The 57,671-nt window shown below is 53.4% G+C and carries 50 protein-coding genes, 2 tRNA genes, 1 pseudogene and 2 other annotated features (2 of these 55 cut by a window edge); of the genes and pseudogenes, 12 read left to right on the plus strand and 41 right to left on the minus strand.

From position 1 onward, the window contains the following. Positions 1 to 250, minus strand: the 5' portion of a protein-coding gene (locus BM322_RS03775) for a folylpolyglutamate synthase/dihydrofolate synthase family protein (RefSeq protein ID WP_075428578.1). It extends 1,061 nt beyond the left edge of the window; the window shows 250 of its 1,311 coding nt (coding positions 1-250); it begins with the start codon at positions 248 to 250; its stop codon lies beyond the left edge, outside the window. Between the two features lie 17 nt (positions 251 to 267). Further along, positions 268 to 2,943: a valine--tRNA ligase gene (locus BM322_RS03780; protein ID WP_075428579.1), complete on the minus strand. Its 2,676-nt coding sequence runs from the start codon at positions 2,941 to 2,943 to the stop codon at positions 268 to 270. A gap of 36 nt (positions 2,944 to 2,979) precedes the next feature. Next, positions 2,980 to 3,198 (minus strand) — a binding site (T-box leader). Between the two features lie 141 nt (positions 3,199 to 3,339). Here BM322_RS03780 and BM322_RS03785 point away from each other — a divergent pair. Continuing rightward, positions 3,340 to 4,590: a VanW family protein gene (locus BM322_RS03785; protein WP_075428580.1), complete on the plus strand. Its 1,251-nt coding sequence runs from the start codon at positions 3,340 to 3,342 to the stop codon at positions 4,588 to 4,590. 47 nt (positions 4,591 to 4,637) lie between these two features. Here BM322_RS03785 and uvrA read toward each other — a convergent pair whose 3' ends face one another. Both uvrA and uvrB read right to left on the minus strand, forming a co-directional pair. Next, complete coding sequence (uvrA, locus tag BM322_RS03790; RefSeq protein WP_075428581.1) at positions 4,638 to 7,466, minus strand: excinuclease ABC subunit UvrA; 2,829 nt, start codon at positions 7,464 to 7,466, stop codon at positions 4,638 to 4,640. Positions 7,467 to 7,478: 12 nt separating this feature from the next. Next, a complete protein-coding gene (uvrB, locus tag BM322_RS03795) occupies positions 7,479 to 9,515 on the minus strand; it encodes an excinuclease ABC subunit UvrB (RefSeq protein WP_074513597.1) in 2,037 nt (678 codons plus the stop codon). Positions 9,516 to 9,720: 205 nt separating this feature from the next. Between uvrB and BM322_RS03800 the strand changes: the two genes are divergently transcribed. Beyond that, positions 9,721 to 10,995 carry a dicarboxylate/amino acid:cation symporter gene (locus BM322_RS03800; RefSeq protein ID WP_075428582.1) on the plus strand — a complete coding sequence of 425 codons (1,275 nt, stop codon included), beginning with the start codon at positions 9,721 to 9,723 and terminating at the stop codon, positions 10,993 to 10,995. 81 nt (positions 10,996 to 11,076) lie between these two features. Here the strand turns inward: BM322_RS03800 and BM322_RS03805 are convergent, their stop codons facing one another. The 11 genes from BM322_RS03805 to BM322_RS13515 all read right to left on the minus strand — a co-directional run bounded on the left by BM322_RS03805 (position 11,077) and on the right by BM322_RS13515 (position 22,481). Further along, on the minus strand, positions 11,077 to 11,574 hold the full coding sequence (locus BM322_RS03805) for a hypothetical protein (protein ID WP_075428583.1): 498 nt from the start codon (positions 11,572 to 11,574) through the stop codon (positions 11,077 to 11,079). A gap of 23 nt (positions 11,575 to 11,597) precedes the next feature. Beyond that, positions 11,598 to 12,677 carry an HD-GYP domain-containing protein gene (locus tag BM322_RS03810; RefSeq protein WP_075428584.1) on the minus strand — a complete coding sequence of 360 codons (1,080 nt, stop codon included), beginning with the start codon at positions 12,675 to 12,677 and terminating at the stop codon, positions 11,598 to 11,600. Between the two features lie 151 nt (positions 12,678 to 12,828). Continuing rightward, positions 12,829 to 15,306: a leucine--tRNA ligase gene (leuS, locus tag BM322_RS03815; protein WP_075428585.1), complete on the minus strand. Its 2,478-nt coding sequence runs from the start codon at positions 15,304 to 15,306 to the stop codon at positions 12,829 to 12,831. Between the two features lie 117 nt (positions 15,307 to 15,423). After that, positions 15,424 to 16,353, minus strand: coding sequence for a YitT family protein (locus BM322_RS03820; RefSeq protein WP_075428586.1), 930 nt, complete (start codon positions 16,351 to 16,353; stop codon positions 15,424 to 15,426). A gap of 37 nt (positions 16,354 to 16,390) precedes the next feature. Further along, on the minus strand, positions 16,391 to 17,200 hold the full coding sequence (locus BM322_RS03825) for a Nif3-like dinuclear metal center hexameric protein (protein ID WP_075428587.1): 810 nt from the start codon (positions 17,198 to 17,200) through the stop codon (positions 16,391 to 16,393). Then, on the minus strand, positions 17,194 to 17,883 hold the full coding sequence (locus BM322_RS03830) for a class I SAM-dependent methyltransferase (RefSeq protein WP_075428588.1): 690 nt from the start codon (positions 17,881 to 17,883) through the stop codon (positions 17,194 to 17,196). The genes BM322_RS03825 and BM322_RS03830 overlap by 7 nt, the downstream gene beginning before the upstream one ends. 65 nt (positions 17,884 to 17,948) lie before the next feature. Continuing rightward, positions 17,949 to 18,024, minus strand: a tRNA-Asn gene (locus BM322_RS03835). Positions 18,025 to 18,095: 71 nt separating this feature from the next. Next, a complete protein-coding gene (gene rpoD / locus BM322_RS03840) occupies positions 18,096 to 19,226 on the minus strand; it encodes an RNA polymerase sigma factor RpoD (RefSeq protein WP_075428589.1) in 1,131 nt (376 codons plus the stop codon). Positions 19,227 to 19,273: 47 nt separating this feature from the next. Continuing rightward, positions 19,274 to 21,064, minus strand: a complete 1,791-nt coding sequence (gene dnaG, locus BM322_RS03845; protein WP_075428590.1) for a DNA primase — start codon at positions 21,062 to 21,064, stop codon at positions 19,274 to 19,276. A 203-nt stretch (positions 21,065 to 21,267) separates the two neighbouring features. Continuing rightward, on the minus strand, positions 21,268 to 22,266 hold the full coding sequence (locus BM322_RS03850) for a deoxyguanosinetriphosphate triphosphohydrolase (RefSeq protein WP_075428591.1): 999 nt from the start codon (positions 22,264 to 22,266) through the stop codon (positions 21,268 to 21,270). 38 nt (positions 22,267 to 22,304) lie between these two features. Next, positions 22,305 to 22,481: a hypothetical protein gene (locus BM322_RS13515; RefSeq protein WP_177220813.1), complete on the minus strand. Its 177-nt coding sequence runs from the start codon at positions 22,479 to 22,481 to the stop codon at positions 22,305 to 22,307. Between BM322_RS13515 and BM322_RS03855 the strand changes: the two genes are divergently transcribed. Next, on the plus strand, positions 22,473 to 23,015 hold the full coding sequence (locus tag BM322_RS03855) for an LptA/OstA family protein (protein WP_075428592.1): 543 nt from the start codon (positions 22,473 to 22,475) through the stop codon (positions 23,013 to 23,015). The genes BM322_RS13515 and BM322_RS03855 overlap by 9 nt on opposite strands. A gap of 72 nt (positions 23,016 to 23,087) precedes the next feature. On the opposite strand, the gene glyS is transcribed toward BM322_RS03855, so the two are convergent. The 8 genes from glyS to BM322_RS03895 form a co-directional block, all read right to left on the minus strand. Further along, a complete protein-coding gene (gene glyS, locus BM322_RS03860; protein WP_075428593.1) occupies positions 23,088 to 25,139 on the minus strand; it encodes a glycine--tRNA ligase subunit beta in 2,052 nt (683 codons plus the stop codon). A 2-nt stretch (positions 25,140 to 25,141) separates the two neighbouring features. Further along, on the minus strand, positions 25,142 to 26,020 hold the full coding sequence (gene glyQ, locus BM322_RS03865) for a glycine--tRNA ligase subunit alpha (RefSeq protein WP_033170319.1): 879 nt from the start codon (positions 26,018 to 26,020) through the stop codon (positions 25,142 to 25,144). Between the two features lie 290 nt (positions 26,021 to 26,310). After that, on the minus strand, positions 26,311 to 26,937 hold the full coding sequence (locus tag BM322_RS03870) for a hypothetical protein (RefSeq protein WP_075428594.1): 627 nt from the start codon (positions 26,935 to 26,937) through the stop codon (positions 26,311 to 26,313). 28 nt (positions 26,938 to 26,965) lie between these two features. Further along, a complete protein-coding gene (recO, locus tag BM322_RS03875; RefSeq protein WP_075428595.1) occupies positions 26,966 to 27,694 on the minus strand; it encodes a DNA repair protein RecO in 729 nt (242 codons plus the stop codon). Beyond that, complete coding sequence (locus tag BM322_RS03880; protein WP_075428596.1) at positions 27,694 to 28,371, minus strand: DUF502 domain-containing protein; 678 nt, start codon at positions 28,369 to 28,371, stop codon at positions 27,694 to 27,696. The genes recO and BM322_RS03880 overlap by 1 nt, the downstream gene beginning before the upstream one ends. Continuing rightward, positions 28,368 to 29,273 (minus strand): GTPase Era, encoded by a 906-nt coding sequence (gene era / locus BM322_RS03885; RefSeq protein WP_075428597.1) that lies wholly within the window; start codon positions 29,271 to 29,273, stop codon positions 28,368 to 28,370. Before era ends, BM322_RS03880 begins: the two co-directional genes overlap by 4 nt. 20 nt (positions 29,274 to 29,293) lie before the next feature. Further along, positions 29,294 to 29,758, minus strand: coding sequence for an rRNA maturation RNase YbeY (gene ybeY / locus BM322_RS03890; protein WP_075428598.1), 465 nt, complete (start codon positions 29,756 to 29,758; stop codon positions 29,294 to 29,296). A gap of 1 nt (position 29,759) precedes the next feature. Beyond that, complete coding sequence (locus BM322_RS03895) at positions 29,760 to 30,779, minus strand: PhoH family protein (protein ID WP_075428599.1); 1,020 nt, start codon at positions 30,777 to 30,779, stop codon at positions 29,760 to 29,762. A gap of 198 nt (positions 30,780 to 30,977) precedes the next feature. On the opposite strand from BM322_RS03895, the gene bioB reads away from it, so the two are divergent. Next, positions 30,978 to 31,988 (plus strand): biotin synthase BioB, encoded by a 1,011-nt coding sequence (gene bioB, locus BM322_RS03900; RefSeq protein WP_075428600.1) that lies wholly within the window; start codon positions 30,978 to 30,980, stop codon positions 31,986 to 31,988. 58 nt (positions 31,989 to 32,046) lie between these two features. Here the strand turns inward: bioB and BM322_RS03905 are convergent, their stop codons facing one another. From BM322_RS03905 to BM322_RS03920, 4 genes are all read right to left on the minus strand, one after another. Then, on the minus strand, positions 32,047 to 32,955 hold the full coding sequence (locus BM322_RS03905) for a DUF2156 domain-containing protein (protein WP_075428601.1): 909 nt from the start codon (positions 32,953 to 32,955) through the stop codon (positions 32,047 to 32,049). Positions 32,956 to 33,030: 75 nt separating this feature from the next. Beyond that, a complete protein-coding gene (gene dhaM / locus BM322_RS03910) occupies positions 33,031 to 33,414 on the minus strand; it encodes a dihydroxyacetone kinase phosphoryl donor subunit DhaM (protein WP_075428602.1) in 384 nt (127 codons plus the stop codon). Positions 33,415 to 33,521: 107 nt separating this feature from the next. Beyond that, positions 33,522 to 37,301, minus strand: coding sequence for a phosphoribosylformylglycinamidine synthase (locus BM322_RS03915; protein ID WP_075428603.1), 3,780 nt, complete (start codon positions 37,299 to 37,301; stop codon positions 33,522 to 33,524). Positions 37,302 to 37,401: 100 nt separating this feature from the next. Next, complete coding sequence (locus BM322_RS03920) at positions 37,402 to 37,875, minus strand: YhcH/YjgK/YiaL family protein (protein ID WP_075428604.1); 474 nt, start codon at positions 37,873 to 37,875, stop codon at positions 37,402 to 37,404. Between the two features lie 252 nt (positions 37,876 to 38,127). Next, positions 38,128 to 38,337: a binding site (T-box leader), on the plus strand. A gap of 49 nt (positions 38,338 to 38,386) precedes the next feature. On the opposite strand from BM322_RS03920, the gene BM322_RS03930 reads away from it, so the two are divergent. Further along, positions 38,387 to 38,866: an Lrp/AsnC family transcriptional regulator gene (locus BM322_RS03930; RefSeq protein ID WP_075428606.1), complete on the plus strand. Its 480-nt coding sequence runs from the start codon at positions 38,387 to 38,389 to the stop codon at positions 38,864 to 38,866. Then, positions 38,863 to 40,050, plus strand: a complete 1,188-nt coding sequence (locus tag BM322_RS03935; RefSeq protein ID WP_075428607.1) for an aminotransferase class I/II-fold pyridoxal phosphate-dependent enzyme — start codon at positions 38,863 to 38,865, stop codon at positions 40,048 to 40,050. Before BM322_RS03930 ends, BM322_RS03935 begins: the two co-directional genes overlap by 4 nt. A gap of 45 nt (positions 40,051 to 40,095) precedes the next feature. On the opposite strand, the gene BM322_RS03940 is transcribed toward BM322_RS03935, so the two are convergent. Beyond that, the gene (locus BM322_RS03940; protein WP_075428608.1) at positions 40,096 to 40,371 is read right to left on the minus strand and encodes a late competence development ComFB family protein; all 276 of its coding nucleotides are present in this window, start codon (positions 40,369 to 40,371) and stop codon (positions 40,096 to 40,098) included. Between the two features lie 135 nt (positions 40,372 to 40,506). Here BM322_RS03940 and BM322_RS03945 point away from each other — a divergent pair. From BM322_RS03945 to BM322_RS03955, 4 genes are all read left to right on the plus strand, one after another. Beyond that, positions 40,507 to 40,581, plus strand: a tRNA-Arg gene (locus BM322_RS03945). Positions 40,582 to 40,727: 146 nt separating this feature from the next. Continuing rightward, positions 40,728 to 40,940, plus strand: coding sequence for a hypothetical protein (locus BM322_RS13420; protein WP_143102171.1), 213 nt, complete (start codon positions 40,728 to 40,730; stop codon positions 40,938 to 40,940). A gap of 151 nt (positions 40,941 to 41,091) precedes the next feature. Next, a complete protein-coding gene (locus BM322_RS03950; RefSeq protein WP_075428609.1) occupies positions 41,092 to 41,895 on the plus strand; it encodes a MetQ/NlpA family ABC transporter substrate-binding protein in 804 nt (267 codons plus the stop codon). A 12-nt stretch (positions 41,896 to 41,907) separates the two neighbouring features. Continuing rightward, positions 41,908 to 43,080 (plus strand): pyridoxal phosphate-dependent aminotransferase, encoded by a 1,173-nt coding sequence (locus BM322_RS03955; protein ID WP_075428610.1) that lies wholly within the window; start codon positions 41,908 to 41,910, stop codon positions 43,078 to 43,080. A 79-nt stretch (positions 43,081 to 43,159) separates the two neighbouring features. Here BM322_RS03955 and BM322_RS03960 read toward each other — a convergent pair. From BM322_RS03960 to BM322_RS04010, 11 genes and pseudogenes are all read right to left on the minus strand, one after another. After that, positions 43,160 to 44,728, minus strand: a pseudogene (locus BM322_RS03960) (alpha-glucoside-specific PTS transporter subunit IIBC); the annotation flags it as partial. A 31-nt stretch (positions 44,729 to 44,759) separates the two neighbouring features. Beyond that, positions 44,760 to 46,091, minus strand: a complete 1,332-nt coding sequence (locus BM322_RS03965) for a 6-phospho-alpha-glucosidase (RefSeq protein ID WP_075428612.1) — start codon at positions 46,089 to 46,091, stop codon at positions 44,760 to 44,762. Positions 46,092 to 46,261: 170 nt separating this feature from the next. After that, positions 46,262 to 47,038: a MurR/RpiR family transcriptional regulator gene (locus BM322_RS03970; protein WP_075428613.1), complete on the minus strand. Its 777-nt coding sequence runs from the start codon at positions 47,036 to 47,038 to the stop codon at positions 46,262 to 46,264. 259 nt (positions 47,039 to 47,297) lie between these two features. Then, positions 47,298 to 49,361: a flagellar hook-basal body complex protein gene (locus BM322_RS03975; protein WP_075428614.1), complete on the minus strand. Its 2,064-nt coding sequence runs from the start codon at positions 49,359 to 49,361 to the stop codon at positions 47,298 to 47,300. Positions 49,362 to 49,392: 31 nt separating this feature from the next. Next, positions 49,393 to 49,770, minus strand: coding sequence for a TIGR02530 family flagellar biosynthesis protein (locus BM322_RS03980; protein WP_075428615.1), 378 nt, complete (start codon positions 49,768 to 49,770; stop codon positions 49,393 to 49,395). A 154-nt stretch (positions 49,771 to 49,924) separates the two neighbouring features. Continuing rightward, positions 49,925 to 50,539 carry a recombinase family protein gene (locus BM322_RS03985; protein WP_075428616.1) on the minus strand — a complete coding sequence of 205 codons (615 nt, stop codon included), beginning with the start codon at positions 50,537 to 50,539 and terminating at the stop codon, positions 49,925 to 49,927. An 87-nt stretch (positions 50,540 to 50,626) separates the two neighbouring features. After that, positions 50,627 to 51,397 (minus strand): hypothetical protein, encoded by a 771-nt coding sequence (locus BM322_RS03990; protein WP_075428617.1) that lies wholly within the window; start codon positions 51,395 to 51,397, stop codon positions 50,627 to 50,629. Positions 51,398 to 51,477: 80 nt separating this feature from the next. Beyond that, positions 51,478 to 52,320, minus strand: coding sequence for a metal ABC transporter permease (locus BM322_RS03995; RefSeq protein ID WP_075428618.1), 843 nt, complete (start codon positions 52,318 to 52,320; stop codon positions 51,478 to 51,480). A gap of 3 nt (positions 52,321 to 52,323) precedes the next feature. Further along, complete coding sequence (locus tag BM322_RS04000) at positions 52,324 to 53,133, minus strand: metal ABC transporter ATP-binding protein (RefSeq protein WP_075428619.1); 810 nt, start codon at positions 53,131 to 53,133, stop codon at positions 52,324 to 52,326. Positions 53,134 to 53,151: 18 nt separating this feature from the next. Next, positions 53,152 to 53,889, minus strand: coding sequence for an ABC transporter permease (locus BM322_RS04005; RefSeq protein WP_075428620.1), 738 nt, complete (start codon positions 53,887 to 53,889; stop codon positions 53,152 to 53,154). After that, entirely contained in the window at positions 53,889 to 54,761 is an 873-nt protein-coding gene (locus BM322_RS04010) for an ABC transporter ATP-binding protein (protein WP_075428621.1), read from the minus strand. The genes BM322_RS04005 and BM322_RS04010 overlap by 1 nt, the downstream gene beginning before the upstream one ends. Positions 54,762 to 54,875: 114 nt before the next feature. On the opposite strand from BM322_RS04010, the gene BM322_RS04015 reads away from it, so the two are divergent. Further along, positions 54,876 to 55,331 (plus strand): sporulation-specific protein 15, encoded by a 456-nt coding sequence (locus tag BM322_RS04015; RefSeq protein ID WP_318254522.1) that lies wholly within the window; start codon positions 54,876 to 54,878, stop codon positions 55,329 to 55,331. After that, positions 55,328 to 56,203, plus strand: coding sequence for a polysaccharide deacetylase family protein (locus tag BM322_RS04020; protein ID WP_075428622.1), 876 nt, complete (start codon positions 55,328 to 55,330; stop codon positions 56,201 to 56,203). Before BM322_RS04015 ends, BM322_RS04020 begins: the two co-directional genes overlap by 4 nt. A gap of 12 nt (positions 56,204 to 56,215) precedes the next feature. Here BM322_RS04020 and BM322_RS04025 read toward each other — a convergent pair whose 3' ends face one another. Then, positions 56,216 to 57,232, minus strand: a complete 1,017-nt coding sequence (locus BM322_RS04025) for a LacI family DNA-binding transcriptional regulator (protein ID WP_075428623.1) — start codon at positions 57,230 to 57,232, stop codon at positions 56,216 to 56,218. A gap of 151 nt (positions 57,233 to 57,383) precedes the next feature. Next, positions 57,384 to 57,671, minus strand: the end of a protein-coding gene (locus tag BM322_RS04030; protein WP_075428624.1) for a DUF4867 family protein. 342 nt of this gene lie beyond the right edge of the window; the window shows 288 of its 630 coding nt (coding positions 343-630); its start codon lies beyond the right edge, outside the window; its stop codon occupies positions 57,384 to 57,386.

Below are 57,671 nucleotides of genomic sequence, written 5' to 3' on the forward strand. Positions count from 1 at the left end.
GGATGCGCTCCGTATAGGAGACCAGATGCGGCGAGCTGTACATGCCCGTATGGATATCCGAACGGCGCAGGATGCCGGCGAGCATCGCCGACACCGATCCTTTGCCATTCGTACCAGTCACATGAATGGTGCGATACCGGTCCTGCGGCACATCCAGGAGCTCCAGCAGCCGCTGGATGCGCGAAAGCCCCAGCTTGATGCCAAAGATATTCAGCCCCTCCAGATAGGCGAGGGCTTCCTGATAATTCATGTTACGATTCTCCTATCTTAGAGCTTCGCCAAATCCTGAATGCGGCTCTCCACCGATTTTTTCTTTTCTTCATAGCCAGCGAGTTTCTCTTTCTCACCAGCAACAACCTGCTCCGGAGCTTTGCTCAAGAAGCCTTCGTTGCTGAGCTTGCCCGTAAGGCGTTTGATTTCCTTCTCGAGTTTCTCCAGCTCTTTATTGAGGCGGGCTGTCTCCTTCTCCACGTCGATAAGGCCCTTGAGAGGTAGATAGATCTCGACGCCATTTACCACACCAGCCATGGCGTTTTCCGGTGCATCGGCGCCAGCCGGCAGGATGGTGACTGGCTCCGAAGATGCCAGTTTGTCGAGGTAGCCCGTATTCTCAGCAAATACTTCCCGCAAGGACTCATCCTTGAAGTTCAGGATGACTTCGCTCTTCTTGCTCGGAGCAGCCCCAACTTCAGCGCGCATGTTGCGGATGGATTTGATGCTCTCCATAATAGCCGTCATCTGTGCCTCGATATCATCGCTGATACGGGCAGCATCAGCCTGCGGCCACTGGGAGATCATGATGCTCTTGACTTCCTCTGCATGAGGAACCTTCTGCCAGATTTCCTCGGTGAGGAACGGCATGAACGGATGCAGCAAGCGCAGCGTGCCCTCGAGGACATGGGAAAGCACATACAGAGCCGTATTGCGGGCCCGGACATTTTCCGTATCGTAGAGGCGGGCTTTCGTAAGCTCGATGTACCAGTCGCAAAACTCATTCCAGAGGAACTCATAAATCATGCGGCCAGCCTCGCCCAGCTCGAATTTGTCGAGGTTCTCGGTGACGTCGCGGACCGTGCGGGCATAGCGCGAGAGGATCCAGCGGTCAGACAGCGTGTAATCTTCTTCGCTAGGCACGAAATCCTTGTCAAAGCCCTCGAGGTTCATGAGCATGTAGCGGGATGCGTTCCAAATCTTGTTGGCAAAGTTGCGGGCCGACTCGACACGCTCCCAGTAGAAGCGCATGTCATTGCCCGGCGTGTTGCCCGTAATCAGCATGAAGCGCAGCGTATCGGCACCGTACTTCTCGACAACCTCAACCGGGTCGATACCATTGCCCAGGGATTTGCTCATCTTACGGCCCTGGCTATCGCGGACGAGGCCATGGATGAATACGTGCTTGAATGGAATATCCTTGCCAAACTCCAAGCCCATCATGACCATGCGGGCAACCCAGAAGAAGATGATGTCATACCCCGTAACGAGCGTAGCCGTCGGATAGAAATGCTCCAGCTCCTCGGTCTTTTCCGGCCAGCCCATGGTCTCAAAGGGCCAGAGCCCCGAAGAGAACCAGGTATCGAGAACGTCTTCATCCTGATGGATATGCTTGCTGTGGCAGTGCGGGCACTCCGTAAGGTCCGTGCGCGAAACGCTGGTCTCGCCGCAGTCATCGCAGTACCAAGCAGGGATACGATGCCCCCACCAAAGCTGACGGGAAATGCACCAGTCGCGGATGTTTTCCAGCCACTGGATATAGGTCTTGGAGAAACGCTCCGGCACGAACTGGATCTTGCCGCTCTTTACAGCCTCGATAGCCGGCTCAGCCAGGGACTCCATCTTGACGAACCACTGCTTGGAAACCAGCGGCTCAATGGTGCTGTGGCAGCGGGAGCAATGGCCAACGGCATGCTCATGCTCTTCCACCGATACGAGAACGCCGAGCTCCTCCAGCTCTTTGACCAGGGCCTTGCGGCATTCATAGCGGTCCATGCCCTCGTACTTGCCAGCGCCTTCCATCATCTTGCCCGTATTGCTGATGACCTTGATTTCCTCCAAGTGATGACGCTGTCCCATCTCAAAGTCGTTGGGGTCATGGGCCGGCGTAACCTTGACGGCACCCGTACCGAAGGATTTGTCGACATACTCATCGGCAAACAGCGGAATCTCGCGGTTGACGATTGGCAGGATCAGCGTCTTGCCAACGATATCCTTATAGCGTTCATCCTCCGGATGAACGGCAACGCCCGTATCGCCGAACATCGTCTCGGGACGGGTCGTGGCGATTTCGACATACTGGTCCGTGCCTTTGACCTGATAGCGCAGATGCCAGAGATGGCCCTGCTCCGTCTCATGCTCGACCTCGATGTCGGAGATGGCCGTGTTGCAATCCGGGCACCAATTCGTGATGCGCGTGCCCTGATAGATGAGGCCCTTCTCATAGAGGCTTACGAATACCTCGCGGACGGCCTTCGAGCAGCCCTCGTCCATCGTGAAACGCTGACGATCCCAGTCGCAGGAGGAACCCAGCGTACGCAGCTGATACATGATACGGTTGCCGTACTGCTCTTTCCAGTCCCAGACGCGCTCGAGGAATTTCTCACGGCCGAGCTCGTAGCGGTTCGTGCCCTCTTCGCGCAGTGCACCCTCAACTTTGGCCTGAGTCGCGATACCGGCATGATCGCAGCCCGGTACCCAAACCGTGTTGAAGCCCTGCATGCGATGATAACGGATCAGGATATCCTGCAGGGTATTGTCGAGGGCATGGCCCATGTGCAGCTGGCCCGTGACATTTGGCGGCGGAATAACCATGCTGTAGGGTTTCTTGCTCTTGTCTACCTCAGCATGGAAGAATTTATTCTCCTCCCAATACTGATACCATTTCTTCTCGAACGACTGCGGGTCGTAAACCTTCGGGATGTTGTTTCCCTGTTCCTGATTCTCTGCCATGATAAACCTCCTAAAACTAAATAAAGCGCTCTCGTCCAAAAGGACGAAAGCGCCTGCCTTCGTGGTACCACCTATCTTCCCATGCAGATAAAACCTGCATGACTCTAAGCCGTAACGTGGCTGACGGCCCTGCCTACGTCGCTTTCAGCAGGGCAACTCCGAAGCTACCTTCCAGACACCGGATGCAGAGACTTCCACCTGCCGTCTCCTCTCTGAGGCACCGATTGCTGTACTCCTCTTCTTCCTCGTTGTTGTCGATTTGATGATTCAGATGTCGTTAATTTTATCATACCTGTCCCGCATTTGCAACGCCCGAAATTTTATCTTTTAATAATTGAAACAAATATATTAAGCGATTATACTATAAATAGATTGTAAGCAGGAGTAAAGATTGATATGAATTTTTCGTCCATATCCCTAAGCAAAGCAGCTGCCATCATCACCATCGGCATGGCCTTCACGGTCGTCGTCGTCGGCAGCGTATCGGTCTCGGTTACCAACCAGAACCGTGTCATCATGGGCGTCCAGGCTAATGGCAAGAGCCTTGCCGGCATGACCAAGAAAGAAGTCCATGATTTCTTCCAAAGAGAATCTCAGCAGGCACTCAAGCGGCCAGCTGCCGTGCTGACTTATAAGAATCGCCAGTGGTCCATTGCCCCAGCTGATATCGACCTGCACGGCAAGGTCAACGAGGCGGCTGAAGCCGCTTATGCCATTGGCCGTAATCAGAACGGCATCAGCAATATGATCACGCAGATGACCTGTGCCCTTGTGGGTCGCAATGTCACGATGACCGCGGCCTTTGATAAGGACAAGCTCGATGCCCAGCTCGCCAAGATCCAGCAGCAGCTCGACACGCCGCCGGTCAACGCCGAGGCTCAGCTGCAGAAAAATGGCACCATCAAGAAGACGCCCGGTGTCATCGGCTTGACCCTCGATACGAAACCGATTGCCGAGGAGCTGGCACCGCAGTTCGAGGCCCTGAAGCTGACGGCCAAGGTTGACTTGCAGCCCCAGGAGCATCCTCCCTTCGTCATGGATGCAGACCTTGCGGCCATCGACGGCGTGCTGGCCTCCTACACCACGCGCTTTTATCCTGGCGACCGCGGCGATAATATTGGTCTTGCCGCCAGCCATCTGCAGGGCGCGCTCATACGCAGCCAGTCAACGCTCTCCTTCAACAGCATCGTCGGCCAGCGCACCTATGAGGCCGGCTATAAAGATGCCGGCGTCATCGTCGACGGCGAGCACAAGATTGACGTGGGCGGCGGTGTCTGCCAGGTCAGCAGCACGCTCTACAACGCCGTCCTGCTCGCGGGCATGACCCCAACCGAGCGCGCAAACCACTCGCTGCCATCAGCCTACGTGCCTGCCGGGCGCGATGCGACAGTCGCCGATAATCTGCTGGATTTCGTCTTCCGCAATCCACTGCCGCATCCGGTCTATCTGCGCGTATCCAACACAGGCTCAGCGCTGACCATCTACGTACTCGGCACCAAAGCCGACCTGCAGGGCCAGACCATCGCCCTCGTCACCGAAGGCTCCGCCAAGAATCCGTCGCTCTACCGCATCTGGAAACGCAACGGCCAGGTCGTCGACCGCGAGTACCTGCATACCGATCATTACTCCGATCCGAAAGAAACATGATATACAGCAAAGTGCCGCAAGCTTTTCAATCAGCTTGCGGCACTTTTTCATTCGTTCTTCTCTTCGAGCAGCGGCTTGAGGAATTTACCCGTATAAGACTCTTTTACTTTGACAATGTCCTCCGGCCGCCCCTCGGCAACGATGGTTCCGCCATTGCTGCCGCCCTCGGGGCCCAGGTCGATGATATGGTCGGCCGTCTTGATGACGTCGAGATTGTGCTCGATGATGACCACTGTATCGCCGCCATCCACCAGACGCTGCAGGATGTCCAGCAGCTTATGGATGTCAGCCGTATGCAGGCCTGTCGTGGGCTCATCGAGGATGTAGAGGGTGCGGCCCGTGCTGCGGCGAGAAAGCTCCGTCGCCAGCTTGACGCGCTGGGCCTCGCCGCCCGACAGCGTCGTCGCGGGCTGGCCGAGCTTGATATAGCCAAGACCGACATCCTGGATGACCTGCAGCTTGCGGGCGATGCGCGGCACATTCTGGAAGAACTCCACAGCCTCATCGATGGTCATCTCAAGAACCTCTGAAATATTCTTGCCCTTGTAGCGCACCTCAAGGGTCTCGCGATTATAGCGCGCGCCTTTGCAGACCTCGCAGGGCACATAGACATCGGGCAGGAAATGCATCTCAATCTTGAGGATTCCATCGCCCTTGCAGGCCTCACAGCGACCGCCCTTTACGTTGAAACTGAATCTGCCCGCCTTGTAGCCGCGCATCTTCGACTCAGCCGTCTGACTGAACAGCTCGCGGATGGCATCAAAGACCCCTGTGTAAGTCGCCGGATTCGAACGCGGCGTGCGGCCGATTGGCTGCTGATCGATATCAATAATCTTGTCGATATGCTCAAGCCCCTTGATTTTCTTATGCTTGCCTGGCTTACCCTTGGAATGATAGAGCCGTGAGGCAATGCCCTTGTAGAGGATTTCGTTGACGAGCGTACTCTTGCCCGAGCCCGATACGCCGGTTACCAGCGTCATCGTTCCTAAGGGGAATTTGACATCGATGTTCTTGAGGTTATTCTCCTGTGCCCCTACCACTTCAATGAACTTGCCATTTCCCGGACGGCGTTTGCTTGGCACCGGGATGAACTTGCGCCGCGATAGATAAGCTCCGGTCACCGAATCCTTGACCTGCATGATTTCCTTGGCCGTGCCCTGCGCGACAATCTGCCCGCCATGGGCACCAGCCCCAGGGCCGATATCGATGATATGATCAGCCGCATACATCGTGTCTTCATCATGCTCCACCACAATCAGCGTATTGCCAAGGTCTCGCAGATTCTTGAGGGTCGCTAGCAACCGGTTGTTGTCCCGCTGATGCAGGCCGATGCTCGGTTCGTCGAGCACGTAGAGCACGCCCTGGAGCCCTGAACCAATCTGGGTGGCCAGACGGATGCGCTGAGCCTCGCCGCCCGACAGCGTGCCCGCGGCCCGCGACAGCGTCAGATAGTCAAGGCCAACGTTCAGCAGGAAACTAAGACGCGCATGGATTTCCTTTAGAATCTGCACGGCAATCTTCTGCTCCCGGGGCGTAAACTCCACGCCTGCCAGGAAAGTATCGGCCTCCCGGATGGTCATAGCCGTAAGTTCCGCGATATTCTTATCCCCCACCGTAATCGACAACGTCTCGGGCTTTAACCGCGCACCATGGCAGACCGGGCAGTCAATCTCGGTCATATAGTTCTCATAGGACTCGCGCATCTCATCGGAATCCGTTTCCTGATAGCGGCGGTTGAGCATCGGCAGTACGCCCTCAAACTCCACGTTGTACTCCTTGCGCTCGCCAAACATATTCGTATAGTGGAAACGGAATTTCTCATCACCGGCACCATGAAGCAGGACATGGCGGGTCTTCTTGTCCATATCCTTCCATGGCGTATCCACCGTATAGCCATAATCCGTCAGCACCGCCCCAATTACGCACATGCCATAGGAGTGAGGATTCTTCGACAGCGGCGCAAAGACGCCCTGTGCCACCGATAGCGTCACATCGGGCACGACGAGCTCCTCATCAAACTCCATATGACTGCCAAGGCCCATGCAGACCGGGCAGGCACCATAAGGACTGTTAAAGGAGAACATGCGCGGGGTGATTTCCGGCAGGCTGATGCCGCAATCCACACAGGCAAAATTCTCGCTGAACATCAAGAGTTCCCCGTCGACGATCTGCACGTAGACCACGCCCTCGCCCAGTTTCAGCGCCGTCTCCAGGGAGTCAGCCAACCGCTGTTCCATACCCTCGCGAACGATCAGGCGGTCAATGACCACTTCGATCGTGTGCTTTTTCGTTTTCTCAAGCTGGATTTCATCGTTGACATCGTGGACTTCCCCATCGATGCGCACACGCACATAGCCCTCGCGGCGGATATGCTCGAGTACCTTCTTGTGCTCTCCCTTCTTGCCGCGAATTACCTGGGCCATTATAAGCAATTTCGTGCGTTCCGGCAGTTCCTTGATCTGATCGATCATCTGATCCACAGTCTGCTGGGTAATCGGCTTACCGCACTTCGGGCAATGGGGACGCCCCGCCCGCGCATAGAGCAGGCGCAGGTAGTCATAGATTTCCGTCACCGTGCCCACCGTGGAACGGGGATTGTGGCTCGTCGTCTTCTGGTCGATAGAAATCGCCGGCGACAAGCCCTCGATATTGTCCACATCAGGCTTGTCCATCTGGCCGAGGAACTGGCGGGCATAGGACGACAGGGACTCGACATAGCGCCGCTGCCCCTCAGCATAGATGGTATCAAAGGCCAGTGACGACTTCCCCGACCCCGACAGCCCCGTGATGACCACGAGCTTATCCCGCGGGATTTCCACATTGATATTCTTGAGATTATGGGCTCTCGCGCCCTTTATTTTGATGCTGTTTTCCATTGCCTTTTCCTCTTATTTCTTCGGTGGCAGGCTGCCATCGAGTTCCAATATCATATCGCGAAGCTCTGCGGCCCGCTCGAATTCCAGTGCCCGGGAGGCCTGCTGCATCTCGCGGGTAAGGGTCTTGATGAGGTTTTCCTTGTCCTTCTTGGTGAGCTTTTTCTTCTTGCGCTTGCCATCGGCAGAATAATCCGCGGAAGATTCTGCCACCAACGTCGTTTCGATAAGCGGCTTGATGGGCTTCTTGATGGTCTTGGGCACGATGCCGTGCTCGTTGTTATAGGCCTGCTGGATTTCCCGGCGGCGCTCGGTTTCATCAATGGCCCGTTTCATCGAGTCCGTGATGCGATCCGCATACATGATGACATGGCCATTGGCATTGCGCGCCGCCCGGCCGATAATCTGGATAAGGGAGGTATCCGAACGCAAAAAGCCCTCCTTGTCGGCATCGAGGATGGCGATAAGGGAAACTTCCGGCATATCGAGGCCCTCGCGCAAAAGATTGATACCCACCAGCACATCAAACTCGCCAGCGCGCAAATCGTGGATGATCTCAGCGCGCTCAATGGTGGCGATGTCCGAGTGCAGATAGCGAACCTTGACACCTGTTTCCTTCAGGTAATCGGTGAGGTTTTCGGCCATTTTCTTGGTCAGCGTCGTGACCAGCACGCGCTCGTCCTTCGCGATGCGAATCTTTATCTCTGCCAGCAGATCATCAATCTGTCCCTCCAGAGGACGTACCTCAATCTCGGGGTCTAACAGTCCCGTCGGACGGATAATCTGCTGGGCGACCTGCTGGGCTTTACCCAGCTCGTATTTGCCTGGCGTAGCCGAAACGTAAATAATCTGATTGATGCGCGCGGCAAACTCCTCGAAGGTCAAGGGCCGGTTATCAAAGGCCGAGGGCAAGCGGAAGCCGTTTTCCACCAGGGAAACCTTGCGGCTGCGGTCACCAGCGTACATCGCATGGACCTGAGGCAGGGTGACATGGGACTCATCCATGACAATCAGGAAATCCTCCGGGAAATAGTCGAGCAGCGTATAGGGCGCATCCCCGGCCTTGCGGTGAGTGAGATGACGCGAGTAGTTTTCGATACCCGAACAGTAACCCATTTCCTGCATCATCTCGAGGTCATACTTGGTGCGCTGCTCAATGCGCTGTGCCTCCAAGAGCTTCCCCTGTTGCTGGAACATTGCCACCTGCTGCTCCAGCTCCGTGCGGATATCCGCCATGGCAATCTTGAGATCTTCATCCTCGGTGACATAGTGGGAAGCCGGGAAGACCATCACATGGGTGCGCTCGCCGTAGACCTCCCCTGTAACCACATCAAATTCCACCATGCGGTCAATCTCATCACCGAACAGCTCAATGCGCACTGCCCGGTTGTTATAGCCGGCGGGGAATACCTCCACCACATCGCCGCGCACCCGGAACCGGCCGCGCTCAAAGGCGATGTCGTTGCGCTCGTAACGAATCTGCACCAGCTTGCGCAGGATAGCCTCCCGTTCCACCTCCTGCCCCTTGTGCAGGGAAAGCACCATCTCATGATAGCTCTCTGGGGAGCCTAAGCCATAGATGCAGGAAACCGAGGCCACGATGATGACATCACGCCGCTCGAACAGGGAACAGGTCGCCGAGTGACGCAGTTCATCGATTTCATCGTTGATGGAGGAATCCTTTTCAATATAAGTATCCGTCGAGGCGATATAGGCCTCAGGCTGATAGTAATCGTAGTAGCTGACAAAGTAGCCGACGTAATTGTCCGGAAAGAAGGTCTTGAACTCACTGGCCAGCTGAGCCGCCAAGGTCTTGTTATGAGCAATGACCAGCGTCGGCTTCTGCACTTTCTCAATGACCTTGGCTATGGTATAGGTCTTGCCGGTACCAGTGGCGCCCAACAGCACCTGGGCATCCTGGCCATTCGTGATGCCCGCCGCCAAATCGTCGATAGCCTGGGGCTGGTCGCCCATGGGGGCAAACGGTGCCACCACCTTGAAGGGAATATTCGTATCGAATTGGGTTGTATTCAGTTTCGGCACCATCGCCATGACAAGACCTCCTCTGCCTTTTATCGAATGTGTGTACTCTATTATAACGCCATTTTCTCCCTTTTGTCGACCAGCAAAAGCACTCCAATTCCGCATCTTTTGCATACTATTTATATCTTTTCCCGCTTTTCTAGGCAAATACAGCAGGTTATAATAAAGACAACAGCATTCATTTATATTTTTTTACGCATAGGATGTGATTATTATGGAAAAATCATCGTATCTCAAGAATTACGGCTTTGTGCTCTTCATGCTGATTGGCATCGTCTCAGGCACGTTGCTGGGCCTTTACTTCCCTGAGGCCAAAGGCCTGAAACCCCTGGGCGACCTCTTCATCAACTTGATGTTCTGCATCGTCGTGCCCATGGTCTTCGTTTCGATTGCCTCGGCCATCGCCAACATGGACTCTGCGGGCCGCGCCGGCAAAGTCATGGGCATTACCGTAGCCACCTTCTCCATTACGGCACTGATTGCCGCCATTGTCATGTATGGAGTCGTCTCCTGCATTAACATCGTGCCAGTTGGCTTCTCCGTTAGTGAAATGGTGACCTCCACCGAAGAACTCACCAAGATTACCGCCGGGGAACTGCTGGTCAACTTCTTCACAAAGCCTGACTTTGCCGAACTGCTCTCTCGCCGCGCCATGCTGCCGCTGATCATCTTTGCCGTCATCTTCGGCTTCGGCGTTCAGCTCTCAGGCGGCAAAAAGACCATGACGGCCAAACTGCTCGATGACCTGTCGCGCTGCATCATGAAGACGGTCACGATCATCTCCTACTATGCTCCCATTGGTTTCTTTGGCTTCTTTGCCAACCTCGCCGCCACCTACGGCACCGACCTTATGGGTGGCTATGCCAAGACGCTGCTCGTATACTACGGCATGTGCTTTCTCTACATGTTTGTCTTCTTCCCCCTCTATGCCTGGTATGGCGGTGGCCGTCATGCCATCCCTGTCATGTGGCGCAACCTGTTCAAGCCGGCAGCCGTATCCTTTGGCACCTGTTCCTCAGTCGCCACCATTCCTACCAACATGGAGGCCGCCAAAGCCAGCGGCATCTCCAAGGAAGTCACCGATATTGTCATGCCACTGGGTGCCACCATGCACATGGACGGCTCGGCTATGGGCGCCATCGTGAAGGTCGCCTTCCTCTTCGGCATCTCGGGCATGGATTTCAACAGCGGCGACGCCATCCTGGCCATCATCATCGCCGTATTCTCCTCGGTAGCCATGTCTGGCATCCCAGGAGGCGGCGGTGTCGGCGAATTGGTGCTTTGCTCCTTCTTCTTCAACAACAGTGCCGAACAAATGACCATTGCCTACACCCTGGCCCTGGCCATCGGCAATCTCATTGACCCACCAGCTACCATGGTCAACGCCGCTGGCGACTATGTCGCCACCTATATCGTCTCGCGCTATACCGACGGCAAAGACTGGCTGGAGAAAAAACTCACCGATTTCCAAACGGAAACCGAGGCCTGAAACAAAGGATACCACAAAGCCGCTGATTGACCGGTCAAATCTGACTGGTCAATCAGCGGCTTTTCCATTTATCACGGGCAATCATACCACAGGCGGATATTTCTGGAGGATCTGCTTGGCAAGCACGATGCCAATCATTGCTGTCACGAGCTGTGGCCAGCTCATCATGAACAGCATCACCACCTGCATCGGTTCGGGAATCTTCATCATTTGCAGGACCCATTGGGTACCACCATAAAGCAATACCATCTTGACTACGGGACCAAGATACAGGAGCCGTTTATGACGGAAGGCTCCCGCCCAGACAATCAAGGCCATATTCCCCCAAGCTACCACGGGAACCATCCAGGCAATCGGCAGCTGCCCTTGGAAGAACGCACCTAACGGCAACAAACCTCCGATTACTGCGGCCCAATAATTTTTCGTATACCAGATGCTAAGTACCATGACGGTATTGAGCAAGCTACCAATCAAGAACATGTTGACTGGCCCTGGAATCATCGGCAATAACAGCCGGAGACTCTGAAACAAAAAGGCAATGGCCAGGAACATCGCCAATCTTATCCATATTTTCTGCAACGATTATCCCTCTTGACTTGCCGTCAATCAATCTCAGCTGCAGTCAAGATGGAGTCGATCTTCACCTGACGCGTAGCGTTGAGGTCGATGAACTCGCCCCTAGTGGTCTGGACGACCGGCAGCGAGGTGACACGGCTCTCATCGATATAGACGATGCGCCCACGCTCGCCGTTGCTCAGCTGTACCCAGTTGCCATTCAAAGCATGGCAGAGATTCTTGATGAACAGCACGCCGTATTCGGTATCGAGCTTTCCCGCCAGGATATCATCGGACAGGATGGAGAACACATCAAAGGGCGAGCGGCGTTTGGCAAATACGCGGTCGCCAGCCATGGCGTCGTAGATATCCAGGATAGCCAGTACGCGGCCAAAACGGGAAATCTGCTCTTTCTGCAAGCCATTAGGATACCCTGAGCCATCGCAGCGTTCATGATGCTGGAGCACGCCTTCCATGATATCGCGATTCGCCTTGAGCGTTGTCATGCCAATCATGTCATGACCGAACTGGGTATGTTTCTTGATGACATCAAATTCCGCCTCGGTCAAACGCCCTTTCTTATCAAGGATCTCCTCCGAGATACGCATCTTGCCGATGTCGATGAACAGCCCAGCAATGACGAGATTGTACTGATCGAGGACAGACCAATTGAGCCACTTGCCCATAAGGCCGGCCAGGATACCGACATGCAGGCAGTGGTTGATCAGATAGCTGCCCTCACGAGCCATATTGTGAATCTGTGAAACAGCCTTGGCCCCATCACAGAGCTCACGAAAGTTCTTCTCATCCATGATTTCCTGCAATGCCGCCGCATCGAATTCCCCACGTTCTGCCAGATTCGTGAACATCAGCTTGAGCTTGCGATAGACCGTGTCATAACAACTCGTGTACGAATCATCGAGAAGGAACTCTTTGCCAGGAATCTCAACGGTCGGCTCATCTTCCTCAATGTAAACCGAAAAGATTGGGCGATCGAGCAGACTGTAAATCAGCTCCAGCGTCAAGCTCATTCCCTGTCCAATCAGCACATTCATATCGCCATCCATCACATCCCGCCCCACGACCATCCCGGGGCGCAGATTCTCCACTGCATACGCCTTCAACACGAGGTATCATCCTTCCCTTAGAAGTGGTCAATCGCCACCTGACTATCCTTAAGACTATACATGAATTATACCATATCCACGTGCAATCCGTATACACTATTACAGAAAGATAAGAAGCGCTCCCTTCACGGGAGCGCTTCTGACAGGACTATCAGCCCTTGACAACAATATTCACGAGTTTCTTCGGCACACAGATAACTTTGACAATCTGCTTGCCCGCGGTGAGCTCTTTGGCACGCGGCAGTTCCATGACTGCCCTTTCCATAGACTCACGGTCAAGATCCGGCGATACCATGATCTTATCGCGAACCTTGCCGTTGATCTGCAGGACAATTTCAATCTCATCCTGTTTCATAGCTGCCTCGTCGTAAGTCGGCCATTTCTGCTGATGAACACTGCCCTCGACGAACAGATGGCTCCAAAGTTCCTCCGTGATATGCGGAGCGAACGGTGCCAGCATCTTGACGAGGTTTACAGCCATCTCACGGGCAAGGCCTGCATTGAGCTCCTTGTCCTGGAAACCATAGAAGGCGTTGACCAGCTCCATGACAGAGGAGATAGCCGTATTGAACATGAAGCGGTCACGAACATCTTCCGTTACTTTCTTGATGGTGACGTGGAGGATGCGGCGCAATTCCTTCTCGTCCTTCGTCAGTGCCGATACATCATAGCTGTCCTTACCAGCCTTGATGCTCTCCTCAAAGTGACCGAGGATACGCCATACACGGTTGAGGAAACGGTAAGCACCCTCAACACCCTGGTCGCTCCACTCGAGGTCACGGTCAACCGGTGCTGCAAACAGGATGAAGAGGCGAGCCGTATCGGCACCGTACTTGCCGATGATTTCTTCCGGCGATACCACATTGCCCTTGGACTTGGACATCTTCGAGCCATCTTTGAGGACCATGCCCTGAGTCAAGAGGTTCTTGAAGGGCTCATCAAAATCCACGAGGCCAGCGTCTTTGAGAACCTTCGTGAAGAAGCGGGAATACAAGAGATGCAGGATGGCATGCTCGATGCCGCCGATGTACTGATCCACCGGTGCCCAGTAATTGACCTTATCCTTGTCGAACGGTGCCTTGTCGTTGTGGGGATCCGTATAGCGCAGGAAATACCAAGACGAGCAGATGAAGGTATCCATCGTATCGGTCTCACGGGTTGCATCAGCGCCGCATTTCGGGCACTTGCAGTGCAGGAATTTCTCGCTGCTGGCCAGCGGCGATACCGAACCAGCCTCAAAGGATACATCCGTCGGCAACATGACCGGCAGCTGGTCTTCCGGCACGAGGACTTCGCCGCAATGCGGGCAGTTGATGACCGGAATCGGTGCCCCCCAATAACGCTGACGGGAAATCAGCCAGTCGCGCAGGCGGAAGTTGACCTTGCGCTTACCAAAGCCCTGCTCCTCCGCATAATCCATGATGGCCTTGACTGCCTCATGCATATCCATGCCTGTGAACTGAGCCGAGTTGACCAGACGGCCTTCTTTTTCCACATAGGCCTCGGTCATTTCCTCGAGCACCAGCTCCTTATCCTTCGGCTGTAGCGTCAGGATAATCGGCAGGTCGTATTTCTTGGCAAACATCCAGTCACGGGAGTCACCGGAGGGAACGCCCATAACTGCGCCGGTGCCATAGTCAGCCACAACGTAGTTCGTAATCCAGAGCTGTGCTTTCTCTCCGTTGAAGGGATTGACAGCATAAAAGCCCGTGAACATGCCTTCTTTTTCCGATTCGCTGGAAGTACGCTCAATATCGGACTGGTTGCGGACCTTCTGGCAGAAGGCCTTGAGCTCCTCAGCCTTGTCGCTCTTTTCGATAAGCTTGTCCACCAGGGCATTCTCCGGAGCCAGTGCCACGAACGTGATACCATAAGCCGTGTCCGGACGGGTCGTATAGACGACGAGCTTTTCGTCAAGCTCTGGTACGTCCAGGGTAATCTCGAGACCTTCACTGCGGCCAATCCAGTTATCCTGCATCGTCTTGACGCGCTCCGGCCAGCCCTCGAGCTTGTCCAGATCTTTCAGCAGCACATCGGCATAATCGGTAATCTTGAGGAACCACTGAGACAGGTCCTTTTTCTGAACATCGGAATCGCAGCGCCAGCATTTGCCATCGATGACCTGCTCGTTAGCCAGAACCGTGCCGCAGGTATCGCACCAGTTAACCGAGGCTTTTTTCTTGTAAGCAAGGCCCTTCTTATAGAAGAGCTCAAAGAGCCACTGGGTCCACTTGTAGTATTCCGGCGTGCAAGTCAGGACTTCGCGGTCCCAATCGTAGGAGAGACCCATCTTTTTCTGCTGCTTCTCCATGTTTTCGATGTTGCTGAAAGTCCAATCAGCAGGGCTTACCCCATGCTTGATGGCTGCATTTTCAGCCGGCATACCGAAGGAGTCAAAGCCCATCGGATGCAGGACATTGAAGCCCTCCATGGTCTTGTAGCGGGCCATGACGTCACCGATGGCATAGTTACGAACATGTCCCATGTGCAGATTGCCCGACGGATACGGGAACATCTCCAGAGCGTAATACTTCGGACGATTCGGGTCAGCCTCAGTCTTATAGACCTGCTCATTTTCCCACTTGTCCTGCCATTTTTTTTCAATCTCCTGCGGTGAATACTTCTCCAAAACGATCTCCTCCTAAAGAATAGAAAAACCCCCGTCTGCAAAATGCAGCCGGGGATTGAAATTCGCGTTTTACAGCTAAAGCCTATTATACCGTAACTATGGGCACAGCGTCAACTGTTAATCATGTGCATTGTGTAAGAGCTTTTGTTTCTCCTGCTCTTCCTGCCATTTGCGCCGCGCATCCTGATATGACTCGCATTCCAGCGTGAATCCCTTGCCCGATACCTCCGAGGTATCCGACACGATCATAAAGGCCTGGGGGTCGTAATGATCAACGATGGTCTTGACGCGGCTGACCTGCGTGAGCCGCACGACGATGAACAGGATATCCTTGTGCTCGCGCGCAAAACCGCCCTTGCCTTCGATATAAGTAACGCCGCGGTGGACATTCTCCATGATATCCTGGCAGATCTTTTCCGCTGCCGGTGAAACGATGAAAATCGATTTTTCCCGGTTAAGGCCTGCTGCCACACGGTTCGTGAGCTCTGCCGTCACATAGATCGACACCAAAGTATAAAGCGCCTCATCGACGCTGAACATCCAGGCCGACGCCATGACGATGACGAAATTCAGTACGAAGACCACCGTGCCGACGTCAAGCGAATAGAATTTCTTGGCCACGGCCCCGACAACATCAAGGCCGCCTGTATTCGCGTTGGCGCGGAAAATCATACCAAAGCCGATGCCCGCCATGACGCCGCCAAATATTGCACTGAGCATGCCGTCATTGGTCACGTTCCAGTCAACCATGAAATGCGTCGCATCGAGGATCAACGACAAAACGACTGTACCGACAATCGTATCCCAGGCGTAAAGCTTGCCAAATACGCGATAGGCCAGATACAGGATTGGCAAGTTATACGCCAAGTTCTGCATACCGACGGGCAAGCCTGTCAGATAGTAGATGATCAGCGCCACACCACTGATGCCGCCCGTCAATAGATGTGCGGGGATTATGAATAAGTTGAACCCCAGACAGACAATCAGGCAGCCCAACATGATCTGGATATAACGCCCCGCATGTTTCCATATGCCAAAATTACTCATTTTTGTATTCCCGAATCTTCCTCAATTGCTATGTTCCTTAGACCACTTGAAAGAAATCCCGCGATGACTGGTCAGCGATGACTTCCACGGTTCCCTTGGCCAGTTCCAGTTCAGCGGTCAAGCGTTCACATAGCGCTGTCACCACCGGAAATTCTGTGCCGAAGTGGCCAGCATCGATGATGTGCAGCCCCAGCTCCACAGCCTGCTGCGCCTCATGATATTTCACATCGCCGGTCACATAGACATCTGCGCCCACAAAGGCCGCCCGCTGGATGAACTCCGCACCACTGCCGCTACAGATTGCCACCTTGCGCACAGGACGCTGGCCAGCATCCACAAGCCGCACATGCTCCGTGGGCAGGGCATCGCGCACCTGGGCCGCAAAATCCTGCACCGTCATCGGCGCCGGCAGGCTGCCAACGCGCCCCATGCTGACCACCGAGCCATCCTCTTCCTGATGCTCGATGACAAACGCCGACAATTTCGTAAGGCCGATGGCCTGCGCCAGCACATCATTGACGCCACCCTCGGCGATGTCAAGATTCGTATGGGCAGCCGCTACGGCAATATCGTGTTTCAGCAGCTGCTGCAAACGCCGCCCCAGCGGCAGATCCGTCCGCACCTTGCGGATTCCCTTGAAGATCAGCGGATGATGCGCCACGATCATATCAGCGCCAGAAGCCACCGCCTGCTCCACCACCTCATCGCTGACATCGAGGCAGACGAGGATCTTATGGATATCCTGATTCAAGGCGCCCACCAGCAGCCCCGGATTATCCCAATCCTCGGCCAGACGTTTCGGCGCGATGCGCTCGAGCGCATCCATGACCACCTGACATTTTACCATGTGAGCCGTTCCTCCAATTCCTTGACCTGTTCCTTGATAACTGCATATTTCTTGGTCTTGAGTGCTCGTGGGCTCTTCTCCATGCCCGTAAGCACACGGCGCTGCTGGAACAGCAGTGATTCAATATGATGCTTCAAAAGCGGTGACTTTTTCTGCCAAAGCACCGGCCCGATCAACAAGTCGATTGGCTCCGGGCGCACCTGCCGGCCACGCTCTGCCTTGATGATCTCATAGATGCGCCCATCAGCCACCGCCAGTTTCTCATCTGCGATGTGCCAGCTATGGCGATAGAGCCACTTGCGCAACTCCGGCGCACCATTCATCGGCTGCAGCACGAGTGTCTTCAATTTCTTCACCACATCTGGCGACTGCTCGAGGATTTGCGTCATCAAGACGCCGCCCATTCCCGCAATGCAGACGGTATCTACCTCGCCTGGTGCGAGCACCTGCAGGCCATTGCCCAGACGCACCGAAATCTGATCCTCTGCAATGGCATTCTCATGCACAGTACGCTTAGCAGCCTCATACGGGCCCTCATTCAAGTCACCGGCTACCACGAACCCCGCCTTGCCCTCACGGATGAGGGCAATGGCCAGATAGCCATGATCCGTACCGATGTCGGCCGCGCGGCAGCCAATCGGCACAAAATCTGCCAATGCCTGAAGTCTATCATCCAACTGCATGATGATGCCCCCTGTCTAAAAAAATAAAAAGGGTGTAACCTTCCGTTACACCCTTGTGTTTCCAATGGCTCCTCGAGCAGGATTCGAACCTGCGACAGCCTGATTAACAGTCAGGTGCTCTACCGGCTGAGCTATCGAGGAATTAATGGGTCAATGCCGTGCATCAACATTGACTATTATACGCATCAGCTCAGTTCTTGTCAAGAATTTTTTTAGTCCAAGAAATCTTTGAGCTTGCGGCTGCGGCTCGGATGACGCAGCTTACGAAGTGCCTTGGCCTCAATCTGACGGATACGCTCACGCGTGACGCCGAAATTCTGACCAACTTCCTCCAAGGTGCGTGCCCGGCCATCATCAAGACCAAAACGCAGGCGCAGGACCTTTTCCTCACGCGGCGTCAGCGTATCGAGCACTTCCTCGAGCTGCTCCTTGAGCAGCATGAACGAGGCAGCATCAGCCGGTGCCGGTGCATCCTGGTCCTCGATGAAGTCGCCCAGATGGGAATCCTCTTCCTCGCCAATTGGCGTCTCCAGAGAAACCGGCTCCTGAGCAATCTTCATGATCTCGCGTACACGCTCGACCGTGATATCCATCTCCTTGGCAATCTCCTCTGGCGACGGTTCACGGCCCAGCTGCTGCAGCAGCTGGCGGGATACGCGGATGAGCTTGTTGATGGTCTCGACCATATGCACAGGGATACGGATCGTACGTGCCTGGTCGGCGATAGCGCGCGTAATAGCCTGACGGATCCACCAAGTTGCATAGGTACTGAATTTGTAGCCCTTCGTATAATCAAATTTCTCGACAGCCTTGATAAGACCAAGGTTACCCTCCTGGATCAAATCCAGGAACAGCATGCCACGGCCAACATAGCGCTTGGCAATACTGACAACCAGACGCAGGTTAGCCTCAGCCAGGCGCTTCTGCGCCATTTCGTCGCCTTCCTGCATGCGCTTAGCAAGCACGACCTCTTCCTCAGCCGTCAACAGAGGTACACGGCCGATTTCCTTCAGATACATGCGAACCGGGTCATCGATGCTGACACCTTCTGGCACGGAGAGGTCAATCTCAACCTCTTCGTCCTTGTCATCGATATCGACCTCATCATCGGACTGGTCACTGCTATTCGAATCATCGATAATCTCGATCCCTTTCCTGCTGAAGGTATCATACATCGTATCTATCTCATCTGGGGAAAGGTCCTGCGTCTGCAGTGCCTCAACCAGCTCCCCATAGGTTAACGTACCGCCATTTCTCTTGCCGCGCGACAAGAGGTTCTCCACGATCTCCGAGCTGCGGTTCTTGCTGCCAGCCTCAGCCTGAATGTTTTTAGCCTCAGCCATTCAGCATCCCCCTTTCCTCACATTCCATGACTACCAATCTATTCAAATCACAATTCATCCATTTCATCTTTTATTCTCATAACCTCATTCAGTTCATCGACATAGGCTGTATTTCCCGCCTTCATATATTCATCAGCCTTGCGGGAATGTTCCACGAACAGCATATTAAGATAGGCTTTCCTGAGCACTTTCAGGGAGTCATTGTAGGCTTCGGTTTCCGCACGTCCGCCTAAATCCTCAACCAGAGCCCGAGAGAGTTCTGCCGCCGCGTCCTCACTGAGGTTCTCCGCGGCCGTAACATCATCTGGAGCCTGTCCCTGGCTGCTCAAATCCTGCAGGAACAACAGGATTTCACGCTGGACTGGGTCACTGACACCGTCAAGGGGCAGCACCGAACTTACATGGTGGATCAGCGAGATATCCTGCCAAACCATGCGAACGACAATGCGCCCAGCCCGTCTGAGTGCATTATCCTGCTGCTGTACCGCCTGCCGGATAGGAGCGCGAACCGGTCCTGCCTCCTCAGGAACCGCCCCCCGGGCATAACGCCGAAGCTCATCACGCACGACACCCTCGTCCAGCAACAAGATCTGCGCGAGCTTCTTTTCATATTCGCTGCGTACCGCTGTCTCTCTTACTCCGGCCAATACCGGCAGCATCTCATGCAGTGCCCTGACCTTCCCATCGAGCGTGTCATAATTGACATGCTTGAGGACATACTGCAAACGGTACTCAACCAGTGGCAGAGCTTCTTTAACCAAAGCGCGGAATGCGTCTGCCCCATGCTTGCGAATGTATTCATCAGGATCCTTGCCATCGGGAACAACGATGACCCTGACAACAGCGCCCGTGTCACGTACGATGGATAATGCCCGAATCGTGGCTTTCTGGCCAGCCTCATCGCTGTCATAGCAAAAATAAATATCCGGCGCATAGCGCAGAAGTTTCTGGCAATGTTCTACCGTGAATGCCGTCCCCAGTGATGCCACGACGTTCCTGACGCCGGCACCGAAGACCGAGATAGCATCCATATAGCCTTCTACGACGATGGCATAGCCTGCCTGCTGGATGGCCCGATGGGAGCGATCCAGACCAAAAAGGATTTTCCTCTTATTAAACAATATCGTCTCTGGTGTATTGAGGTACTTCGGTGTACTGTCATCGAGCACCCGGCCGCCGAAACCGACCACCCGGCCGCGCTCATCCGCTATCGGGATGATCACGCGATTGCGGAACCGATCGTAAAGTCCGCCGCCATTATTGCGCTCTGCTGCGAGCCCGCTTGCCAATAAAAATTCCTGCTTCACTCCACGCTTTGCAAAGGCTGTGGACAACTTATCCCAGGCATTCGGGGCAAATCCCAGCTTGAACTCTTCAATGGTCTCGGGCGAGATATCACGGCCAGCAAAATACGCCTTACCAGCCTCGCCATAACGCGTCATCGTCAGACAATTATGGAAGAAATCCCGCGCCATCTCATTAACCTTGCGCAAATCCGCCATCTCCCGTTCCCGGGCGATTTCCTGCGGTGTGCGCTGCCGTTCCGGCAAGGGGATTCCCAGTTTTTCTGCCTGCAGCTTGATGGCCTCGAAATACGTGACATTCTCAATCATTGAAAGGAACTTGAAAACATTGCCACCGGCATGACAGCCAAAACAGTAGAAAAAACCTTTATCCGGAACGACGGAAAAAGAAGGAGTCTTCTCGTTATGGAAAGGACAGCAGCCCCAATAACGATTTCCCTTGCGCTTTAAGGGAACATAGCTCTGGATGACATTGACGATGTCGGACTGGGAGCGAACCTGCTCCACAAATTCATCCATTCTCTCGCTGCGCATACTCGACCCCTTGCTGATACCCAAAGTTAGATACTTTATAATAAGGTACCTGTATGTGATTCGCCATTAACGACAAATTTCCTGCTTTTCGTGAAAATTTCTTACGAAAGCAGCATCACTAACATACAGCCCTTTTTACTATTTATATTCCCGCAAACTTGCCAATATCCTTTTTCCTATTGACAAATTTAAAATTTTTTGTCTCAATGAACCATGAGTCCCACCGGCGGCATGTATATCTCATGGAAAAGCTGCACGGCATAGCTGTCCGTAAGACCAGCCACGTAATCCGTGACAATCTTCTGCCTGCCCCAGCGTTTCTCCCGACTGATGAATTCCTCCGGCAGTTCATTAAAATGCTGCAAGAACCATCCATATAATTCCCTGAGCACATAAACAGCCTGACGGCGTTCATGGGCCAAGGTCTCTGAATGATAGATGCGCTCAAACATGAAATTGCGGAAGACATCCATGACTTCTTTCACTTCATCAGAAAGACTGACATCATCCTTGTCCATCGAATTAACAATCATGTCCGAAACCATGCTCGTAATCATATGCGAGGTATCTTCCCCGAGCCTCTCATAGACTATAGCTGGCAAATCGCCCGGCTGCAGCAGTCCTGCCCGCAGGCTGTCATCGTAATCATGACAGAGATAAGCGATACGGTCAGCGGTCCGCACGATACGCCCTTCGAGAGTCTTTGGCAGCACGCTGCCCGTATGGTTTACGATGCCATCCTTGACCTCAAAAGTAAGATTCAGTCCCTGTCCACCACGCTCCAGGAATTCAACGACGCGCAGGCTCTGCTCGTTATGCGCAAAATGACCGGTAAGTTCAGCCATAGCAGCCTCACCGGCATGACCGAAAGGCGTATGCCCAACATCATGACCGAGGGCAATGGCCTCAGTCAGATCCTCATTGAGTCGCAGGCCACGGGCAATCGTCCGTGAAATCTGCGAAACCTCCAAGCTATGGGTCATACGCGTGCGATAGTGATCGCCTGCGACGATATAGACCTGTGTCTTATGCTTGAGCCGGCGAAAGGATTTCGAATGGAGAATGCGATCGCGGTCCCGCTGAAACGACGTCCGGAACGGACACTCCTCCATCGGATATTTCCGATGGGCCTCGCGGCTCTTGGCCGCATATGGCGAAAGGATCTCATATTCCTGCGCCTCAAGACGTTCCCTTACATTCATGAATTCTAACCTCCTTTTTGCAGGGTTTCCTTTTTATATTACACTATTTCCGTCAAAAAGTCTCGTCTTTTTCCTTTTTTTTCGTCATTTTTTTCAAAAAAACGCTTGCCAATCTTATGTTTTTCATGCTGCCAACGCTTTTGCAAAAATTTTTCCTTTGGCGTACAATAAAAAGAAAAAGCACCCCGAAAAGGAGGTTTCCATCTATGAAACATTTTCCTTTGCTGCTGGCTGCCACTGCGCTCGGACTCCTCGCGCTCTCTGCGCCGCAGCCGGCCACAGCCGCGCCACGAACCATCACGATGAGCATCACCGATAATATCATCAAGGGCCGTGACAAGGCCATCGTCACAGCTGACCACAGTGATTACAACGAATCTACCGCACGCTACACCTTGCAAGGCAATGTCAAGATCCAGTTCGGCAATCGCACCATCTTGACCGATGCGGCCAAGATCAGCACCCAGACCCTGCAGCTCTGGACAGAGGGCAATACTAAGCTCAACGAAGGGGAGCTCTGTTTCTCAGGCGGTGCCGTCTACGCGGAGCTGGCTGGCAATGTCGCCTGGTTCTTTGGCCCGAACTGCAGTCTCGAGCGTCCGGGGCTTGCCATCCACTCCGACAATATGGCTTACCACTGGGACAAACAGACCGCCGTCTTTGACGGCCATGTGATCTGCATCTATAAGGGCGAGCATCGCGCCGCTGCCCATCTGGAATTCGATCTGGCCAACGACGAAATCCATTGACCGATAAAAAAGAACCATGGAACACAGTGAGATCCACTGCATTCCATGGTTCTATTTTTATGTCATTTCAGCTTAGAGCACAACCTTCGAGAAGTCAGCTACGCGATTGACCAGTGCGTCAATCGACTTGAGCAGGCCCAGGCGGTTATTCTTGACCTTTTCGTCCTTATCCATGACCATGACGCCATCGAAGAACGCATCGATGGGCTGGGAGAGTTCCGTCAGAGCATCGATGGCCCCCGTGTAATCCTGGCCCTTGACTAGGCTCTCAACGGCGCTGGCCGTCGACGTATAGGCCTGATACAGTGCCTTCTCCTCATCAACCGTGAAGAGAGCGGCATCGACAGCAGCCGAATCTGCTTTCTTGGCCAGGTTGGCAGCGCGAACAAAGGCCTGGATGTTGGCCGTAGCCGCATCACTTGCGACGAACTTCGCCACAGCAGCAGCGCGCAGGCTGACCGCATAGAGATCATCGACATTTTCGAGCACAGCATCGACCACATCATAGCGGACATCTTCCAGCACGTTCTTGAGACGCAGGCGCATGAAGTCAGCCACATCCTGCTGCATCTTCGTGCGGGCAGCCTCATCCGTGATCTGGTAAAGGTCCATAGCTTTCGCAACGATCTTGGCAAGGCTCAGCGTGTATTTGGCCTCAATCAGCATATGTACAAGACCGAGAGCCTGGCGGCGCAATGCGAACGGATCCTGGGAACCCGTCGGAATCTTGCCGCGGCTGAACGTACCGACAATCGTGTCGATCTTGTCAGCCAGCGAAACGATGCGGCCAGCCTCAGACTGCGGCTGGTTGTCGCCAGCAAAGCGCGGCATGTAGTGCTCGTCGATAGCGATGGCAACCTTCTCGCACTCGCCATCGAGCTTAGCATACTCGCGGCCCATGATGCCCTGGAGCTCCGTGAACTCCTGTACCATGCCCGTCACGAGGTCAGCCTTGCAGAGTTCAGCAGCACGTCTAGCATGTTTATGAGCCTTCTCATCAGCACCAAGTTCATCGGCAATGAAGTCAGCCAGTTCCATGAGGCGCTCGGATTTCTCATACATCGTACCGAGGCCCTGCTGGAATACGACCGTCTTGAGTTTTTCGCGGTGCTCTTCGAGGCTCTTCTTGCGGTCTTCATCGAAGAAGAACTGCGCATCGTCGAGGCGGGCGCGCAGCACGCGCTCGTTGCCGTGCTGGACGGTCTCAAGATGCTCCTTGCCGCCGTTGCGGACCGTGATGAAGAGCGGCAGCAGGCTGCCGTCAGCAGCCTTGACCGGGAAGTAACGCTGATGGTCACGCATCGGCGTAATGACCGTCTCCGGCGGCAGTGCAAGATATTTCTCCTCGAACTTGCCGCAGAGGGCCGTCGGATACTCGACGAGATAGAGAACCTCTTCGAGCAGATCTTCTGTGATCTCGGCCTTGCCGCCGTTAGCCTTGGCAACTTCTTCGATCTGCTCGCGGATCATAGCCTTGCGCTTATCCTGATCGACAATGATGAAGTTTTCCTCGCAGGCCTTCTCGTAGCTGTCGGCATCAGCAATCTCAAAATCGCCCTGGGACAGGAAACGGTGGCCGCGAGAGGTGCGGCCCGATTTGACCTCAGCCACCTCAAACGGGATGACCTCGTTATCGAGCAGGGCCACAATCCAGCGCAGCGGACGGATGAACTTGAAGTCCAGGTCGCGCCAGCGCATATTGTTCGGGAAGGACAGGCCGCAGATAAGGTCTTTGAGCAGCTCCTGCAAGAGGTCAGCCGTAGCTTTGCCCTCTTCATGAACCATCGCATAGACATAGCCGTCTTTTTCCACCAGGTCTTTCGGGTCAACTCCCTGACCGCGGGCAAAGCCCTGAGCGGCCTTGGACGGATTGCCATCAGCATCGAAAGCGATCTGCACCGACGGGCCGCGGTTCTCGCTGGAAACATCTTCCTGTTTCTCCGCCAAATCTTTTACGATGAGTGCCGTACGGCGCGGCGTACCAATCGTGCGGACGCTGCCAAAGGCAATGCGGTTCTCTTTGAATGCCTTTTCCGCATTCTCTTTCAGCTGGGCAAGGATGCCCGGCATGACATGGGCCGGAACTTCTTCCGTGCCGATTTCCAGTAATAAATCCTTGCTCATGCTCACTTCTCCCCTCTATGCAACATCGGATAGCCCAGCTCCTCGCGCTGTTTCAGATAGCACTCAGCGCAGAGGCGGGCCAGCTTGCGGACACGGCCGATGAACGCCGTACGCTGCGATACCGAGATAGCGCCGCGGGCATCCAGCAGGTTGAAGGTATGGGAGCACTTGAGCACGTAGTCATAAGCCGGATGGACATAGCCCTCGGCGATGACGCGGACAGCCTCAGCCTCGTATTTGTCGAAGAGCTCAAACAAGAGCTTCTCATCAGAAAGGTCAAAAGCATAAGCCGACTGCTCATACTCGTTCTGATGGAAGACATCGCCATAGGTGTAGTCATCCGTCCACTGGATGTCGTAGACGTTCTCGACACCCTGGATGTACATGGCGAGACGCTCCAGGCCGTACGTGATTTCCGAGGCTACCGGCTTGATGTCCTGGCTGCCCACCTGCTGGAAATAGGTGAACTGCGTGATTTCCATGCCGTCGAGCCAGACTTCCCAGCCCAGTCCCCAAGCACCTAACGTCGGGGATTCCCAGTTATCCTCAACGAAACGGATATCGTGTTTCTTCGGGTCAATGCCGAGACGCTCAAGACTCTCGAGATAGAGCTCCTGAATGTTGTCCGGCGACGGTTTCATGATGACCTGGAACTGATGGTGCTGATACAGGCGGTTCGGGTTATCGCCATAGCGGCCATCAGCCGGACGGCGGGACGGCTCAACATAGGCAACATGCCATGGCTCCGGCCCAAGTACGCGCAGGAACGTGGACGGATTCATCGTGCCGGCGCCCTTTTCGACATCATAGGGTTCGGCCAGGATGCAGCCCTGTTCCGACCAGAATTTCTGCAGGGCCAGGATGATTTCCTGAAATTTCATGGGAACAACTCCTCTTCAAATAAATCTGCTACGGAAACGCAAAAAAGTCCCGCCCCCGTAACGTTATCGTTACAGGGACGAGACTTGCCATTCAAGATCCCGCGGTTCCACCCTGATTGGTTTCCATCTAGGAAGCCCACCTCATCATATAGGGTTCCGCTCCAAAGTGCCGTTCATCACCTATTGACAGCCTTTCACCATCGCCATCTCGCTAAAGTCAGGGACTACTCTTCTTCTTCATCGCTGTCTACGAGTTTAGCAAAATCGTGGATACTTGTCAACTCCCAGCATCACTTCGTGAGCTTGATGCCCGGGATGATGGTCTCATCGATCTGTTTGCCGATGCCATCGCTTTTTTCCTTCGGATAGGCCAGCGTGACCAACCAGGATTCCTCTGCATCATCGATATAAACGACCTTGAGCACCTCATCCTCGCCGCGCATCTTGCAGTTCACCGTGGTCACGACAGCATCACGGCCATCGATGGTCATCTGTTTCTCATCCGTTGTGACATTCGTCATCTTGGCTGCCTTCGCCAGGGACTGGATGTAAGTTGCCCGCATCGCCTTGCCCATATCAGCATAGAACTGCTTGGCCTTAGGCTCCTTGAGCGAGCCATAGTTTTTCTCGATGCCCTGCCGGTCAAAGGTACTCGCCGTGAACTCTGCCATATGGATATCCTCACCAGTCGGCCGTTCCATGCAGCTCTGGCGTTTCTTGATAGCCACTGCCAGCTGCTGGTTTACAGGGACATCCTTCATGACGCCGCCCACCGAAAACGGCATCTCCAGCGAAAGCTTATAGACCTCTCCCTGCACGGACACCTGCTGCAGCGGCTTATCGCCAAAACAACCCGTCAGAGATATACACATCACCAGCAACAGCAGCGATGCCAGCAGTATCTTGTGTTTCTTCATTGCGTTAACCCTTTCATCAAAAGACCAGTTACAGTTGCTGGATAAAAGCCAAGGATTTGAGCGGCCGTCCCAACAACGACTGCAAATAGCTCAGCAGCAGTTGCTCCGCCTGCACCAGCAGGCGCGCGCTGACCTTCAGCGTCGCAGCCTCTGACCAGTCAAAATCCCGCAAGCTTAGGATGAACCGCCGCAGCTCATCGGGAAATGGTGGCACGCCGGCCTCATGGCAGTCCTCGCAAAGCACGCCGCCTGCCGCTTGCAGGAAGTAGGCATCGCCGTTGATTTCCCGCCCGCAGTGCACGCAGTGCTCATAATGCAGCTGCATGCCAGTGAACTCGAGCAGCTGATAGACGGCCGCCAGAGCTGTCACGCGCGGATTGCGCGTCTCAAAAGCTGTGAGCACCTGCTGCAGCTGGGCAAACATCTGCGGCTCAGGCTGCCCCTCAGGCAGGAACTCACGCAGGAACTCGGCAACAAAGCTGCCATAAGCCATGGCTGTGAGATCTTCACTGAGACTTCGGTAATGACGTTTAAGCGTGCACTGCTTGACCGTATCGACCCGCTGCCCTTCCGCGAGCTGCAGCTCGAGCAGCGAGAACATCTGCATGCCGCCAGCCAGCGGACTACGCGGACGCCGGCAGCCAAAAGCCGCAGCCTTCACAAGACCGCGCTCCCGCGTGAAGAAGGTCATCATCTTGTCGGCCTCGCCCCAGTTCTTCGCCCCGAGCACTACCGCCTCAGTCTGATATATTGCCATTATTGCTTTTCCTTCTGCAGCAGCTCATCGACGGCAGCCGCTGACAGGTTGCTGCTTTCCTCAGCTGGCACCGACAAGCGCTTCGGCATGACTGCACCAGCTGTCAGCATATACTGCAGGGCCGACTCACTGCTGATGTCCAGGTATATGACATCTTTCTTGAGCACAAACAAGTTCGTCCCCGAAGTCATATTGAGGCTCCAGGGCACAAAGACGCATACATAGTCATCGCCTAGCCGCTCCTTGAGCATCTCAGGCACATCGGCCATGATGAACCCCAGTGCCTTCGACTGATGGAACGGCACGAGCACTACCTGGTCAAACATATTATTGGACTCAAACACCGCCGTCGACAGATGCTTGACGCTATTGTAGATGAATTTGACCACGGGAATCTTACCCAGCAACATCTCACCGACATGGATCAGCCGGCGCGTCGCCCAGTACGACGAGGCCCAGCCCGTCAGATAGATGACGACGAGCAGTGTGATAAGCCCCATCCCCGGGAAATAGAAGGGCAGATGCATGCCGAGCACGCCCTCGGTGAAATGCAGGGTCTCAGCCACCACAAAGAACGTGATGGCCAACGGCACCAAAAGGATCAGGCCATTGATGAACCGGCGCGATATGCAGCGGGACAGACTGCGGTTCGTCTTTGCCCCTGTGTCCCCGCTCATCGCTCGTCACCAAAGCCGAAGTTGCGCAGGATGCCATCGCGGTCACGCCAATCCTTGCGTACCTTGACCCAGAGATCAAGGAATACCTTCGAGCCCAGCAGATTCTGGATATCCGTGCGCGCCAGTGCCCCGATTTCCTTGAGCATCGAGCCCTTGGCACCAATGATGATACCCTTCTGGGAATCGCGCTCGACATAGATGGTCGCACGGATATAGACATCGTCGTTAGGACGCGTCGTCATCTCATCCACATCGACGGCAATCGCATGCGGGATTTCGTCACGCGTGAGGTGCAGGGCTTTCTCGCGGATGAGCTCGGCCACGATGAGGCGTTCCGGCTGATCCGTGATCATATCATCCGGATAATACTGCGGCCCCTCGGGCAGATATTTCTTGATCTCAGCCAGCAGGCTGTCAAGATTCAGCTCCTCCTTGGCCGAAATCGGCACGACACCGGCAAACTGGTACTTCGCCGTATAATTGCCGATAATCGGCAGAGCCTTCTCGCGCTCGATAAGATCGAGTTTATTGACAACGAGTATGACCGGACGTTTCGTTGCCTGCAGGCGCTCCAGGATATACATCTCACCGGGGCCAAGTTTTTCCGTGGCATCCACCACGAACAGGATGGCATCGACTTCCTTGAGCGTGCCCTCGGCCGCCTTGACCATATACTCCCCGAGCTTATGCTTCGGCTTGTGGATGCCCGGCGTGTCAAGGAATACAATCTGCGCATCGGGCTGCGTCAGGATGCACAGGATGCGGTTGCGCGTAGTCTGCGGCTTATCGCTCATGATGGCAATCTTCTCGCCAATCAGCGTGTTGACAAGTGTCGATTTACCGACATTCGGGCGGCCGATAACGGCGATAAAGCCCGATTTATGTTTCTGATTCTGTTCCATACTCTTCCTTCTATCCTCTCTCAGTCCCGGGAAATCCCGAGCTTCTCCATGACGAAACGCTGCTCGGCTTCCATCTCCTCGCGTTCTTCGTCCTCCATGTGGTCATAGCCCAAAAGATGCAGCATGCCATGGACAGTCAGGAACGCCATCTCGCGGCGCACGCTATGGCCGAAATCTGCAGCCTGCTCCTCGGCACGCTCCACCGAAATGATGAGATCGCCCAGCACATTGACGTCCATGCCGCCATCAATCTCAGGCTCCTCGCTCTCATTGAGCGCAAAGGACAAGACATCGGTCGGACGGTCAATGCCGCGATACTGCTTGTTCAGCGTGTGGATATATTCGTTATTCGTCAGCGTGACGCTGACCTCGCCATTCTCTACACCATAGAGCTTGCCGACCATTTCGGCTGCCGCCTTGACATTCTCGACATACTCCTCCGGAAATGTCAGCTCCTCCGGATAATTGCTGATGATTACTTCCATTTTACTCCTGCCCCTGTTTTTCTTCCCGTTTCTTTGCGGCGGCTTCCTTCGCCTTTTTCTTCTTGGCTTCCCAGTCGCCATAGGCCTCGACAATGCGCGTCACGACCTCATGACGGATGACATCCATCGGTGCGAGGCGCACGATGCCGACGCCCTTGACACCATCGAGCACCTGAGCAGCCTCACGCAGTCCCGACGTAACGCCACGGGGCAGGTCAACCTGTCCCAGGTCCCCTGTGACCACCATACGCGAGCCAAAGCCAAGACGCGTCAGGAACATCTTCATCTGCTTATCGGTCGTATTCTGGGCCTCATCGAGAATGATGAACGCATCCTCCAAGGTACGGCCACGCATATAAGCAAGCGGTGCAATCTCGATGATGCCCTTGGCCATGAACTTCTGATAGGTGTCCTGGCCGAGGATATCCTGCAGCGCATCGTAAAGGGGGCGCAAATAAGGATCGACCTTATCCTGCAGATCCCCTGGCAAAAAGCCCAGGCGCTCCCCAGCCTCGACAGCCGGACGCGTCAGGATGATCTTGTTGACCTCTTTATTGCGCATAGCTGCTACCGCCATGACTACAGCCAGATAGGTCTTGCCTGTACCTGCCGGGCCGATGCCAAAGGTTATGGAATTGTGGCGGATCGTATCAAGATAAAGACGCTGGCCTAGTGTCTTTGGCCGCACATGACGGCCCCGGGATGTCACGAGGATCGTATCGCCAAACAAAGTGTGCAGCGCCTCGCCCTTGCCGCCCTTGACGAGTCCAATGCCATAACGCACCTCATGCATCGTAATCGTCGTGCCCTGACGGTAGAGATACTGGAGCTCCTCAAGCACCTTGGCCGCCGGCTCCACCATCGCAGCCTCACCGAGGATCTCGATGCGGTCGCCGCGGCTCACGAACTGACAGTCAAAATTCTCCCGCATGACCTGCAGGAACTCATCGCGCTCGCCCAAAAGCGAATAAGCCTCTTTATGATCTTGAAAGATGATCTGCTTTTCTAATGCCTGCTGCAAAGAATCTGTTCACCTGCTTCTTTCTATTCGAATAAACAAATACACATAGTCACATTGTACCACATATCAGGCCTGCGTCAAAAATACTTACAATGAAAAAGCCAATAGTTAACTTTTATTTAAATATATGTTGACTGTTAACTACAGCGATTTTATAATGTTTACAATAAAATCTTATATTTTGCGAGGGTTATAGTTATGAAAATCACTGCTATCGACAAGCTTACCGACAAGATTATCGCCGGACTGCGCATCAGGCGTGGCGATGATGTATCTTATCTGCTTACTGCACCATTAGAGGAGCTGCAGGTGGGGGCGCGGCGTCTGCAGGATTATTTCTGCGGCAATCATATCGACCTCTGCACGATAATCAATGGCCGCAGCGGCCGCTGCGGCGAGAACTGCAAATACTGTGCGCAGGCCGCCTGCCATCATACCGGCATCGACGAATATCCCTTCCTGCCCAAGGAAGAAATCATCCAAAACGCCAAGGCCAATCAAGACGCTGGTGCCAACCGCTTTGCCATCGTTACGTCAGGACGTGCTCTTGCCGGAGCAGACTTCGACAAGGCCATCGATACGTACAAGGCCATGCACGACAAACTCACCATCGGCCTCTGTGCCTCCCATGGCCTGCTGACCCGCGAGCAGTTCAAGCGCCTGCGTGCCGCCGGAGTCACGAGCTATCATCATAACATCGAGACCAGCCGCCGCTTCTTCCCGCAGATCTGCACCTCGCATACGTATCAAGACCGCATCGATACCATCAAGATTGCTCAGGAAGAAGGCTTCTGTGTCTGCTCGGGCGGCATCATCGGCATGGGCGAGACCTGGGAAGACCGCTTCGATATGGCCATCAGCCTGCAAGAGCTCGGCATCGAGTCCATCCCCATCAACTCCCTGATGGCTATACCAGGCACTGGCCTTGCCCAGCAGCCGGCCCTCCCTGCCGCAGATATCCTGCGCACCATCGCCATTTTCCGTTTCATCAATCCTACCGCTAACATCCGTCTGGCAGCGGGCCGCAAACTTCTGCCGCAAAACGGTGCAACGGCCTTCCGAGCCGGGGCCTCGGCTTCGATTACCGGCAATATGCTGACCACCTCAGGCACGACCATCAAAGAAGATATGGAACTGCTGCACACGCTAGGCCTTACCAATCATAATGACGACAGCACCATCAGCTGCAGCACCTGTGGCACACATTGATCGCTACAGATAAACAGCAAGGTGGATTGCTTACCGAAAGCAATCCACCTTGCTGTTTTTATCTTATGCGTTTTGCATTGAATTTCTCAATCATCTTTTCGGGTTTGTAAGACTCCTTAGCCTTACGCAGCCCTTCATGCCCCATGTCTTCCTCGCGGTTCACATAAGTCATGCCCTGCCAGCAATGCTCGATAAATCCCTGATTGATTGCTGGATAGGCGCCGCGGATATCGGGATCAGCCTTTTCCACATGGACGACCACCGTATCGGTGTTGAGCTGCTCGCCAAACGTAAACGCGATGATGCGCCCATCGAGACGGATGGCCCCGCCCTTGAGCCCAAAATAATCAAAGTCGGCAAATACCTCACGGATTGCCTGGCTTTCCCAGCCGATGAACGGATCATCAGGCTCATCCTGGATGCGCAGGTCATACCAGCGCTGCAATTCCTCGAGACACGCCGGCAAGATTTCCGGCGTCATCGGCTGATACTCAGCCTGCGGATAGAGCTTACGGAAGGCATTCAGATGGTTTTTCTTGGAGTGCAGCTTGCGGCCAGACAATGTGATAAGCTTTTCTGCCAGATAGACATAATCATAATTATCACGATCAGCCTTGACCTCAAAGTCAGCCCCCTCATATTGTTCCAGCACAGCCGCATAGCATTTCTCTATGCCGGTAATGACAAAAGGCTTGCCCTGCGCCTCGAAATACGCCAGGAATTTCGCCGTGGCCTCAACCATCTTCTCCTCAGGCCCATAGGGCTGCAAAGCCATCAGCTGCCCGTCCCATTCTGCGGTCATATAGAGGACATTATCCTCCTCACACCATTTGATATGGAACGGCTCACGCCACATGAACAGATTTGTGAAATTGAAATGGGAATTTTCATAATAACGACTTTGGAAATACCGGTCAAGCAGTGGCTTGTCGGCTTTCGTCAACTCACGGAATTCTATGATAATCATCCTCCTGATGACACACTTTCGTTACTGTGTACCCTCTCATGATACCAAACCTGTCAAGCTCCCGCCGTGACTGACTCACTGAAGCTTCATCATCTGGCGGCCGGCCTCTGCCTGTCTGGCCACCTCAACCACATCGGCACCACCAGCAGCAGCCACCGCAGCCAGGACAGTTCCCTCAACCAGCGGGCAATCTACCAGCCGCACCATATCATCCTTGAGGTTCTCCTGCACCAACTCGGCCGTCATGACCGCACTGCCCATGTCCATAAGTATCACTGCACCATCGTGGCCACAGACTTCCTCTACGGCCAGCGTGATTTTCTCATAGCTCGTTCCCATCATGCCGTCGTCGAGTCCACCGGCTGCGGCAATCTGCACATCACGCGCCATCATCTCAGCCAGTTCTTTGACGCCTTCCGCCAGCTTCTGGCTATGTGATACGATTACAATCCCTACCAACGCCGTCCCTTCTCTCCTGCTTTATTTGAAAATGCGGCCAGATGTCTGACCGCATTCCATCAATGTATCCTATTGTACCATAATTTCTTGCAATTGCAACAAATCTATTATTTATAGTAAGCCACGCCAGCCTCAAAGAGCTGCTGATCTTTGCTGCCCGGCACGTTGACAGCAATATGCTCACCAATGCGCTCCGAATGTCCCATCTTGCCAAGCACACGGCCATCCGGGCTCGTGATGCCCTCAATGGCATTGACCGAACCATTCGGGTTGAACGGAATGGAAAGCGACGGATTGCCAACAGCATCGACATACTGCGTAGCAATCTGACCACGGACACGCAGTTTCGCGATGATTTCCTGATCAGCCACAAAGCGGCCCTCACCATGGGAAATGGCAATCGTATGGACATCACCGACCTTGACATTATTGAACCACGGCGAGAGGTTCGATACCACCTTCGTCTGTACCATGCACGAAGCATGACGGCCAATATTGTTGTAAGTCAGAGTCGGAGAGTTCTCTGACAGATCCCGGATATCTCCATACGGTACCAGGCCCAGCTTGATCAATGCCTGGAAACCGTTGCAGATGCCGAGCATCAGACCATCACGCTTGTTGAGCAGCGTCATGACCTCCTCCATGATGCGCGGATTGCGGAACATCGCTGCAATGAACTTGCCCGAACCGTCCGGCTCATCACCGCCACTGAATCCGCCCGGCAGCATGATCATCTGCGACTCACGGATGCCCTTGACGATAGCCTCAACCGTCTCCTCAACGGCTGCAGGCGTAAGGTTGCGGACGATCAGCGTCTGGGCCTCAGCGCCAGCACGCTCCCAAGCACGGGCCGAATCATACTCGCAGTTCGTACCAGGGAATACCGGTATGAATACCCTTGGACGTGCGATATGCGTCTGCTTACGCAACACATTGCCTTTCTCATAAGGAATATAGGTGGCCTTGTCCTTGCTGCGCTGTTTGACCTGCGTCGGGAAGATTTTCTCGAGCGGCGACGTGAAGGCCTCCTCAGCATCAGCTAGCATGATAACATCCGCACCACAGACAATGCTCGGGCCAGCTGTCGTCACGCCGAGTTCGCGATAGCCTGTGCCAGCTAGCAGCGTTTCGACATCGGTATTTTCTGCTACCTCGATGATGATTGAACCATAATCAGGCGTGAAGAGGCTGTTCCGCGTCACATGGCCCGTGAACTTGAAGCCGATGCCATTGCCCAGTGCCATCTTCGTGACAGCTGCAGCGATACCGCCGACACCGATGCTCTGAGCCGAGAATACCTTTTTGCCGGCCGTCATCTGGCTGATCTTGTCCCAGTTCTTACGCATCTTCGCAAAGACTGGCAGATCCTGGCTGTCCTTCGGTGCCGGTACGAGATAAACCTTATTGCCTGGATATTTGAACTCCGGCGATACAGCACAGTCTGCCTTCATGACATCGACAGCAAAGGCTGCCAGCGTCGGCGGTACATGGAGGTCCTCAAAGGTACCGGACATCGAGTCCTTGCCGCCAATAGCCGGAATCTCGAGCTCATGCTGAGCCCAAAGGGCACCGATCAGCGCAGCAAATGGGTTGCCCCATTTCTTCGGATCCTTGCCGAGGCTCTCGAAATACTCCTGGAACGTCAGGCGGATCTTATCGGCACGGCCGCCAAGTGCGACCATCTTAGCTGCCGATTCAACCACCGAGTAGAGTGCACCATGGAACGGGCTCCACTCCGTAAAGGCCGGGTTAAGTCCAAAGGTCATTGCCGTAGCCGTATTCGTCTCAGCACCGAGTACTGGCAGCTTGGCTACCATACCCTCAGCCGGCGTCAGCTGCTTACGGCCGCCGAACGGCATCAGCACCGTATTGCCGCCAATAGTCGAGTCAAAGCGCTCGGCGAGGCCCTTCTGGCTGCAGACGTTGAGATCTGCCAGATTCGTCAGCCAGGCCTTCTCCAGATCTTTGCCGCAGGCCTCGACAGCCGCCGGAATCTTGTGCAGATAACGGTTGTTTTCATCCGGGCTGCTGATGACTGCCGTGACATGCTGGCGCACGCCATTCGTGTCAAGGAACTCACGGTTCATCTGCACGATTGGCTTGCCACGCCACTTCATGATGAGGCGCGGCAGTGCCGTGACCTCAGCAACCTGCGTCGCTTCAAGGTTCTCTTCATCGGCAAATTTGACAAAAGCCTCGAGATCTTGCGGATCGATGACGACAGCCATGCGCTCCTGGGACTCCGAAATTGCCAGCTCCGTACCATCAAGGCCGGCATATTTCTTCTTGACCGCATCGAGATCGATGACAAGACCATCGGCCAGCTCGCCGATAGCTACGGCCACACCACCTGCACCGAAGTCATTGCAGCGCTTGATCATGCGGCTGACCTGCGGATTACGGAACAGACGCTGGATCTTGCGCTCTGTCGGCGGATTGCCTTTCTGTACCTCAGCACCGCAGCTGGTCAACGACTCCTCCGTATGTTCTTTCGAGGAACCCGTAGCACCGCCGCAGCCATCGCGGCCCGTGCGGCCACCGACGAGAACGATGAGGTCGCCCGTAGCCGGACGCTCGCGCACGACATTGACCTTCGGTGCTGCTGCAATGACGGCACCGATTTCCATGCGCTTGGCCATATAGCCTTCATGATATACCTCACGAACCTGACCAGTTGCCAGACCAATCTGGTTACCGTAAGCGCTGTAGCCCGCAGCTGCTCCCAGAGTGATCTTCTTCTGCGGCAGCTTGCCAGCCATCGTATCCTTGAGCGGACGACGCGGATCTGCCGCACCAGTCACACGCATGGCCTGATAGACATAGGAACGGCCCGAAAGCGGATCGCGGATAGCACCGCCAAGGCACGTAGCCGCACCACCGAACGGCTCGATTTCCGTCGGATGATTGTGGGTCTCATTCTTGAACATGACGAGCCATTCCTCATCCTTGCCATCGATATCAGCCGTTACCACGATGCTGCAGGCATTGATTTCTTCCGATTTATCGAGATCCTCGAGCTTGCCCTGCTTGCGCAGTGCCTTCATGCCGATAACGGCAATATCCATCAGCGTCACATCGCGGAGGTTGCCGCCATAGATATCCTCACGGTCTTCCAGATATTTATTGTAGGCCTTGGTAATGGCTGGAGAAAAATAGCCCTCTTCGATATCGACCATATCGATAGCCGTCGTGAACGTCGTATGACGGCAATGGTCAGACCAGTACGTATCAATGACGCGCAACTCGGTAATCGTCGGCGCTCTGCGCTCTGTCTCACGGAAATATTCTTGACAGAACTTCAAATCCTCGAAGCTCATCGCAAACCCCTTCGCTTCCATGAAGGCCTGCAGTCCAGCATCATCGAGGGTGTTGAAGTCTTCCAGCACTTCAACATCCGCCGGCTCCTCATAATGCATGTCAAGCGACTCCGGTTTTGCCAGGCTTGCCTCACGACTCTCGACTGCATTGATGCAGTAATCCTTGATTTTCGCAAAGTCCTCCCGGCTCACATCACCGACAATGACGATGACACGAGCCGTCGCAATCTGCGGACGCTCCTTCTGCGTGACGAGCTGCACGCACTGAGCCGCCGAGTCTGCCGTCTGGTCATACTGGCCAGGCAGATATTCCACCGCAAAGGTCCGGGAATTCGGAAAATGCGGCAATTTCTCCTCATATACTACATCCACCGGCGGCTCTGCAAATACCACCGACTTTACCGCCGCATACTCTTCATCGCTGAGACCCTCGATGTCGTACCGCTTGATGATACGAACGGCCTTCAACTCCTCAAGGTGAAAGGTTTCCTTGAGATCGCTGCAGAGCTGCTGGGCGGGGATGTCAAAGAATCCCTGTCGTTTCTCTACGAAAATTCTTCTTACAGTCATGAGTGCTCTTTTCCTCCAAATGAAAAAATACTTAAAACATAAAGCTATATAGATAAAATAGGCATAGCAAGCCCCCTACAGGCCTGCTATGCCTATTGCATCACAAACAATCCACCGCAATCTTGACGACCACTTTAGTCACCTGAGACGGCATATCATCTACTGCGCCCTGCGGACGATGCACGTCCTCCGGATAAAGCACAGCAAAACGACCCGGAGACAGCACGATATTGCTGTCCGGTACCAACGATTCATAGAACGTTATATCTCTGTCCGCATCATAAGGACTCGTCACCGTAAGATCAGGGCTGAACGGACACCATCCCATGTATTCTTCGCCTTCCACGACGAACTGGATGTCTACATACTTCTCATGCGTTTCGGGACGGCATTCATGATAGAGCCGCGTCGTATAGCGCTGCAAGTTGGCCACACATTTATCCCCATCAATCGGATAGCGTCCATCCGCCAGCTTGGTAAAATCATGATCGCGCAGATAGTCCAAAGCCTTCTGCACCATAGCTGGATATCTTACATGGCTGTCATCCAGCGAATCAATGCTGCCAATAATCATGCCATACCCCTCTTCCCATTCTCGTATCTTAGTCCTTGAAACAAGGCTGCACCAACCAGCCTTTAGTATCATTTTACCTAAAACAGATGCGTATTGCAAGAACACAGGACTATCTTTATCAAAAAGCGCTTAATTTTTCTACAAAAGGACATCTGCGCCAAAATCCGCCTTCATCTGTTCCCTGACAAAAGACTATCTGTAATTTACAACTTGCCAACCATCCACATCCTGTGATATGATTGTCATATATTGAGACAGGCAATGACTGAAAGAGTATCTGCCCATCTTCTCGCCAGAGAGGCGGTGTCTGGTGCAAACCGCCGGGAAGATCCAGAGAAAGCTGCTCACGAGCCTGCAGGGCCTAATAAGTCCTGCCGTTTGCCGCGTTAAGGCATCGAGTGGGTCCTGCCATGGCAGGATCTGATTAAGGTGGTACCACGGGAACAAGCCCTCGTCCTTTACTGGACGAGGGCTTTTATAGTAGACAAACACATTCAAGGGAGGAATATCCATGCGTGAACTCTTAGAGCTGCTCGAACACGACGCCCGCCGGCCGGTCAGCGAGCTGGCCTCGATGCTGAACCGCAGCGAGTACGAAGTCGAGCGTAACATCAAAGACTTAGAGAAGGACAAAATCATCCTTTCCTATAATACACTGATCAACTGGGAAAAATTCGGTGACGATACGGTCACAGCCGTCATCGAGATCAACCTGACGCCACAGCGCGAGGTCGGCTTTGATGCCATCGCTGAGCGCATCTACCGCTTTGACGAAGTTCGTACGGTCTATCTGATGAGTGGCAGCTTTGACCTCATGGTCATCATCGAAGGCAAATCCTTGAAAGACGTGGCAAACTTCGTCGCTAAACGCCTGGCTACCATCGAAGGTGTCACGGCTACGCGCAGCCACTTCATGCTCAAACCGTACAAGAAAGATGGCGTCATCATCAACGATGAGGAACGCGACCGCAGATTGGTGGTGTCACCATGATCGAGACGAAAAACGATTGGGCTGATCGGCTGTCTCCGGGCGTCAATGCGATTGCTCCGTCGGGCATCCGTAAATTCTTCGATATCGCTGCCCAGATGGACGATGTCATCTCCCTCGGTGTCGGTGAACCGGACTTCATCACGCCCTGGTCTATCCGCGAAAGCTGTGTCTATGGCCTCGAACAGGGCTATACTTCATACACTGCCAATCGTGGTATGCCAGAGCTCCGTCAGGAAATCTGCCACCATTACCATGACTGTTATCAGACAGACTATGATGCCGCCACCGACGTTCTCGTAACTGTCGGTGTCAGTGAGGCCCTCGACATTGCCATGCGTGCCATCCTCGCCCCTGGCGACGAAGTACTGATTCCGGAGCCTTGCTATGTCTCCTATCAGGCCTGCACCATCCTGGCTGGTGGTGTCCCAGTGGCCGTCCCGGCAAAGATTGAAAACGAATTCCGCATCACACCGGCTGAGCTCGAAGAGCATCTCACCGAACGCACCAAGGTGCTGCTGATTGGCTATCCGAACAATCCGACCGGTGCTATCATGACGCGCAAGGATCTCTTAGCCATCGCCGACTTCGCCGAAAAACATGACCTCATCGTCATTTCCGATGAAATCTACGGCGATCTGACCTATGGGGACGAAGAACATGTATGTTTCGCTTCCCTGCCACGCATGCAAGAGCGTACCATCCTGCTCAACGGTTTCTCCAAGGCATACGCCATGACAGGCTGGCGCATCGGCTATGCACTGGCCAATCCGACCATCATCGCTGCCATGACCAAGATCCATCAGTATACGATGCTCTGCGCACCGATCACGGCTCAGATTGCCGCCATCGAGGCCCTGCGCCACGGCGAGAAATACATGAAAAAGATGGTATCGGAGTATGACCGCCGCCGCCGTCTGATCTATGACGGGTTCATCAAGATGGGCCTTGAATGCTTCGAGCCGAAAGGCGCCTTCTATATCTTCCCGAATATCAGCTCAACAGGCTACACATCAAACGAATTCGCCGAAGAGCTGCTGAAGGCCGAGCATGTCGCCCTCGTTCCTGGCAGTGCCTTCGGACAATGCGGGGAAGGCCATGTCCGCTGCTCTTATGCAACGGCTATCGACAAGATTTCCGAGGCGCTCAATCGCATCGAAAACTTCCTCAAGCACCATAGGAAATAAAGACTGAAAGCCGGAAAGCAACCATTGCTTTCCGGCTTTCAGTCTTTAGGCGCCTACGCCATGACGGGGATTCTTATTCACGACCTCTATCGCATTGGCAATAGCCTTTATGACTTTTACCTCACATTCCGTATTCATCTCATTGACACGTACAAAGACGTCACCCTCGCGCGTGGATACATATCTTGGCGGCAGCTGGTTAAGCGCCAGTGCGGCAATATCAAGCCTGCACTGCTCACACCGACAGCAATCCGGATACTGTTCCAGCACAACGTCCATTTTGTCCTGGACAAATTCCTCCATGCAGTTTTTCAGTTCCATTGTAATTCCTCCCTGTACGCCTCATTATAGCACGTTTTTTATATATTTTTAAGTAACCTCAGCACAGTTTCCCTAGTTTGACAAAGACCATGCTCTATGCTATACTATGTACTGTTGTCAAGGACAACGAAACAAGCGCTCGTAGTCCAGTGGATAGGACGTTAGCCTCCGGAGCTGAAAGCGTGGGTTCGACTCCCGCCGAGCGCACCACTTACGATATTTCACGGCCTGTTGTTTACAGGCCGTTTTTCATTTTCTGCTCAGACATCTGCAAGATAACTATAACCCTCTTATAACCCCCTGGTATTATCATGGATAGCAACGGGGGAATTATCATGTCTGCTGATTTCTTTAACATGATTGAAACTGCGCTGCTATTTGCCATTATCCTTATCTTTACCATCCAAGGTCACTTCCGATCTGACGATGACGATTACGATTCCAGCTCCAATACTTCGAATCACTGGTGGGAAAACGACTATAGCAGCTCCGATTACCATGATAGTTATGGTGACTATAGCGACTGCGGCAGTGATAGCAGCAGCGACAGTTCCGATAGCTCCGATTAAGATTTCTATGCAAAAACAGGCGACAGCTCCTACAGCTGCCGCTTTTTTTTTGACATTTCCGTATTAAACATATTAAATATATATGTTTATAGTTGACAAAGTTACACAAGAGATTTATCATATATTACAGATATGAATTGGAGGGATGAACATGAATACAAAAAGATTATCACTTCTTGCCCTGGGCGCGCTTACAGCTATGACACTGCTCCTCAGCGGCTGCGGCCAGCAGGCGCAAAAAGAAATCAAACTAGGTGCAACGTCCGGTCCGCATGCCGAGGTAGCCGAAGCAGTGGCCAACGAAGCGGCCAATCAGGGACTCAAAGTCACAGTGGTGGAGTTTTCCGATTACGTTACCCCCGACCAGGCACTGGCTGACGGCGATATCGACCTGAACAGCTACCAGCACGAACCATTTCTCAAGAACTTTGCTTCTCAGCACAATGCCGACCTCTCTCCCATCGGCACGACGATTCTCATGCGCATGGGCATTTACAGCGATAAAGTCCACAGTGTAAACGACATCCCCGATGGCGCCAAAGTAGCCATCCCCAATGACCCGACCAACGGCGGCCGCGCGCTGATGCTCCTCGCAAAAGCCGGACTCATCACTCTGCCGGAAAACAATTTCAAGGTTACGATTCAGGATATCCAGTCCAACCCCAAGCATCTCCAGTTTGTCGAGCTCGAGGCTGCGCAGCTGCCCCGCAGCCTGCAAGATGTCGATATCGCCGTCATTACGATGAATTACGTCATGAGCGGCGGCCTCGACGTCGAAAAACAGGGCATCTATCTGGAAGACAAATCCGAACCGCTGGCAGTCATGGTACTGGCTACCCGTACGAAGGACAAAGACAATGCCGACTATCAGAAAATCGCCCAGATTTTCCACTCGGAGGCCGTCAAGAAATTCATCCAGGAACAATATCATGGTACCATCGTACCGGCAGAATAAGGAGCAATCACTATGGCAGGACTATCCAAACGGACGGAATCCTTTACGGATTCCGTCATCCGGCGCATGACACGCGTCTCACTAAAATATCAGGCAGTCAATCTCAGTCAGGGCTTTCCCGACTGGGATCCGCCGTCAAAACTTACCACACGGCTAGCTGAGATTGCCGCTCAAGGGCCCCATCAGTATTCCATCACCTGGGGCGCCCAGAACTTCCGCGAGGCGCTGGCCAAGAAGCAAACGCATTTCACCGGGCTTGACATCGACCCCAACACCGAAATCGTCACCACCTGCGGCGGCACCGAAGCCATGATGACCGCCGTCATGAGTGTCACTGACCCCGGCGATAAAGTCATTGTCTTCTCTCCCTTCTATGAGAACTACGGCGCTGATGCCATCCTTTGCGGTGCTGAGCCCATCTATGTGTCGCTAAAGCCCCCTGCCTATACCTTTGATGCTAACGAACTGGAAAAAGCCTTCCAGCAGCATCCCAAGGCTTTGATTCTCTGCAACCCTTCCAATCCCTGCGGCAAAGTGTTTACCCGTGAAGAATTGCAGATCATCGCCGACCTGGCGGAGAAATACGATACCTGGGTCATCACCGACGAAGTCTACGAGCATATCGTCTATGAACCCTATGCGAACATCTACTTTGCCACCCTGCCGCGCATGCGGGAGCGCACGATTTCCTGCGGTTCCCTCTCTAAGACCTATTCCATCACCGGCTGGCGTCTTGGCTACGTCATTGCCCGCCCCGAAGTCATCGAAGTTGCCCGCAAGGTTCATGACTTCCTGACCGTCGGTGCCGCAGCGCCATTACAGGAAGCTGCCGTCACCGCCCTGAGCTTCGATGACAGCTACTATGACTGGCTCAAACAACACTATACGCAGAAACGCGAACTTCTCCTAAAGGGCCTGCGCGAAATTGGCCTGCCCCATACGGAGCCGCAGGGAGCCTATTACGTCATGGTCGATATATCCGCCTTCGGCTTTGATAGCGACGAAGAATTCTGCGAGACTCTGGCTGAAAAAGTCGGCGTCGGCGCCGTCCCTGGCTCTGCCTTCTTCCATGAGGACAACAACGACTACATGCGCCTGCATTTCGCCAAGAATGACGACACCTTAAACGAAGCATTGACAAGACTTGCCGACATCTACAAAAAAATGCCCGTGCATCGAAACTAAACAAGCAAAAGACGGCAATACATTTTTGTACTGCCGTCTTTTTTTGCCATAGGGGAATCAATCACCCCATACCATGTTCCAATAAACTCTCAAACCGCTCACGAACCTGCGGTACCGACAGGCCCACGATGACCTGGATTGCACAGCCGTTATGGACAAGCCCGCGGGCACCGTGCTCCTCAAATACCTTCGGGTCAGCCAGCAAGCTGTCATCTTTTACCGTCACACGCAGCCGCGTCGCACAGTTGGTCACATCCACGATATTCTCCCTGCCACCGAGATCGGCGAGGAAAGCCGCAGCCTCTTCAGCCAGGATATCGCCTGCCCCCTTAGCCTTGTAGTCAGCTTTGGTGTAGAGCTTGACCTTTTCATCACCACGCCCTGGCGTCTTGAGATCAAGCTTTATGATAAGCGTCCGGAATACCACAAACCAGATTCCCGTGAAGATAAGTCCGACAACGATCTGGGTCAAAAAAGTTGGCCAGTGATTCTGGAATAAGGGAATCCAATCCTGGAACAGGGCGCAGTCCAGAAGACCGCCGCCAAAATTCCCCGTCACGCCCAGCGCATACATCGTAGCCGACAACGTGCCTGCCAGCAAAGCATGGACAACGAACAAGATTGGAGCGACAAACAAGAAGGTGAATTCCAATGGCTCCGTGATGCCGCAGCAGACCGCCACTGCAGCAGCGGGGAATACCAGCGCACCGATTTTCTTGCGGTTCTCCGGTTTCGCCGTGAAGTACAGTGCCAAGGCGATGCCCGGGCAGCCAAAGACCTTGCTCATGCCATGCAGGGCAAAACCTCCTTGCGGGAACAATTCAATCAAAGGCTTTGTCGAAGCCGCAAACTCCTGCAAATGCTGGAGCCAATAAACCTGGATGCCGTTGTCGACCACCGCCGGACCGAAAATGAACGGCAGATAAATGAAGTGGTGCAGCCCCGTTGGGATCAGGATACGCTCGAGGAACGTATAGACCCATACGCCGCCCACACCGGCACCCACCAAGAATCCCTGCAGCGAGGCAATGGCCAGCTGGAACTGTGGCCAAACCACACAAAACAGCAAGGCGATGGGGAACATCAGCCAAAAACCTGCCACGACTACCAATGATGAACCGCGGAAAATGCCTAGGCTTTCCGGCATGTTGACATCAAACAATTTCCCATGCAGCCAGACCGAAATGGCTGCAATGAGAATCGCACCGACAATACCGGTATCGAGGGTCTTGATGGTCGCCACCATCGTAAGCCCCGAGCCGGCTACGGCCTCCCGGGTGAAGTCGACGCCAAAGCTCGGCCCATAGATGGACAGGATAGCACTGACAAAATAATTGAAGATGATGTAGATCAGAAAGGATTCCATACAAGCCCGGGCATTGTTCTTTTTCGCCAGGCCAATGGGCAGGCCGATGGCAAATAAAAGCGGCATCTGCCGGAACACCGTCCAGGCTCCCTCCTGGATGATGTACCAGAAATTGTACCAAAGCGTCCCCTTCTCGGCGATAGGGCCGAGAAGCATCGCATTGGTGCACAGAATGGAGATCGCTACAAATATACCAAATACACCGAACATCAAGACCGGCGTGAACATCGCACCACCGAAGCGCTGGACGTTCTGCATGACAATATCTTTTGAAATCTGCATGACAAACTCTCCTATTCCCCGTCACAGGCTCTTAGTGCAGTTCCGGCCAATACTCTTTATTCGCCTCGATGAGGTCATCCAGGATTGCCTTGGCCACCGACGCCGACGGCACCGTCTTCGAAAGGGTCAGTGCCTGCCAGAGCTTCTGGTAGCTGCCATTGATCCAGGCATCGACGACGAGTTTCTCCACCGATACCTGCTGCTCCATCAGGCCCTTCTGGAACTGCGGAATCTTGCCGATGCTGACCTTCTCATAGCCATTGGCTCCGACGATGCAGGGAATCTCCACCATGGCCGTCGGATCGAAGTTCACGATGGCCCCGTTGTTCTCCACGATCAGGAGCATGCGGGCCTTCTGGTTCGTAGTGATGGCCTCGGCCAGATCCACGATATAGCTTGCGTGGTCATCGGCCTCAAAGGCACAATCCTTGGCCGTCCCCTTGGCCACGATATCCTTAGCTGCCGCGAACACATTCTTCTCGCGATGCTCCATGACTTCATTGGCCCGGGTATGGTCAGGATGCTGGTTGTCATGCTGGAACACATAGTCCGGATAGAGATAATATTTGAGATACGTATTGGGCAGCGTATCGGGATCGACTGCATAGACGTCTTTCGCCTTGGCGAAGGTATCCTGCCAGCTGGCCTCGACCTTTGCATCGTTGGAATTCACCACATAGCCATGCTCCTTGACATGAGCCTTGATCTTTGGCATGAGGTCATGGCCCTGCTTGTCGCGGATGTCACACCACCAGCCGAAGTGATTGAGCCCATAGTAGCGGACCTCCATATCCTTGCGACCATTAGGCAGCTGCAGGATTTCCGCCATGCGCTCCTCGATGCCCACCGGCATGTCACAGATGTTGATGATGCGGGAATCCGGGCGCAGACGGCGCGTGGCCTCAGCCACGATAGCGGCCGGATTCGAGTAGTTTAGCATCCAGGCCTGCGGCGAATATTTTTCCATGTAGTCGAGAATCTCAATAACCCCGCCGATAGAACGCATGCCATAGGCAATGCCGCCTGGGCCGCAGGTTTCCTGTCCGAATACACCGTGACGCATCGGGATTTTCTCATCCTTCTCGCGCATGGCGTATTTGCCGACCCGGATATGGGCCATGACGAAGTCCACATCGGTGAAGGCCTCCTCCGGGTCCGTGGTATATGAGAACGCAATCTCTGGCGCCCGCTCTGCCAGCAAGATCTTGCAGGCCTCCGCTATTTTCTGCTGCCGCTCAGCATCGTTATCGTAGAATTTTATCTGGCGAATGGGGAAACGGTCGCTGTGTTTCAAGAGCATCAGGACGATCCCTGGTGTGAAGGTACTTCCGCCGCCGGCAATAACAATCGATGACTTTTTCATAATAAAAACCCCTTTCAAAAATGATTGCCTGTGAAAAACCTTCGCGAATGGATTTCATGGCTTTATCATAATCAAAAGGAGTTACGGTTTCAATAGTTTTGGCGTGGTTCGGGAGACGTCACCCCAGCCTGTGACTTGTCACGATCTGGCGTGATATATCACATTTTGCCTTAGGTATCTTCGCTGTCACCATCCTGCTCTGCCAAAAACTGCGTATAGCTGACAAACCAGATTTCCACCATCAGGAAAAAGGCCAGCGTCGATTCATAAGGACGTTTCGATGCCACGGGAAGCGCCCTAGGCGTCACATAAAGATTTTCGGTACTGAGCCGTGCCAGTGAATTGCTTTGCAGCCGCGTCATCGAGATCAGTGGCACGCCTTTAGCATGCAGCGTCTTGGCAAAATCCACCACACGGTCACTCTCGCCGCTCAGTGAAATGATGACAAAAAGATCCTCAGGCGTCGCATTCTCCATCGTGATGCGAAACTCATCCGGGCCGTAAATGGTATACAGATATTGATTCATCTGCAGGAACAGCCGCGTAAGTTCATTGGCGATATTGCGCTGCACGAGCCCCGAAGCAAAGACAAACACGCGGCGGGCACGATGCATCAGCCGATTGACACGCTCGAAATCCTGCTTGGCAATTTCCTCGCCGATGGCCTGGCACAAGGCAGTCGTCGCCTCGGCGATCGTCTGGGTAGGCTTGTCATGGGGCTTGGCATACTCCATCTTGAGCATGGCCTTCAAATCACTGAAGCCATCAAAGCCCAGCTTCTTTGCAAACCGCATCACCGTTGTGCGCGAAACATGGCAGGCATCTGCCAGATCATAAATCGATATATAACAACACTCTTCCAAATGCGCATAGATATAGCGCCAAACAATCAAATCGGTCTCGTTCAACCGGCTAAGATTATGCTTCACCAGCTCTTCCAACTTCATGCCATCATCCCTTCTGCCAGCAATACAACAACTGTTTACAGTATAGCACATCCAAGTCCTAAAATTTGACAAGTCAATTTGACCGGTCAATGACTTGTCAATTTCGCTCCCAGCCAAAAGGTACGATTTCACGAAGTTTTTCATTCCCGTGAAAAAGCTCTTCAAAATCACATACTTTTCTCACGAGAATGAATCCCCCGATATCTTACTACTTCCTAGCGAAAAAAGCGGCAACCAAATTGGTTGCCGCTTGCCTATATTAGCGTTTCATATTAATCATTGTCTCAAGCATTTCATCACTGACCGTGATAATCTTGGAATTCGACTGGAAACCACGCTGGGTAACAATCATATCCGAGAACTCGTTGGCAATATCCACGTTGGACATTTCCAAGGCTGACGAAGTTATCGTAGAGCCTGTCGAATCATACGAAACTTTTCCTGAATTGTTTGATTCTTGATAAAGACTGTTTCCTGTTTTAGTCAATCCTGCGGCATTATTAAACGTAGCAATGGCTATTTTTGCCTCTGCTTGTTTTACACCATTAGAATATACGCCCGTTATAACACCGCTACTGTCAATAGAAACACTCTGCAAATTTCCCGAAGCATTGCCATCACTCTTATTCGAAATAGTACTAGTACCTGCATACTGGGTAAGGCCACTTAAATTTAAGGTTACTTCTCCATCATCAAAGTTTCTGTCGCCGGAACGAGAAATAGCCAAGGAAGCGCTACCTGACACATACTGTCCTTTACCATCAAAAACTAAATTACTTTTACTTAAAGATACTGCCAGTGCTGTCCCATCATCTTCTATAACGCTATAGGTATCACTGCCACCAGCTAAGCTCAACTCCCAAGTACTCTCTGCTCCTGCCGTTCGTGTAAACAATACCGGTATTGAATGCAAACCACCATCAGTATCATATACTGCCACAGTTGTCGTTATCGAAGAATAGAAAGTATCGCCACTGTTATAATTCTTTCCTAATAATCCAGTCAACGTCTTCCCATCAGACGTCACAATACTAAGTGAGTCAATATCTTTTCCGTTAAATCTATACGCAGTTCCCTCGCCATGTCTTGTAATAGCTGTTATCATGCCATCTGAAGCTCTTCCTGTCCTCACATATGACTGATTCGCCGATGTAATACTAAATGTCGATTGTGCCGTATCTTTCCGTCCGTCTGCACAATTAATTTCAGCTCCAGCATTAGGTTTAATCGTTCCAATCGTAAATCCACCAAATGTGACTAGATCCCCATCACTATAGGTAGCATTCTGCGGATTCGGAATCCTAACTGTAACCTGTTGGCCTGCTGCTGTTCCAAAATTACTATCAAGCTCAAAGGTAACTTCCACTGCAGAATTCGGATTCGTAGCCGGACCTACAGCAGTAACACCATTAGTAACAATTTTTCCCGAAAGTGCTATCGACCCACCATATGTATAGTTTCCACTTGTCAAGCCAGTAAGATTTAACGGACTAGGGTTAACCAATGTCGATGATGAACCAGAATTTACCTGTACATCTACCGTTCCTGAAGAATTTGCTGTAACTGAGTTTATAGTTTTCGTCCATAGTGTAGTACCACTCAATTGTTGATTTGTCGTAAAATTAAATCCTGCAGTATCATCTACTTCAATCGTTTCTCCAGTATTTGTAGTAAGAGTTATTGTTCCCTTATCTATTTTCGTCGGAGTATATGAGGTTACTGTTTCTTGCGTACCATCAGCATATTTTACAATCATATTACTAATATTGTAGCCCGTCATATCTGCCTGTAAATTTTTCGTGTATGAGGCAAGCGTAGTTGCCGCTGCATCCATTCCCTTACCTACCTGAATCTGGATATCACCATCAGGGTCGCCGGCAGCATTACTGATATCACCATTCTTAGCTATATAGCCTTGAACTTTCATACCACTTCCTGGCATCACCAGATTTCCATTGGCATCAAACTCAAATGCACCATTACGGGTATAAAAAGTTTCATTTCCTTTTTTTACCACAAACAAACCATTTCCTGAAATGCATAAATCAGTATTTTTACCCGTAGCCTGTACCGACCCATCTGTAAATAACATGTCAATACTAGATACACCTGTCCCCAAACCAATTTGTTTAGGATTTGTTCCACCAAGATTCCCACTAGGTGCGCCAGCACCAGAAATCGTCTGGTTAAGCGTATCCGCGAAGGTCACGCGGCTGGATTTGAAACCTGTCGTATTAACGTTGGCAATGTTGTTGCCAATTACATCCATTCGCGTCTGATGGCCTTTGAGCCCCGAGACACCGGCATATAATGAACGCATCATGATTAATCACTTCTCCTTTATCCCATGTGCCTTAAAGTATTGCGGCACTGTCTATGTTGGTAAAAATATTTTCTTTAGCACTTGCTTCATCCACAGCCGTGATAACCGTGCGGTTTTTCACGCTTACGACAAGGGCCGTCTGCTTCATCCAAATCAGTGCTTCCCGCGAGCCTTTGGCGGCCATGCGGTCAACAGCAGATTCCAGACGCGCTTTGTCCTCCTCATCCAATGCTATCCCGCGCAGTTCCAGCCGCTTTTCTGCATGGCGCGAAAATTTGACGCCATGTTTCACCGCGTGCAGTTCGCGAGCAAATGCCGTTGCGTTTGGTTTTGGCGACGTTCCCTGTCTCCTGCCGATTCCTGCCATTCCCTGCTCGGCTTTCGCTGGTGTTTTGACGATTTCTTTCATAGTTGCCTCAACCCTCATGTGTGTTTTAAAACCTATACTTTTCGGAATAGACAAATTCTATATAAAAAAACTAGAACTATCACCGAAAAAGAAAGAAGACTAAAATAAAAACAGCCTATTCAAAAAAGTATACTTTTCCGAATAGGCTGTTTGCTTATTTCCGACGCTTTTCGCGCTCTTTTTGCTGCTGACATTTATTATAGAACGTAGAAACCGGCATGTTTATTTTCCTGGCTGCCTGGTTCAGTGAAAGCTCTCCGCGCCGCCAGGCTTGATACACACGGGCAAATCCCTGTGGCAACGGCTTCTGCGGCCGGCCAAAGCGCACACCACGCCGATGCGCTTCAGCAATCCCTTCGGCCTGCCGCTGACGGATGTTGTGCCGCTCGTTTTCGGCCACAAAGGACAGCACCTGCAAGATAAGGTCGCTGACAAATGTCCCCAATAAATCCTTGCCTCGCCGTGTATCCAATAGCGGCATATCAAAAACAACAATATCGGCGCCTTTGACTTTGGTTATCTTCTGCCATTGCTCCAACACCTCGCGATAATTGCGGCCCAGCCGGTCAATGGAATGGATACAGAGAATCGTCTCGTCATCGATACGCTGCATAAGCTTCTGATACTGCGGCCGCACAAAATCCTTGCCCGATATTTTATCCATATAAATGTTTTGCGGCTCGATTCCCATCTTCCGCATAGCGGCCAGCTGCCGCCCCAGATTCTGCTCCCGCGTGCTCACGCGCACATATCCCAAGATTTGCTGCATAATAATCCTCCCCAATAAAATAATAGGGCTATGCACGCATCCAGCATGCATAGCCCCATTTATTTTACTGAGTATCTGTATTATCCCTCAATGGATTTCATCGGCATCGTTCCATTTGGCATTCTGCTTCTGCAGGGCCGCAAACGATTGACGGATTACCGGGCAGCCATAACACTCCTGCCCATCAAAAGTATCAGCTTTGGCAAAGTGTTCCATCAGATGTTTGCGGCAGGCCTCGTCGACGATAGCTGGCTGCAGTTCTGCCAGCGTCTTTTTACGTTCGCCCAAAAACTGCCGCATCCACGAATTCCACTGCGCATATTGGCGATAGAGCTGACGATGCAGAAAATCAAAACCATTGCCCGCAAAATTTTCCTTGGCATTGCAGAGTACATTACAGTTGGCACATTCATAGGTCGTTACCGTCGTGGTCTTTACATGGGAGACGCACGACTTCGGCAGTGACCAGGCAAAGTAGCCTGTCATCTTCGCCATGCGCATGATATCGGCATGCTCCTTTGCCAGGCGCTCAATATTCTGCGGGATATAGTGGCGGACCGTAGCCTCCAGGTTCGCCTTGGTCGCCCGCACAGGAAACGGAATCAGCTTGCCGCACTCTTCTTCGGAATCTGCCATATTTGCCTTATGTACCATCCCTAAAATCAACAGCGTCCGCTGCTGTTTCATCAACGACAAAAATTCATTGCTATTGCTGATGCCCCGCGGATCGCCATCTTCTTCCATAGCTTTATGCAGCTCAATTGCCACCAGCAGCATGCGCTTGTGCAGTTCCAGCATTTCGCCAAACATGTCCTGCATTTCTTCGCGGAGTTTTTGCTTATCACTATCTGCCGCCATCCTGTGTCACTCCTTCAGACCCTCACCTTACATCTAATCCCTTTTATTTTTTCGCGGTCTATTGGCAAACTCCTTTATTCTCAGCGGATAAAATACGGCTTGAGTGCAATCGTCACAAAAAATACCAGCGCGGACAGCACGACGATTGTTGCCCCTGCCGCCATATTGAAATAATAGGCAAGGATCAAGCCGCTGACACCTGTGAGCAGTGCCAGGCAAACAGATACCAGGTGATATTGCTTGACATTATTCGTCACATTGCGGGCTGCCGCCGCTGGCAGCACCAACAGCGCATTGATAATCAGGATGCCGACCCACTGGATACTGATGGAGACAACCACCGCCAGGATTGCCGCAAACAGCCCCTCGACCCAAAATGTCTGGATGCCGCGGCTGCGGGCAAAGGATGAGTTGATGGACAGGATAAGCAGCTTGTTGTAGAGAAAGGCCCATCCTGCAATGACCAGCAGGAATACGAACGCCAAGGCCTGCAAGTCTTCCTCAGTGATGCTCAGGACATCCCCGATCAGGAATGACGAAAACTTGTTGAAACCACCGCCACTCGTCATGATCATCAGGCCCAAAGCTATGGCCGTCGACGAAAACACGCCGATAATCGTATCCGTTGAAGCCGTGCTCTTATTCTTGATATAGGTGATGCAGAGCGCAAACAGGATGGAGAACGCCACCAGCGATACCAGCGGCGATACCACGCCCAGCAGCACGCCAATCGCTATGCCGGTAAAGGCCCCATGGCCTAGGGAATCGGAGAAGAAGGCCATGCGATTTGAGACCACCATCGTGCTCAAAAGACCAAACAAGGGCGTTACAAGCAGGATGGCAAGCAGGGCATGTTTCATGAACATATGGCTGGCCCAGTCAAAGGGCAACAGGATATCCATGATGCTGTAAATCATTTCCATCAGTCAGCCCTCCCCATCATCTGCATGGCTTTCCACGGCTGCATCGCCGCCCGCCAGCATGCCAAAGATGCGGCGCGTGCGCGCGTCGCTGAACACCTCATCCGGCGTGCCCTGCGTGACGACACGCTGGTTCAGCAGCACGACCTGGTCAGCATGACGCGCCACCATGTTGAGGTCATGCGATATCAGGATGATGGCCATGTCTTCCTGCTCACGCAGCTCGGCCAGGATCTCATAGAAAAGCTCCAAGCCATTCTGGTCAACGCCTGACACCGGCTCGTCAAGCAGCAGCAGGTCCGGCAGCGGATCAAGTGCCAAAGCCAGCAGCACGCGCTGCAGCTCGCCTCCCGACAGCGCCCCGAGGCGGCGGTCAATCAAGTGCTCAGCATGGACACGCGCCAGACTTTTCTCGACCTGCGGGCGCAGGCTCTTATCCGAGCAGAGCCAGACCGGCCGTTTCGACAGGCAGGCCATAAAGATATCCATGACACTGGTCGGCGCACTGACATCAAAACGCAGATACTGCGGCACATAGCCGATAACCGGATGGCCCGTGTGCTTGCCCTTGGCATCGACATAGTGAAGTTTTCCCTGATGCGGCACCTCACCTAAGATGGCCTTCAAAAGCGTGCTCTTGCCTGCGCCATTGGGGCCGATTATCGCCGTCAGCTGGCCGCAATGGATATGGATGTTGACATCTGTAAAAATGGTCTGACGGCCAATCTTGACCGCAAAATCCTCGATTCGCGTACAGCATAATTTCGCGCAGTCTTCGCTCGAAGCTGCGTGATGATGTATGATATTCTTAAACAATTCCGTTACTCCTTAAACTCAGCGGGTCAGCCGGCGGAAGGACCGGCTCCCGAGCACAAAGCCCAGCAGGGCATAGATAATCAGCACCAGCACCGATGTCAGCGCAGTCTGGCTGCCACTGCCCAGGCCGCGCAGCAGATAGCTCGTATGTGTCAGCGGCAGGAGCTCGATGACATAGCGCAAGAGATCTGGCAAGGCATGTGTCGAAAAGAACGTGCCACAAAGGAACGACATAGGCAGCAGGATATAGGTGTTGACCTGGCTCATTTCCTCATAAGTCCGTATCTTCATAGCCGCAATGAAGCCGATCTCGGCAAAAATGATGCAGTTGAGCACCAATACGAGCAAAAACAGCGGCGTCAGCGTGAAATGGGCGCCAAAGGCCAGCGCCAAGGCCACGATGATGGCCGAGGAAATCAGGCCGCGCAGTACGGCTGCCAGCACCTTGCCAATGACAAAGGCATCGGGCCATATCGGCGCGATGATGTATTCTTCGAGGCTCTTATGGTAGATGCGCTCGGCGTGCACTGGCGTGATGCTGTTGAAGCTTATGTTCATCGAGTTGAGGGCCAGGATGCCTGGCACGAGAAAGTCGAGATACGAGCCTGACTCCACCTGGATGCTGCGGCCAAGGCCCCAGCCAAAGGCGACAAGATAGAGCATCGGTGCCACCATCCGCGACAGGATGAACTTCGTCATCCGGCGCTTGAGTACGACCCAATCGCGCCAGAACACCGTCCAGATATCATAAAGCATCAGATGCCCTCCTTTCGCCCCGTGAGCTCAATGAACGCGTCCTCAAGATTTGTCGGCCGTATGAGTATGGAGCCGTCGCCTGCCTGCTGGCCAGCAAATTCCGCTGCCGCCTGTTTTTCGGCAAAGAACTTATACTCGCGCCCTTCACTGCCATCCCACTCGACCGTATAGCGGCCAAGCTGCTCGCAAAACTCCTTAGGCGTATCAAGGGCCACAAGCCTTCCCTTATTCAGGATTGCCACGCGGTCGCAAAGCGATTCGGCCTCCTCGATATAATGGGTCGTCAAGAAGACCGTGACGCCATCCCGGGCCATCTGCCGGATAAGCTGCCAGATGCGGCGTCGCACCTGCGGGTCAAGGGCCACCGTCGGCTCATCCATAAACAAGATGCGCGGGCGATGCAAAAGCGCACGCGCAATCAGCAGCCGGCGTTTCATGCCGCCCGACAGGCGGCGTACACCATCATTTACCACATCGGTGAGCTCGACATATTGCAAGAGCTCATGGATGCGCTGCCGCCTATCCTCGCCTTTCATATGATGGAGCCGCGCATGCAGCTCGAGGTTTTCCCCCACCGTGAGGTCCTGGTCGAAATTCACATGCTGCGGCACGACACCGATGACGCTCTTGAGCTCCTGGGCATAGGCGGCAAGCGCCCTTCCCTCGTAGCAGATGCGGCCGCTCGTCGGCTGGGTCTGCATCGTCAGCATGCGGATGGTCGTCGTCTTGCCCGCGCCATTAGGGCCGAGCAGTCCGAAGATCTCCCCCGCGCCAATGGACAGCGACAGCCCATCGACTGCTGTCTTATCTGTATTCTTGCCCGCTTTTGTCTTATGCGGGAATCTCTTGGTCAAATTCTCTATGGTTATCATGACGTAACTCCCATGTCTTCTACTATAATATTGTAGCAAATCCGTCAAGACTTGGACTTTCCGGCAAAATTCCGCTACAATAGATTCTAGCAGAATCAACAAGGAGATGTAAACATGACCGATCAACAAATCAATCTTTCACCAGCTGAGGCCCAGCGCATGACACGCAATATCCAGGCCCTGCAGAAACGCCTGCGCGATATGCATGCCATGCGTGACACCATCAATAGATCCCTGGCCCGTGTGACCGCTGACAACCTGAGCCTGGCACTGACCCAGAAAAAGAACCTCAAGGCCCTCAGCAGCGAATACGACAAGCTCACCAAGGAGACTGGCTGCCTTGACCCGCTCGACGCCGCCCAGATCCTCGAAGAAGAATACAACTATATCCTGACAATCGGCAACGTGCTCGAGACGACGCGAGAACTCAAGAAAACGAAAAGTCTCCAGGACAACAATCGCGATGCCATCCTCGACGGTCTCTTGAAATTTTATGATGGCCTGCGCGCCGAGCTCGCGGCTGCAGCGTCGGCAGAAACTGCCAAGCAAGGAGGCGCACCATTACGTTGACCCGCCAAATCCTGTCCATACTCACATTATCGCTGGCCCTGCTGCTGGCAGGCTGTGGCAGCAGCACGCCGGCAACAGACACCAGCACACCACAAAAAGCAGCGGATACCACGGAGCCCGTGACTGCCCCAGCCTGTATCCTGGCAGATAGCGGCCTTGCCAACCTGCAGCTTGACACGCCCAGCCTGCCCGTCTATGACCAATATACCATCGCCGAGCGCCGGGCCAAAAACCTGCCGACGCAACTGCCCCAGCTCCAGCCCTATAAAGAGGGCAAAGTCGCCTATCTGACCTTTGACGATGGCCCCGATGACAAGAACACCCCTGCCATCCTCGACATCCTGAGGGAAAATGATGTACCAGCTACCTTTTATGTGACTGGTGCCCATGCCGAACTTCATCCCGATGTCTTGAAGCGCATCTTTGACGAGCATCATGCCATCGGCAACCACAGCTATGACCACGATTATAAAAAGCTGTATCCCTCCGTCGATGGCTTTCTTGCCGAAATGCAAAAAACCGATGATATCATCAAGAATATCATCGGTTTTCGCCCGCTTATCCTGCGGGCACCTGGTGGAGTTGTCGGTCATTTTACCGAGGCCTATCGGACAGCGCTGACAGCAAACGGCTATGTCGAGCACGACTGGAATGTCAGCTCCGCCGATGCGGCCCCAGGCCATCCCACCGCGCAGGATTTCATCGGCAATATCGACAGCCAGACGGATAACAAGGACTTTGCCATCATCCTCATGCATAGCTCCGAAGGCCATGAGGAAACCGTCAAAGCCCTGCCCGAAATCATCCGTATCCTCAAGGCCAAGGGCTTTACCTTTGGCGTCATCACGCCGATGACACCACAGCCTTGGTGATTGCACGCCGCCTCAGAGATTTTCCAGCAGGCGGATCTCATTTTTCATGATATACTCCTGCTTATCCGGCATACGGCCATTGACAAGATACGAGAAGGCAAGATCTACAGCCAGATGTCCCTGCCGGTATGGGTGCTGGAAGATAATAGCCCGCACCACCCCAAACTTCATCATTTCCACGGTCGTTGGTACGCTGTCGAAGGCGATAACCATCGGCCGTTTTTCTTTGGGCAGCTGCATGACGGCGCGGCCGATCCCATAGACACCAGCAGCCAGGGAAACGACGGCCGTCGTCTCGGGGTGGGCCGTGAGGAAAGCCTTCGTGCGCTCATACGCAAAGATCTCATCATCCTCATGCTCGATGACATCGATGACATGGAAATCCTCCACACGCTGCATGCGATGCATAAAGCCATCGAGCCGCTGCTTATGACCGAGCACCTGCCGGCTACCAAGCACCAGGCCAATCTCCGCCCGGCGCCCAAACATTGCCTCCAGCAAGGCACAGGCCGTAATCCCGCCGTTAAAATAATCACTGCCCACATAGCAATGGCGTTTTGACCCGTCAACATCGTTATTGACATTGACGACAAAAATCCCCGCAGCCACCAGTTCATCGATCTTAGCGACCACCCGCGCATCATTGATGGGATTGAGGATCAGCGCCTTGACCTCTGGCTGCAATTCTTCCATGAGCCGCAGCTGTTCCTCTGGCTGATAGCCTTTCATCGTGCGGATGTCTACCTGCAAGCCATAAACCGCATACTCCCTTGCCGCATCCTTCATGCCCTCTATCACCTTGTCAAAAAAAGCATTGCCCTCCGACGATAAAATCACGCCGATGATGGGCCGATTCTTGCGGGCCGCTAATGCTTTGCCAGCCGGATTCGGCTCATAGCCCAGCTGCTTAGCCATCTTGCGGATATGCTCCGCTGTTTCGGCATTGACACGGCCACGGCCATTCAAGGCACGGTCAACCGTCCCGCGCGATACGCCGCAAAGCTCAGCAATTTTCTTCATGGTAACCATACTATCATCTCGCTATCCTGCATAATCCCTTATTCTCGTTCCTTATGATATCCGTATTTTAGCAAGTTTTTCCGCTTTCGTAAATAACAAATCCTTTTAATAAACAAAAGCCTCCTCTGTCATCTCTGGCAGAAGAGGCTTTCGTGCTCCATCAGCAAAGTTCGATATTCTCTCCCTGCAAGCCAATCCAAGCGCCATCGCGGTCAAGACCGCTCTCCTTGTGGGCGATCAGCCATTTGTTGTCTGCAAAGAGCAGCCGGTCCTCGGCCTGCTGGCCGGGCTTTTCGCGCAGCTCCTCGTTCGTGCCCTTGGGCAGCACGACGCCGCAGCGGAACTCCTGGCCCTCCTTGCCGCACGGCGCATAATGAAGCGTCGTCGCATAAAGCTCCACCGCCGTGCCGGCCGGCACAAAGAATACCTCCATCTTGCTCGTATCGTA

This window comes from Selenomonas sp. GACV-9 (genome assembly GCA_900116485.1).
Taxonomy (GTDB): domain Bacteria; phylum Bacillota; class Negativicutes; order Selenomonadales; family Selenomonadaceae; genus Selenomonas_A; species Selenomonas_A ruminantium_G.

Excerpts from the sequence above, each read along its gene's own strand:
- BM322_RS03780 (WP_075428579.1), bottom strand. The coding sequence starts at position 2,943 with ATGGCAGAGAATCAGGAACAGGGAAACAACATCCCGAAGGTTTACGAC.
- BM322_RS03785 (WP_075428580.1), top strand. The coding sequence starts at position 3,340 with ATGAATTTTTCGTCCATATCCCTAAGCAAAGCAGCTGCCATCATCACC.
- uvrA (WP_075428581.1), bottom strand. The coding sequence starts at position 7,466 with ATGGAAAACAGCATCAAAATAAAGGGCGCGAGAGCCCATAATCTCAAG.
- uvrB (WP_074513597.1), bottom strand. The coding sequence starts at position 9,515 with ATGGCGATGGTGCCGAAACTGAATACAACCCAATTCGATACGAATATT.
- BM322_RS03800 (WP_075428582.1), top strand. The coding sequence starts at position 9,721 with ATGGAAAAATCATCGTATCTCAAGAATTACGGCTTTGTGCTCTTCATG.
- BM322_RS03820 (WP_075428586.1), bottom strand. The coding sequence starts at position 16,353 with ATGAGTAATTTTGGCATATGGAAACATGCGGGGCGTTATATCCAGATC.
- BM322_RS03825 (WP_075428587.1), bottom strand. The coding sequence starts at position 17,200 with ATGGTAAAATGTCAGGTGGTCATGGATGCGCTCGAGCGCATCGCGCCG.
- BM322_RS03830 (WP_075428588.1), bottom strand. The coding sequence starts at position 17,883 with ATGCAGTTGGATGATAGACTTCAGGCATTGGCAGATTTTGTGCCGATT.
- rpoD (WP_075428589.1), bottom strand. The coding sequence starts at position 19,226 with ATGGCTGAGGCTAAAAACATTCAGGCTGAGGCTGGCAGCAAGAACCGC.
- dnaG (WP_075428590.1), bottom strand. The coding sequence starts at position 21,064 with ATGCGCAGCGAGAGAATGGATGAATTTGTGGAGCAGGTTCGCTCCCAG.
- BM322_RS03850 (WP_075428591.1), bottom strand. The coding sequence starts at position 22,266 with ATGAATGTAAGGGAACGTCTTGAGGCGCAGGAATATGAGATCCTTTCG.
- BM322_RS03855 (WP_075428592.1), top strand. The coding sequence starts at position 22,473 with ATGAAACATTTTCCTTTGCTGCTGGCTGCCACTGCGCTCGGACTCCTC.
- BM322_RS13515 (WP_177220813.1), bottom strand. The coding sequence starts at position 22,481 with ATGTTTCATAGATGGAAACCTCCTTTTCGGGGTGCTTTTTCTTTTTAT.
- glyS (WP_075428593.1), bottom strand. The coding sequence starts at position 25,139 with ATGAGCAAGGATTTATTACTGGAAATCGGCACGGAAGAAGTTCCGGCC.
- glyQ (WP_033170319.1), bottom strand. The coding sequence starts at position 26,020 with ATGAAATTTCAGGAAATCATCCTGGCCCTGCAGAAATTCTGGTCGGAA.
- BM322_RS03870 (WP_075428594.1), bottom strand. The coding sequence starts at position 26,937 with ATGAAGAAACACAAGATACTGCTGGCATCGCTGCTGTTGCTGGTGATG.
- recO (WP_075428595.1), bottom strand. The coding sequence starts at position 27,694 with ATGGCAATATATCAGACTGAGGCGGTAGTGCTCGGGGCGAAGAACTGG.
- BM322_RS03880 (WP_075428596.1), bottom strand. The coding sequence starts at position 28,371 with ATGAGCGGGGACACAGGGGCAAAGACGAACCGCAGTCTGTCCCGCTGC.
- era (WP_075428597.1), bottom strand. The coding sequence starts at position 29,273 with ATGGAACAGAATCAGAAACATAAATCGGGCTTTATCGCCGTTATCGGC.
- ybeY (WP_075428598.1), bottom strand. The coding sequence starts at position 29,758 with ATGGAAGTAATCATCAGCAATTATCCGGAGGAGCTGACATTTCCGGAG.
- bioB (WP_075428600.1), top strand. The coding sequence starts at position 30,978 with ATGAAAATCACTGCTATCGACAAGCTTACCGACAAGATTATCGCCGGA.
- BM322_RS03905 (WP_075428601.1), bottom strand. The coding sequence starts at position 32,955 with ATGATTATCATAGAATTCCGTGAGTTGACGAAAGCCGACAAGCCACTG.
- BM322_RS03915 (WP_075428603.1), bottom strand. The coding sequence starts at position 37,301 with ATGACTGTAAGAAGAATTTTCGTAGAGAAACGACAGGGATTCTTTGAC.
- BM322_RS03920 (WP_075428604.1), bottom strand. The coding sequence starts at position 37,875 with ATGATTATTGGCAGCATTGATTCGCTGGATGACAGCCATGTAAGATAT.
- BM322_RS03930 (WP_075428606.1), top strand. The coding sequence starts at position 38,387 with ATGCGTGAACTCTTAGAGCTGCTCGAACACGACGCCCGCCGGCCGGTC.
- BM322_RS03935 (WP_075428607.1), top strand. The coding sequence starts at position 38,863 with ATGATCGAGACGAAAAACGATTGGGCTGATCGGCTGTCTCCGGGCGTC.
- BM322_RS03940 (WP_075428608.1), bottom strand. The coding sequence starts at position 40,371 with ATGGAACTGAAAAACTGCATGGAGGAATTTGTCCAGGACAAAATGGAC.
- BM322_RS13420 (WP_143102171.1), top strand. The coding sequence starts at position 40,728 with ATGATTGAAACTGCGCTGCTATTTGCCATTATCCTTATCTTTACCATC.
- BM322_RS03950 (WP_075428609.1), top strand. The coding sequence starts at position 41,092 with ATGAATACAAAAAGATTATCACTTCTTGCCCTGGGCGCGCTTACAGCT.
- BM322_RS03955 (WP_075428610.1), top strand. The coding sequence starts at position 41,908 with ATGGCAGGACTATCCAAACGGACGGAATCCTTTACGGATTCCGTCATC.
- BM322_RS03965 (WP_075428612.1), bottom strand. The coding sequence starts at position 46,091 with ATGAAAAAGTCATCGATTGTTATTGCCGGCGGCGGAAGTACCTTCACA.
- BM322_RS03970 (WP_075428613.1), bottom strand. The coding sequence starts at position 47,038 with ATGAAGTTGGAAGAGCTGGTGAAGCATAATCTTAGCCGGTTGAACGAG.
- BM322_RS03975 (WP_075428614.1), bottom strand. The coding sequence starts at position 49,361 with ATGATGCGTTCATTATATGCCGGTGTCTCGGGGCTCAAAGGCCATCAG.
- BM322_RS03980 (WP_075428615.1), bottom strand. The coding sequence starts at position 49,770 with ATGAAAGAAATCGTCAAAACACCAGCGAAAGCCGAGCAGGGAATGGCA.
- BM322_RS03985 (WP_075428616.1), bottom strand. The coding sequence starts at position 50,539 with ATGCAGCAAATCTTGGGATATGTGCGCGTGAGCACGCGGGAGCAGAAT.
- BM322_RS03990 (WP_075428617.1), bottom strand. The coding sequence starts at position 51,397 with ATGGCGGCAGATAGTGATAAGCAAAAACTCCGCGAAGAAATGCAGGAC.
- BM322_RS03995 (WP_075428618.1), bottom strand. The coding sequence starts at position 52,320 with ATGGAAATGATTTACAGCATCATGGATATCCTGTTGCCCTTTGACTGG.
- BM322_RS04005 (WP_075428620.1), bottom strand. The coding sequence starts at position 53,889 with ATGCTTTATGATATCTGGACGGTGTTCTGGCGCGATTGGGTCGTACTC.
- BM322_RS04010 (WP_075428621.1), bottom strand. The coding sequence starts at position 54,761 with ATGATAACCATAGAGAATTTGACCAAGAGATTCCCGCATAAGACAAAA.
- BM322_RS04015 (WP_318254522.1), top strand. The coding sequence starts at position 54,876 with ATGACCGATCAACAAATCAATCTTTCACCAGCTGAGGCCCAGCGCATG.
- BM322_RS04025 (WP_075428623.1), bottom strand. The coding sequence starts at position 57,232 with ATGGTTACCATGAAGAAAATTGCTGAGCTTTGCGGCGTATCGCGCGGG.